Annotated in this window: 53 protein-coding genes, 1 tRNA gene and 1 pseudogene (2 of these 55 cut by a window edge); 22 read left to right on the top strand and 33 right to left on the bottom strand. The window is 58.9% G+C overall.

Features of this window, described 5'->3' with window-relative positions:
• The 5 genes from gcvP to AB7M22_RS19970 all read left to right on the top strand — a co-directional run.
• Positions 1–2843, top strand: the 3' portion of a protein-coding gene (gene gcvP, locus AB7M22_RS19950) for an aminomethyl-transferring glycine dehydrogenase (RefSeq protein WP_454187561.1). It extends 10 nt beyond the left edge of the window; 2843 of the gene's 2853 nt are visible here — the last part of the coding sequence; the start codon falls outside the window, past its left edge; it ends in the stop codon at positions 2841–2843.
• 203 nt (positions 2844–3046) lie between these two features.
• Positions 3047–4423, top strand: a complete 1377-nt coding sequence (locus AB7M22_RS19955; protein WP_454187562.1) for an L-serine ammonia-lyase — start codon at positions 3047–3049, stop codon at positions 4421–4423.
• A gap of 33 nt (positions 4424–4456) precedes the next feature.
• Positions 4457–5581 carry a glycine cleavage system aminomethyltransferase GcvT gene (gene gcvT / locus AB7M22_RS19960; RefSeq protein WP_454187563.1) on the top strand — a complete coding sequence of 375 codons (1125 nt, stop codon included), beginning with the start codon at positions 4457–4459 and terminating at the stop codon, positions 5579–5581.
• A 379-nt stretch (positions 5582–5960) separates the two neighbouring features.
• The gene (locus AB7M22_RS19965; RefSeq protein ID WP_003175786.1) at positions 5961–6173 is read left to right on the top strand and encodes a cold-shock protein; all 213 of its coding nucleotides are present in this window, start codon (positions 5961–5963) and stop codon (positions 6171–6173) included.
• 95 nt (positions 6174–6268) lie between these two features.
• Complete coding sequence (locus AB7M22_RS19970) at positions 6269–6757, top strand: RDD family protein (RefSeq protein ID WP_454187564.1); 489 nt, start codon at positions 6269–6271, stop codon at positions 6755–6757.
• Positions 6758–6892: 135 nt separating this feature from the next.
• Here the strand turns inward: AB7M22_RS19970 and nadA are convergent, their stop codons facing one another.
• From nadA to AB7M22_RS20060, 18 genes are all read right to left on the bottom strand, one after another.
• Positions 6893–7951: a quinolinate synthase NadA gene (gene nadA, locus AB7M22_RS19975; protein WP_454187565.1), complete on the bottom strand. Its 1059-nt coding sequence runs from the start codon at positions 7949–7951 to the stop codon at positions 6893–6895.
• 251 nt (positions 7952–8202) lie between these two features.
• Positions 8203–8278 (bottom strand) — tRNA-Lys (locus AB7M22_RS19980).
• A 63-nt stretch (positions 8279–8341) separates the two neighbouring features.
• Positions 8342–9034: a 7-cyano-7-deazaguanine synthase QueC gene (gene queC, locus AB7M22_RS19985; protein ID WP_007903317.1), complete on the bottom strand. Its 693-nt coding sequence runs from the start codon at positions 9032–9034 to the stop codon at positions 8342–8344.
• 1 nt (position 9035) lies between these two features.
• Complete coding sequence (gene queE / locus AB7M22_RS19990) at positions 9036–9683, bottom strand: 7-carboxy-7-deazaguanine synthase QueE (RefSeq protein ID WP_454187566.1); 648 nt, start codon at positions 9681–9683, stop codon at positions 9036–9038.
• A 166-nt stretch (positions 9684–9849) separates the two neighbouring features.
• Positions 9850–10695, bottom strand: a complete 846-nt coding sequence (gene ybgF / locus AB7M22_RS19995) for a tol-pal system protein YbgF (protein WP_454187567.1) — start codon at positions 10693–10695, stop codon at positions 9850–9852.
• Positions 10696–10701: 6 nt separating this feature from the next.
• Positions 10702–11199, bottom strand: a complete 498-nt coding sequence (gene pal / locus AB7M22_RS20000) for a peptidoglycan-associated lipoprotein Pal (protein WP_003178634.1) — start codon at positions 11197–11199, stop codon at positions 10702–10704.
• A 52-nt stretch (positions 11200–11251) separates the two neighbouring features.
• On the bottom strand, positions 11252–12553 hold the full coding sequence (gene tolB / locus AB7M22_RS20005; RefSeq protein WP_454187568.1) for a Tol-Pal system beta propeller repeat protein TolB: 1302 nt from the start codon (positions 12551–12553) through the stop codon (positions 11252–11254).
• Entirely contained in the window at positions 12550–13629 is a 1080-nt protein-coding gene (gene tolA, locus AB7M22_RS20010; protein WP_007897028.1) for a cell envelope integrity protein TolA, read from the bottom strand. Before tolA ends, tolB begins: the two co-directional genes overlap by 4 nt.
• Positions 13629–14081, bottom strand: a complete 453-nt coding sequence (gene tolR / locus AB7M22_RS20015) for a protein TolR (RefSeq protein WP_162130599.1) — start codon at positions 14079–14081, stop codon at positions 13629–13631. Before tolR ends, tolA begins: the two co-directional genes overlap by 1 nt.
• A 23-nt stretch (positions 14082–14104) precedes the next feature.
• Complete coding sequence (tolQ, locus tag AB7M22_RS20020; RefSeq protein WP_007897030.1) at positions 14105–14800, bottom strand: protein TolQ; 696 nt, start codon at positions 14798–14800, stop codon at positions 14105–14107.
• Positions 14790–15257: a tol-pal system-associated acyl-CoA thioesterase gene (gene ybgC, locus AB7M22_RS20025; protein WP_007933231.1), complete on the bottom strand. Its 468-nt coding sequence runs from the start codon at positions 15255–15257 to the stop codon at positions 14790–14792. The genes tolQ and ybgC overlap by 11 nt, the downstream gene beginning before the upstream one ends.
• Positions 15258–15384: 127 nt before the next feature.
• The gene (ruvB, locus tag AB7M22_RS20030) at positions 15385–16446 is read right to left on the bottom strand and encodes a Holliday junction branch migration DNA helicase RuvB (RefSeq protein ID WP_008006678.1); all 1062 of its coding nucleotides are present in this window, start codon (positions 16444–16446) and stop codon (positions 15385–15387) included.
• On the bottom strand, positions 16447–17064 hold the full coding sequence (gene ruvA, locus AB7M22_RS20035; RefSeq protein WP_454187569.1) for a Holliday junction branch migration protein RuvA: 618 nt from the start codon (positions 17062–17064) through the stop codon (positions 16447–16449).
• A 115-nt stretch (positions 17065–17179) separates the two neighbouring features.
• On the bottom strand, positions 17180–17704 hold the full coding sequence (gene ruvC, locus AB7M22_RS20040) for a crossover junction endodeoxyribonuclease RuvC (RefSeq protein WP_007897036.1): 525 nt from the start codon (positions 17702–17704) through the stop codon (positions 17180–17182).
• A 158-nt stretch (positions 17705–17862) separates the two neighbouring features.
• On the bottom strand, positions 17863–18609 hold the full coding sequence (locus AB7M22_RS20045) for a YebC/PmpR family DNA-binding transcriptional regulator (RefSeq protein ID WP_007897038.1): 747 nt from the start codon (positions 18607–18609) through the stop codon (positions 17863–17865).
• Positions 18610–18732: 123 nt separating this feature from the next.
• Positions 18733–20508 carry an aspartate--tRNA ligase gene (aspS, locus tag AB7M22_RS20050; protein ID WP_454187570.1) on the bottom strand — a complete coding sequence of 592 codons (1776 nt, stop codon included), beginning with the start codon at positions 20506–20508 and terminating at the stop codon, positions 18733–18735.
• Between the two features lie 122 nt (positions 20509–20630).
• Positions 20631–20852: an FmdB family zinc ribbon protein gene (locus AB7M22_RS20055; protein ID WP_010457489.1), complete on the bottom strand. Its 222-nt coding sequence runs from the start codon at positions 20850–20852 to the stop codon at positions 20631–20633.
• A 137-nt stretch (positions 20853–20989) separates the two neighbouring features.
• Positions 20990–21328 (bottom strand): ribbon-helix-helix domain-containing protein, encoded by a 339-nt coding sequence (locus AB7M22_RS20060; protein ID WP_454188840.1) that lies wholly within the window; start codon positions 21326–21328, stop codon positions 20990–20992.
• A 464-nt stretch (positions 21329–21792) separates the two neighbouring features.
• On the opposite strand from AB7M22_RS20060, the gene AB7M22_RS20065 reads away from it, so the two are divergent.
• Positions 21793–22395 (top strand): cold-shock protein, encoded by a 603-nt coding sequence (locus tag AB7M22_RS20065; RefSeq protein WP_008006667.1) that lies wholly within the window; start codon positions 21793–21795, stop codon positions 22393–22395.
• Between the two features lie 89 nt (positions 22396–22484).
• Here AB7M22_RS20065 and AB7M22_RS20070 read toward each other — a convergent pair whose 3' ends face one another.
• Entirely contained in the window at positions 22485–22691 is a 207-nt protein-coding gene (locus tag AB7M22_RS20070) for a SlyX family protein (protein ID WP_008006666.1), read from the bottom strand.
• A gap of 3 nt (positions 22692–22694) precedes the next feature.
• Positions 22695–23120 (bottom strand): HIT family protein, encoded by a 426-nt coding sequence (locus AB7M22_RS20075; protein WP_032830486.1) that lies wholly within the window; start codon positions 23118–23120, stop codon positions 22695–22697.
• An 897-nt stretch (positions 23121–24017) separates the two neighbouring features.
• Between AB7M22_RS20075 and AB7M22_RS20080 the strand changes: the two genes are divergently transcribed.
• Positions 24018–25370: an OprD family porin gene (locus AB7M22_RS20080; protein WP_454187571.1), complete on the top strand. Its 1353-nt coding sequence runs from the start codon at positions 24018–24020 to the stop codon at positions 25368–25370.
• Positions 25371–25514: 144 nt separating this feature from the next.
• On the opposite strand, the gene AB7M22_RS20085 is transcribed toward AB7M22_RS20080, so the two are convergent.
• Entirely contained in the window at positions 25515–26357 is an 843-nt protein-coding gene (locus AB7M22_RS20085; RefSeq protein WP_454187572.1) for a mechanosensitive ion channel family protein, read from the bottom strand.
• A gap of 135 nt (positions 26358–26492) precedes the next feature.
• Positions 26493–26978, bottom strand: coding sequence for a YajQ family cyclic di-GMP-binding protein (locus tag AB7M22_RS20090; protein WP_007906601.1), 486 nt, complete (start codon positions 26976–26978; stop codon positions 26493–26495).
• Positions 26979–27118: 140 nt separating this feature from the next.
• On the opposite strand from AB7M22_RS20090, the gene AB7M22_RS20095 reads away from it, so the two are divergent.
• The 3 genes from AB7M22_RS20095 to AB7M22_RS20105 are packed head-to-tail and all read left to right on the top strand — an operon-like array spanning position 27119 to position 30702.
• A complete protein-coding gene (locus AB7M22_RS20095) occupies positions 27119–28036 on the top strand; it encodes a putative 2-dehydropantoate 2-reductase (protein WP_454187573.1) in 918 nt (305 codons plus the stop codon).
• Positions 28037–28081: 45 nt separating this feature from the next.
• On the top strand, positions 28082–30118 hold the full coding sequence (locus tag AB7M22_RS20100) for a sensor histidine kinase (RefSeq protein WP_454187574.1): 2037 nt from the start codon (positions 28082–28084) through the stop codon (positions 30116–30118).
• A gap of 2 nt (positions 30119–30120) precedes the next feature.
• A complete protein-coding gene (locus AB7M22_RS20105) occupies positions 30121–30702 on the top strand; it encodes a cob(I)yrinic acid a,c-diamide adenosyltransferase (protein WP_007906604.1) in 582 nt (193 codons plus the stop codon).
• Positions 30703–30819: 117 nt separating this feature from the next.
• Here the strand turns inward: AB7M22_RS20105 and AB7M22_RS20110 are convergent, their stop codons facing one another.
• From AB7M22_RS20110 to secA, 4 genes are all read right to left on the bottom strand, one after another.
• Positions 30820–31764 (bottom strand): Nudix family hydrolase, encoded by a 945-nt coding sequence (locus tag AB7M22_RS20110; RefSeq protein WP_454187575.1) that lies wholly within the window; start codon positions 31762–31764, stop codon positions 30820–30822.
• Positions 31761–32393, bottom strand: a complete 633-nt coding sequence (locus tag AB7M22_RS20115; RefSeq protein ID WP_454187576.1) for a glutathione S-transferase family protein — start codon at positions 32391–32393, stop codon at positions 31761–31763. The genes AB7M22_RS20110 and AB7M22_RS20115 overlap by 4 nt, the downstream gene beginning before the upstream one ends.
• Positions 32394–32525: 132 nt before the next feature.
• Positions 32526–33743 carry a bifunctional glutamate N-acetyltransferase/amino-acid acetyltransferase ArgJ gene (gene argJ / locus AB7M22_RS20120; protein WP_008015216.1) on the bottom strand — a complete coding sequence of 406 codons (1218 nt, stop codon included), beginning with the start codon at positions 33741–33743 and terminating at the stop codon, positions 32526–32528.
• Between the two features lie 120 nt (positions 33744–33863).
• Complete coding sequence (gene secA / locus AB7M22_RS20125) at positions 33864–36599, bottom strand: preprotein translocase subunit SecA (protein ID WP_454187577.1); 2736 nt, start codon at positions 36597–36599, stop codon at positions 33864–33866.
• A 307-nt stretch (positions 36600–36906) separates the two neighbouring features.
• Here secA and AB7M22_RS20130 point away from each other — a divergent pair, with 307 nt between their 5' ends.
• Positions 36907–37362 carry a DUF721 domain-containing protein gene (locus AB7M22_RS20130; protein ID WP_007906612.1) on the top strand — a complete coding sequence of 152 codons (456 nt, stop codon included), beginning with the start codon at positions 36907–36909 and terminating at the stop codon, positions 37360–37362.
• 118 nt (positions 37363–37480) lie between these two features.
• Here AB7M22_RS20130 and AB7M22_RS20135 read toward each other — a convergent pair whose 3' ends face one another.
• Positions 37481–38968, bottom strand: a complete 1488-nt coding sequence (locus AB7M22_RS20135; RefSeq protein ID WP_032835491.1) for a helicase HerA-like domain-containing protein — start codon at positions 38966–38968, stop codon at positions 37481–37483.
• A 175-nt stretch (positions 38969–39143) separates the two neighbouring features.
• On the opposite strand from AB7M22_RS20135, the pseudogene AB7M22_RS20140 reads away from it, so the two are divergent.
• Positions 39144–40175, top strand: a pseudogene (locus AB7M22_RS20140) (HAMP domain-containing protein); the annotation flags it as partial.
• A 93-nt stretch (positions 40176–40268) separates the two neighbouring features.
• Positions 40269–41033 carry a methyl-accepting chemotaxis protein gene (locus AB7M22_RS20145; RefSeq protein WP_411736823.1) on the top strand — a complete coding sequence of 255 codons (765 nt, stop codon included), beginning with the start codon at positions 40269–40271 and terminating at the stop codon, positions 41031–41033.
• Between the two features lie 135 nt (positions 41034–41168).
• Here AB7M22_RS20145 and ccoM read toward each other — a convergent pair whose 3' ends face one another.
• From ccoM to AB7M22_RS20160, 3 genes are all read right to left on the bottom strand, one after another.
• Positions 41169–41285, bottom strand: coding sequence for a cytochrome c oxidase subunit CcoM (gene ccoM, locus AB7M22_RS20150; RefSeq protein WP_007906619.1), 117 nt, complete (start codon positions 41283–41285; stop codon positions 41169–41171).
• 144 nt (positions 41286–41429) lie between these two features.
• Entirely contained in the window at positions 41430–41591 is a 162-nt protein-coding gene (locus tag AB7M22_RS20155) for a hypothetical protein (RefSeq protein WP_007906621.1), read from the bottom strand.
• A 105-nt stretch (positions 41592–41696) separates the two neighbouring features.
• The gene (locus AB7M22_RS20160) at positions 41697–42038 is read right to left on the bottom strand and encodes an aspartate-semialdehyde dehydrogenase (protein ID WP_454187578.1); all 342 of its coding nucleotides are present in this window, start codon (positions 42036–42038) and stop codon (positions 41697–41699) included.
• A 230-nt stretch (positions 42039–42268) separates the two neighbouring features.
• On the opposite strand from AB7M22_RS20160, the gene rapA reads away from it, so the two are divergent.
• Positions 42269–45115 carry an RNA polymerase-associated protein RapA gene (gene rapA / locus AB7M22_RS20165; protein ID WP_008005864.1) on the top strand — a complete coding sequence of 949 codons (2847 nt, stop codon included), beginning with the start codon at positions 42269–42271 and terminating at the stop codon, positions 45113–45115.
• Positions 45116–45301: 186 nt separating this feature from the next.
• Here rapA and AB7M22_RS20170 read toward each other — a convergent pair whose 3' ends face one another.
• Positions 45302–46651 carry a spinster family MFS transporter gene (locus AB7M22_RS20170; protein ID WP_454187579.1) on the bottom strand — a complete coding sequence of 450 codons (1350 nt, stop codon included), beginning with the start codon at positions 46649–46651 and terminating at the stop codon, positions 45302–45304.
• 245 nt (positions 46652–46896) lie between these two features.
• Between AB7M22_RS20170 and AB7M22_RS20175 the strand changes: the two genes are divergently transcribed.
• Together AB7M22_RS20175 and AB7M22_RS20180 are read left to right on the top strand one after the other, a co-directional pair.
• Positions 46897–47262, top strand: coding sequence for a YkgJ family cysteine cluster protein (locus AB7M22_RS20175; RefSeq protein ID WP_454187580.1), 366 nt, complete (start codon positions 46897–46899; stop codon positions 47260–47262).
• Between the two features lie 143 nt (positions 47263–47405).
• Positions 47406–49688 (top strand): putative bifunctional diguanylate cyclase/phosphodiesterase, encoded by a 2283-nt coding sequence (locus AB7M22_RS20180; protein ID WP_454188841.1) that lies wholly within the window; start codon positions 47406–47408, stop codon positions 49686–49688.
• Here AB7M22_RS20180 and AB7M22_RS20185 read toward each other — a convergent pair.
• Positions 49579–50475 carry an NAD(P)-dependent oxidoreductase gene (locus AB7M22_RS20185; protein WP_454187581.1) on the bottom strand — a complete coding sequence of 299 codons (897 nt, stop codon included), beginning with the start codon at positions 50473–50475 and terminating at the stop codon, positions 49579–49581. The two genes, AB7M22_RS20180 and AB7M22_RS20185, sit on opposite strands and share 110 nt — an antisense overlap.
• A gap of 197 nt (positions 50476–50672) precedes the next feature.
• Here AB7M22_RS20185 and AB7M22_RS20190 point away from each other — a divergent pair, with 197 nt between their 5' ends.
• Positions 50673–52868, top strand: coding sequence for a hypothetical protein (locus AB7M22_RS20190; RefSeq protein ID WP_007906640.1), 2196 nt, complete (start codon positions 50673–50675; stop codon positions 52866–52868).
• Positions 52869–53167: 299 nt separating this feature from the next.
• On the opposite strand, the gene AB7M22_RS20195 is transcribed toward AB7M22_RS20190, so the two are convergent.
• Entirely contained in the window at positions 53168–53473 is a 306-nt protein-coding gene (locus tag AB7M22_RS20195) for a DUF2288 domain-containing protein (protein ID WP_007906642.1), read from the bottom strand.
• Between the two features lie 27 nt (positions 53474–53500).
• Here AB7M22_RS20195 and AB7M22_RS20200 point away from each other — a divergent pair, with 27 nt between their 5' ends.
• The 5 genes from AB7M22_RS20200 to livG form a co-directional block, all read left to right on the top strand.
• Positions 53501–53647 carry a hypothetical protein gene (locus AB7M22_RS20200; protein ID WP_157173008.1) on the top strand — a complete coding sequence of 49 codons (147 nt, stop codon included), beginning with the start codon at positions 53501–53503 and terminating at the stop codon, positions 53645–53647.
• 177 nt (positions 53648–53824) lie between these two features.
• Entirely contained in the window at positions 53825–54952 is a 1128-nt protein-coding gene (locus AB7M22_RS20205; protein ID WP_008005856.1) for a branched-chain amino acid ABC transporter substrate-binding protein, read from the top strand.
• A 233-nt stretch (positions 54953–55185) separates the two neighbouring features.
• Positions 55186–56109: a high-affinity branched-chain amino acid ABC transporter permease LivH gene (gene livH, locus AB7M22_RS20210; RefSeq protein WP_008005854.1), complete on the top strand. Its 924-nt coding sequence runs from the start codon at positions 55186–55188 to the stop codon at positions 56107–56109.
• The gene (locus AB7M22_RS20215; protein WP_454187582.1) at positions 56106–57362 is read left to right on the top strand and encodes a high-affinity branched-chain amino acid ABC transporter permease LivM; all 1257 of its coding nucleotides are present in this window, start codon (positions 56106–56108) and stop codon (positions 57360–57362) included. The genes livH and AB7M22_RS20215 overlap by 4 nt, the downstream gene beginning before the upstream one ends.
• Positions 57359–57671, top strand: partial view of a high-affinity branched-chain amino acid ABC transporter ATP-binding protein LivG gene (livG, locus tag AB7M22_RS20220; protein ID WP_008005847.1) — the 5' end (the start) only. It continues 455 nt past the right edge of the window; 313 of the gene's 768 nt are visible here — the first part of the coding sequence; its start codon is at positions 57359–57361; its stop codon lies off the right edge, out of view. The genes AB7M22_RS20215 and livG overlap by 4 nt, the downstream gene beginning before the upstream one ends.

Raw genomic sequence — 57671 nt, forward strand, 5'->3', positions numbered from 1 at the left:
TAAACCTCAGCACCGCCAACGAATTCATCGCGCGCCACATCGGCCCGCGTGCCGGCGATGAGCAAGCCATGCTCAACAGCCTCGGCTTTGACTCCCTGGAAGCCCTGAGCGCCAGCGTGATTCCCGATAGCATCAAAGGCACCAGCGTCCTCGGCCTGGAAGATGGCCTGAGTGAAGCGGATGCCCTGGCGCTGATCAAATCCATCGCCGGCAAAAACCAGCTGTTCAAGACCTACATCGGTCAGGGCTACTACGGCACTCACACGCCGTCGCCAATCCTGCGCAACCTGCTGGAAAACCCGGCCTGGTACACTGCCTACACCCCGTACCAGCCGGAAATTTCGCAGGGCCGTCTCGAAGCGCTGCTGAACTTCCAGACCCTGATCAGCGACCTCACCGGCCTGCCGATCGCCAACGCCTCGCTGCTCGACGAAGCCACCGCTGCTGCTGAAGCGATGACCTTCTGCAAACGCCTGAGCAAGAATAAAGGCAGCCATGCGTTCTTCGCCTCGGTTCATTGCCACCCGCAGACCCTCGACGTGCTGCGCACCCGTGCCGAGCCGTTGGGCATCGACGTGGTGGTCGGCGACGAGCGCGAACTGAGCGACGTCAGCGCGTTCTTCGGTGCTTTACTGCAATACCCGGCCAGCAACGGTGACGTGTTCGACTACCGCGAACTGACCGAGCGCTTCCACGCGGCTAATGCGCTGGTGGCAGTCGCCGCTGACCTGCTGGCCCTGACCGTACTGACTCCGCCGGGCGAATTTGGCGCCGACGTGGCCATCGGCAGCGCGCAACGCTTCGGCGTGCCGCTGGGCTTCGGTGGCCCGCACGCGGCCTACTTCTCCACCCGTGATGCGTTCAAGCGCGACATGCCGGGCCGTCTGGTCGGCGTTTCCGTGGACCGTTTCGGCAAGCCGGCCCTGCGCCTGGCCATGCAGACCCGCGAGCAACATATCCGCCGCGAGAAAGCCACCAGCAACATCTGCACCGCCCAAGTATTGCTGGCCAACATCGCCAGCATGTACGCCGTGTACCACGGCCCGAAAGGCCTGACGCAGATCGCCCAGCGCATTCATCACCTGACCGCGATCCTCGCCAAAGGCTTGAGCGCATTAGGCCTGACCGTCGAGCAAGCCAACTTCTTCGACACGCTGACAATTAAAACCGGCGTTAACACCGCCAAGCTGCACGACCAGGCGCGTGCTCAGCAGATCAACCTGCGCGTCGTCGATGCTGAACGTCTGGGCCTGTCGCTGGACGAAACCACGTCGCAAGCTGACGTTGAAACCCTGTGGAGCGTGCTGTCTGAAGGCAAGGCGCTGCCAGATTTCGCCGCCCTCGCTGCCTCGGTGGTCAGCACCCTCCCGGCCGCGCTGGTACGCCAGTCGCCGATCCTCAGCCACCCGGTGTTCAACCGTTATCACTCGGAAACCGAGCTGATGCGCTACCTGCGCAAGCTCGCCGACAAGGACCTGGCCCTGGATCGCACCATGATCCCGCTGGGTTCCTGCACCATGAAACTCAACGCCGCCAGCGAAATGATCCCGGTCACCTGGGCTGAATTCGGTGCCTTGCACCCGTTCGCCCCGGCCGAGCAAAGCGCCGGCTACCAGCAGTTGACCGATGAACTGGAAGCGATGCTCTGCGCCGCCACCGGTTACGACTCGATCTCCCTGCAACCGAACGCCGGTTCCCAGGGCGAATACGCTGGCCTGCTGGCGATTCGCGCCTACCACCAGAGCCGTGGCGAAGACCGTCGCGACATCTGCCTGATCCCCTCGTCTGCCCACGGCACCAACCCGGCCACCGCTAACATGGCCGGCATGCGCGTGGTCGTGACCGCCTGCGATGCCCGCGGCAACGTCGACATCGAAGACCTGCGCGCCAAGGCCATCGAGCACCGCGAACACCTCGCCGCGCTGATGATCACCTACCCATCGACCCATGGCGTGTTCGAAGAAGGTATCCGCGAAATCTGCGGCATCATTCACGACAACGGCGGCCAGGTGTACATCGACGGCGCCAACATGAACGCCATGGTCGGCCTCTGCGCACCGGGCAAGTTCGGCGGCGACGTGTCCCACCTGAACCTGCACAAAACCTTCTGCATCCCACACGGCGGTGGCGGCCCGGGCGTCGGCCCGATTGGCGTCAAGTCGCACCTGACGCCGTTCCTGCCGGGCCACGCGCAGATGGAACGCAAGGAAGGCGCGGTCTGCGCGGCACCGTTCGGCAGCGCGAGCATTCTGCCGATCACTTGGATGTACATTCGAATGATGGGTGGCGCGGGCCTCAAGCGTGCTTCGCAACTGGCGATCCTGAATGCCAACTACATTTCCCGTCGCCTCGAAGAGCATTACCCAGTGTTGTACACCGGCAGCAACGGTCTGGTGGCGCACGAATGCATCCTCGACCTGCGTCCGTTGAAAGACAGCAGCGGCATCAGCGTCGATGACGTTGCCAAGCGCCTGATCGACTTCGGCTTCCACGCCCCGACCATGTCATTCCCGGTGGCCGGTACGTTGATGATCGAACCGACCGAAAGCGAATCCAAGGAAGAACTGGACCGCTTCTGCGACGCCATGATCCGCATCCGCGAAGAAATCCGCGCGGTGGAAAACGGCACACTGGACAAGGACGACAACCCGCTGAAAAACGCACCGCACACCGCCGCTGAAATCGTCGGCGAGTGGACTCACCCATACAGCCGCGAGCAAGCGGTGTACCCGGTAGCGTCGCTGATCGAAGGCAAGTACTGGCCACCGGTCGGTCGCGTCGACAACGTCTTCGGCGATCGCAACCTGGTCTGCGCCTGCCCGTCGATCGAAAGCTACGCTTGATCTATGGAGGGGCGGGTTTACTCGCCCCCACATTCAAGAACACCACAAAACCCTGTGGGAGCTGGCTTGCCTGCGATAGCGGTGGATCAGTCAGCATCCCGCTTGCCTGACACACCGCTATCGCAGGCAAGCCAGCTCCCACAGGACCGAATCCAGCCAAAAGATTTTAGCCAATTCCTATAACAAGAAACCGGAGAACAACCATGTCGTTAAGCGTGTTCGACCTGTTCAAGATTGGCATCGGCCCCTCCAGCTCCCACACCGTCGGCCCGATGCGTGCTGCTGCGCGCTTCGCCGAAGGTCTGCGCCGTGAAGGGCTGTTGGCAGTAACCACCTGCGTCAAAATCGAGCTCTACGGCTCGCTCGGCGCCACCGGCAAAGGCCACGGCAGCGACAAGGCTGTGTTGCTGGGCCTGGAAGGCGAACACCCGGATACCGTAGACACCGAAACCGTCGCCACTCGCCTGCAAGAGATTCGCGGCAATGGTCGCTTGAACCTGCTCGGCGAACACAGCATTGCGTTCAACGAGAAAGAACACCTGGCGATGATCCGCAAACCGTTGGCCTATCACCCCAACGGCATGATCTTTCGCGCGTTCGATGCCGCTGGCCTGCAAATCCGCAGCCGCGAGTACTACTCGGTCGGTGGTGGCTTCGTGGTCGATGAGGACGCTGCCGGTGCCGACCGCATCGTCGAAGACGCCACGCCGCTGACCTTCCCGTTCAAAAGCGCCAAGGACCTGCTCGGTCATTGCAGCACCTACGGCTTGTCCATCAGCCAAGTGATGCTGACCAATGAAAGCGCCTGGCGTCCGGAAGCGGAAACCCGTGCCGGTTTGCTGAAAATCTGGCAAGTGATGCAAGACTGCGTCGCAGCCGGTTGTCGTAACGAAGGCATCCTGCCTGGTGGGCTGAAGGTCAAACGTCGGGCTGCGGCGCTGCATCGGCAACTGTGCAATAACCCGGAATCGTCGCTGCGCGATCCGCTGTCGGTGCTGGACTGGGTCAACCTCTACGCTTTGGCGGTCAATGAAGAAAACGCCAACGGCGGACGCGTGGTCACCGCGCCCACCAACGGCGCGGCCGGAATCATCCCGGCGGTGCTGCATTACTACATGCGCTTCATCCCCGGTGCCAACGAAGATGGCGTCGTGCGTTTCCTGCTGACGGCCGCCGCGATCGGCATTCTGTACAAGGAAAACGCCTCGATCTCCGGCGCCGAAGTCGGCTGTCAGGGCGAGGTCGGCGTCGCCTGTTCCATGGCGGCCGGCGCCTTGTGCGAAGTGCTGGGCGGCACGGTGCAGCAGGTGGAAAACGCCGCCGAAATCGGCATGGAACACAACCTCGGCCTGACCTGCGACCCGATTGGTGGGCTGGTGCAAGTACCTTGCATCGAGCGCAATGCCATGGGCTCGGTCAAGGCCATCAATGCGGTGCGCATGGCCCTGCGCGGCGACGGTCAGCACTTCGTCTCCCTCGACAAAGTCATCCGCACCATGCGCCAGACCGGCGCCGACATGAAAAGCAAATACAAGGAAACCGCCCGTGGCGGTTTGGCGGTCAACATTATCGAGTGCTGATGCACGCATCTGCACTATTTTCAGGAGCTGGATATGTCCACCGAACAACTGTTGAAAACCCCGTTGCACGCACTGCACTTCGAACTCGGCGCCCGCATGGTGCCGTTTGCCGGCTACGACATGCCGGTGCAATACCCGCTGGGCGTGATGAAAGAACACCAGCACACCCGTGATCAGGCCGGGTTGTTCGATGTTTCGCACATGGGCCAGATCCGCCTGACTGGCACCAACGCGGCCAAAGCCATGGAAACCCTGGTGCCGGTGGACATCATCGACCTGCCGGTGGGCATGCAGCGCTACGCGATGTTCACCAACGAGGCCGGCGGCATTCTCGACGACCTGATGGTCGCCAACCTCGGTAATGACGAACTGTTCCTGGTGGTCAACGCGGCTTGCAAGGATCAGGACCTGGCGCACCTGCGCAAGCACATCGGCGGCCAGTGCACCATCGAGCCGTTGTTCGAAGAACGCGCACTGCTGGCGTTGCAAGGTCCGGCCGCCGTCACCGTGCTCGCACGCCTGGCGCCTGAAGTTGCGAAGATGACCTTCATGCAGTTCGCCCGCGTGAAGCTGTTGGGCGTGGACTGCTTTGTCAGCCGTTCGGGCTACACCGGTGAAGACGGTTTCGAAATTTCCGTGCCGGCCGCCAATGCCGAAGCCCTGGCTCGCGCCCTGCTGGCCGAACCGGAAGTGGCGGCCATCGGCCTCGGCGCTCGCGACTCCCTGCGCCTGGAAGCCGGCCTGTGCCTCTACGGCCATGACATGAACACCGAAACCACCCCAATCGAAGCGAGCCTGCTGTGGGCCATCTCCAAGCCTCGTCGTGCCGATGGCGCGCGGGCGGGCGGCTTCCCCGGCGCTGAAACCGTGTTCGCGCAGCAGCAAGCCGGTGTCAGCCGCAAACGCGTTGGGCTGTTGCCGCAGGAACGTACGCCAGTGCGCGAAGGTGCAGAGATCGTCAACGACGCCGGTGAAATCATCGGCAGCGTGTGCAGCGGCGGTTTCGGTCCGACCCTTGGCGGTCCTTTGGCCATGGGTTACCTCGACAGCGCTTATATCGCTTTGGATACGCCAGTTTGGGCGATTGTTCGTGGGAAAAAGGTGCCTTTGCTTGTAAGCAAAATGCCATTTGTTCCACAACGCTACTATCGCGGTTGATTGACTGTTTCTATAAGTAACGCGACTGCGTTAACAGTGCACTAATCTGTAACGCAGCCGCCATAAAACAGTGCGTACGTTTCGTTTATGAACGTTACTTATAACGATCGAAAACATCTGAACGACGCTATCGAATAAGCCTGCGCTAGTGTCACCAACCCGAGGAAACACGGGCCTTCGCAGGGCTTGTTTTTTCTCCCGTAGTTGGCGTAGAGTTTGTTCACTGTGTTTGCATGGGTCGCTTGGAATCGTGACCTGGGCAGTAGCCTACAAGTTAGCTACATCCCGTTCGACGTCTTCTTACTCTCCTGCAACCAGCCCCAGTACTCTTTCATCAGAAGGAGGCTGTCATTCATTTTTGCGTCAAAGGAAATAAGAAATGTCCCAACGTCAGAGCGGTACCGTCAAGTGGTTTAACGACGAGAAAGGTTTTGGTTTTATCACTCCAGAAAGCGGTCCGGATCTGTTCGTACATTTCCGCGCTATTCAGGGCAACGGCTTCAAGAGCCTGAAAGAAGGCCAAAAAGTGACGTTCGTTGCTGTGCAAGGCCAAAAAGGCATGCAGGCTGACGAAGTACAAGCAGAAGCCTGATCTTCTGTAACGAAAAAGCCCCTGATGCTGACATCAGGGGCTTTTTTGTGCGCGTAAATCCGTAAAATGGCTTCTTTTTCCATTCAGAGGCTGCCATGTCGAAACACCTGCTCAACCCACAGGGCGACTTCCCCGCCGTCGGCCTGGGTCGTCGCCTGGCAGCGATGTTCTACGACTTCCTGTTATGCACCGCCCTGCTGATCGTCACCAGCGGCATTTACAAGATGATCCAGATGGCGATCATCGGCGAAGGCCAAATGCGCACCTTGACCGACGCCGGCGCGCTGGACGGTGATCCGCTGCTATCGACGGTTCTGCTGTTCGTGCTGTTCGGCTTCTTCGCCAAGTTCTGGATCTGGTCGGGGCAGACGCTGGGCATGCAGGTCTGGGGCATCCGCGTGCAAAACGCCGATGGCTCATCCATCAGCCTGTGGCAGGCGCTGCTGCGCTTTGTGGTATCGATCGCGTCCTGGCTATGCCTCGGGCTGGGGTTCTTCTGGTCGCTGTTCGACAAGCAGAAGCGCAGCTGGCATGACATCTACTCCAACACCCAGCTCGTGCGGATTCCAAAGAAGGCCAAGTAATTTGCGCAGAGCACAAATCATTGTGGGAGCGAGCCTGCTCGCGATAGAGGCGTATCAGTCAACATGGATGTGACTGACAGAACGCTATCGCGAGCAGGCTCGCTCCCACAGTTTTTGCATCTTGACTGACAGCTCTCAGGCGTTGCCGGCCAACTTCATCCGCGCCGCCTGCGTGAAATCAAGCATGCGCTTGAGCGGCCGAATCGCCTGCGGAATCAACGCCGGGTCGACGAAGATCTCGTTAGTCCCTTCCTTCAAGCTCTTCAGCATGCGCTCAAGGGTATTCATCGCCATCCACGGGCAATGCGCGCAACTGCGGCAGGCCGCGCCGTTACCGGCCGTTGGCGCCTCGATAAAGACCTTGTCCGGGCACAGCTGCTGCATCTTGTAGAAGATGCCGCGGTCGGTCGCGACGATCAGGGTCTTGTTCGGCAGACTTTGCGCCGCAGCGATCAACTGACTGGTGGAACCCACCGCGTCGGCCAACTCGATGACGGCGGTCGGCGACTCCGGGTGCACCAGAATGGCCGCATCCGGGTACAACGCTTTCATGTCTTCGAGCTGCTTGGCCTTGAACTCTTCATGGACGATGCAGGCACCGTCCCACAGCAGCATGTCGGCACCGGTCTTGCGCTGGATGTAAGTGCCCAGGTGCTTGTCCGGGGCCCAGATGATGGTTTCGCCGTTATCCATCAGGCTTTCGACGATTTCCAGCGCACAGCTGGAAGTCACCACCCAGTCTGCCCGGGCTTTGACCGCCGCCGAGGTGTTGGCATACACCACCACTGTACGCTCCGGGTGCTGATCGCAGAACGCCGAGAACTCGTCTACCGGGCAACCCAGGTCCAGCGAGCAGGTCGCTTCCAGGGTCGGCATCAGCACGCGCTTTTCAGGGTTGAGGATTTTCGCGGTTTCGCCCATGAACTTCACGCCGGCGACCACCACGGTCTTGGCCGAATGGGCATTGCCGAAGCGGGCCATCTCCAGAGAGTCGGAGACGCAGCCACCGGTTTCTTCGGCCAGGGCCTGAATGACCGGATCACAATAGAAGTGGGCAACCAGCACCGCGTCCTGAGCCTTGAGCTCGGCAGCGATGGCAGTACGGTAATAAGCCTCTTCCTCGGCTGTCAGCGGCTTGGGCTGCTTGGCGTCGAGGTGGGCTTGAACCAGAAGGCGTTCGGAAATCTGCGTCATGTTCGCAAGACCTGCAGGCGCTTTCGCGCGAAAGTCGAGTATACACCCGGCTCTGGACCCTTCAGGGTACCGCCGGGAGAGTGAGTATTCATCAGGCGTGGATAGCGTTGAAGCTGCGCAAGGCTACAGAATATCCCATGGATGCAAAAGATGATTCTGACCTGCGTCACCCGGACTGAGTCGACCTCAAATCGCGGGCAAAAAAAAACCCGGAAATCCTCACTTACGTGGGCCTTCCAGATTTTTTAAAATGGTGGGTCGTGTGGGATTCGAACCTACGACCAATTGGTTAAAAGCCAACTGCTCTACCAACTGAGCTAACGACCCGCTGTGTGGTGGCGCGTATAATACTGATTTTTAAGGACTATTCAACACCTAATTTGAAATAAATCAAAAATAAGGTGTTGGGTCAGTCACACCGGCCGCCGCGAAGCCTTCTGCACGCAGGCGGCAGCTGTCGCATTTACCGCAGGCACGGCCGTTATCGTCCGCTTGATAGCAGGAAACAGTCAGCCCGTAATCGACGCCAAGCTTCACCCCAGCCTGAACGATCTGCGCCTTGCTCAGGTTCTGCAGTGGCGCCTGGATACGGAAGCCCTGCCCTTCTACCCCGGCCTTGGTCGCCAGATTGGCCATGCGCTCGAAGGCTTCGATGAACTCGGGACGGCAATCCGGGTAACCGGAGTAATCCACCGCGTTGACACCGATAAAGATGTCACGCGCGCCAAGCACTTCAGCCCAACCCAGCGCCAGCGACAGGAACACCGTGTTGCGCGCCGGCACGTAAGTCACCGGAATACCTTCGCCCGCCTCTTCCGGCACGTCGATACTGGTGTCGGTCAATGCCGAACCGCCGATACCGTTCAGGTTCAGGCCGATCACCTTGTGCTCGACCACACCCAAGTCTTGGGCGACACGTGCGGCGGCGTGCAATTCGGCGTGAGACCGTTGACCGTAATCGAAGCTCATGGTGTAGCAGCTGTAGCCTTCAGCGCGGGCCATGGCCACGACTGTCGCAGAGTCGAGGCCGCCGGACAGCAGGATGACCGCACGTTTTTCTGCAGTGTTCGTTTGTTCAGTCATTTCAGCGCCCCGGCTCGTCATTCCAAAGATATTTATGCAGCTGCAATTGCAGACGCACAGGCAGATTGTCCGCCACCACCCAGTCCGCCAGATCACGCGCGTTCAGGTCATGGTGGCTCGGCGAGAACAGGACTTCGCCGGCACGCAGGTCAAGACCGTATTGAATCAGCTTGGACACGGCCCAGTCGTAGTCTTCCCGCGAGCAGATGACAAACTTCACCTGATCGTTAGACGTGAGCAGTTCGATGTTCTCATAGCGGTTGCGGTGCGCTTCCTTCGAACCCGGGGTTTTCAGGTCGACGACGCGACTGACCCGTGGATCGACGGCTGAAATATCCAGCGCGCCACTGGTTTCCAGCGACACTTCGTAGCCGGCGTCACACAACTGCTTGAGCAAGGGAATGGCATTCGGTTGCGCCAGGGGTTCGCCGCCCGTGACACAAACATAACGCGGGCGAAAACCGGCCACTTGCTCGAGGATGTCATCGAGCGTGCGAATGGTGCCGCCAGTGAACGCGTAGGCGCTGTCGCAGTATTGGCAACGCAATGGGCAACCGGTCAGGCGCACAAAAACAGTGGGCAGCCCGGCAGTCCGCGTTTCACCCTGCAACGAGTAGAAAACTTCGGTGATTCTCAATGTGTCTTGCATAGTCGCCACGGGCGTAACAGCTAAACAGGCTGTCCGCCTCCGTCAGGCACTTCAAGGAACCTCGCCAACGCGCAGATCCCAAAAAGCGTGTTTCATAAAAAGGGCATGAATTCTAACGAAAAAACCCGCGACAAGCGCGGGTTTCTTCTAAACGCGTCAAGCAAGCTTACATGCGCTGCAAATCGCGTTGAGCCAACTGAGCGGCGGAAGTGCCCGGATACTGGGACACAACCTGCTGCAGAATGCCTTTGACCCGGTCGGTATGACCAAGGCGGCGCTCTACATCAGCGAGCTTGTACAGCGAGTCAGGCACTTTGGGGTGCTTGGGGTACAGCTGCGAAACCTTGGCAAATGCCTGACCTGCACCTTGCAGATCGCCTTTGGCCAGGTTCACTTCACCCAACCAGTACTGGGCGTTGCCCGCGTATTGGCTGTTCGGGTATTTGCGCAGGAATGCGGCGAAAGCCTGGCTGGCCTTGTCGAAATCCTTGGCCTTGATCAGGTCGAAGGCTGCATCGTAATACAGTTTTTCCTTCGCCGGATCAGCCGGTTCGCTACCTGCGGCAGGCGTTTGTGTGGAAGTGGCAGCGGCTGCCGCTCCCGCGCCGGCTGCTGCACCGGGGGCATTCAAATTGCCACCGGTGGAAGAATTATCAGGAGTCGCGGCTGGTGCAACGCCGGTTCCTATGCGCCGATCAAGATCCTGATATCGCTCCAGGTTCTCTTGCTTCATGCGCGCTACATCATTTTGCAGAACTTCGATCACACCCTGTTGGCGTGAGATCTGCTCCTGCATCGATTGCAGTTGGTTGAACAGCTCGCCCTGTGCCGAGACAGGGGCCGAAACCCCTCCCCCGGCATAGGCGCCGTTCGTACCGTAACCCGCAGGCGGATAACTACTCCCGCTATTGTTATAGCCGGAGTTGTCCTCGACCACAGGAACCGCAGCCCACACCGCAAGCGGTGCGAGGCTGAGAGCCAAAACAGTTACAGCACGACGGCACGTTCGCATGACGAATTACTTACGCAGTTCGACGCGACGGTTTTGAGCCCAGGACTGCTCGTCGTTGCCGGTAGCAACTGGACGCTCTTCGCCGTAGGAAACCAGTTCCAGCTGAGCTGGGGAAACACCTTGCAGTACCAGGTAGCGCTGAACGGCTTTCGCACGACGCTCGCCCAGTGCCATGTTGTACTCACGAGTACCACGTTCGTCGGTGTTGCCTTCCAGAACAACGCGAGCGCCGTTTGCTTTCAGGTCTTTGGCGTGAACGTCCAGAGCGCGCATGGCTTCTGGCTTCAGGTCCGAGCTGTCGTATTCGAAGTAGAAGGTGGTGATTGCGCGCAGAGCAGCTTCTTCGCTCAGGGAACCATCAACGGCACCAGTGTTTGCGCCGTAACCAGCGTTTGGATCAACAGCGCCTTCACCGGCATTGTCGCCGCCTTTGGACGAGCAACCTACAGCTACAGCCATGGCCAGAGCCAGCGCAGCAAATTTACCAAACTTCAGCATTTCCATCGTGAAACTCCTAATGAACCCCAGTGTGTTAAGTACAACGTGTAGCGCCGCGTCAGTTCAGGTAAGGGGACCAGGACGGTTCTCTGACTTCGCCTTGTGCGGTAGGAAGCGGGAGCCTCACGCGTCCATTAATGGACACGAGCATCAAGACTCCCCGGCCCTGCTGGCGGGTGGCGTAGATTACCATGGTGCCGTTGGGCGCAACAGTAGGCGACTCGTCCAGAGTGCTATCAGTGAGGATCTTTACACTACCTCGCTGCAAATCCTGGGCCGCCACCTTGAAATTAGTGAAGCCTTCCTGGCGATGGATCATCACCAGGGTCTTTTCATCGGCCGACAGTTTAGGGTTGGCGTTGTAGTTACCGATGAAGGTCACACGCTCCGCACCACCACCGCTTGCACTGGTTTTGTAGATCTGTGGCTTGCCGCCACGGTCGGAGGTGAAGTAGATGGTCGAACCATCTTTACCCCAGAACGGTTCGGTGTTGATGCCTTGACCGTTGGTGACGCGACTGATCTGACGCGAACCCAGGTTCATCACATAAATGTCCGGGTTGCCGTCTTTCGACAGTACGAACGCCAGGCGCTGACCATCCGGCGACCATGCTGGCGCACCATTCAGGCCTTCGAAGTTGGTGATCTGCTCACGGCGACCGGTGTCGATGTTCTGCATGAAAATGCGCGGACGCTTCTGCTCGAACGACACGTAGGCAATGCGTTTGCCATCCGGTGCAAAACGCGGCGACAGGATCGGCTCGCGCGATTGCAGCAGGGTCACGGCACGGGCACCGTCATAGTCCGAACGTTGCAGTGTGTAGCGAGTGTTCTTCTCGGAGAACCGCTCGGCCGTCACGTACAGCAGACGAGTCGAGAACGCACCTTTGATACCGGTGAGTTTCTCGAACGACTGGTCGGAGATGTAGTGCGCCATGTCGCGCAGTTGATCGACGCCGCCCGACACGCTGCCGGTCAGCACTTGCTGCTCGGTGGCGACGTTGAACAGTGCGTATTGAACCTGCAGGCGACCGCCCGCTGGAACAATGCTGCCGACCATGACGTACTGGGCACCCAGCGCCTTGAAGTCACGGAAGATGATTTCGCTAGCCTGGCTTGGCTGACTGATCATGTTCTGTTTTGGAATCGGCGAGTAGTAACCCGAGTTGCGCAGGTCGTTACCGATGATTTCGGCCATGTCGTCCGGCAGCACGCTGCCGCCTTGGTTGCCGAACGGAACGACTGCAATCGGGGTGGCCCGATCACTGCCGCTGGTGACCAGAATGTTTTTTTCATCGGCCGCCGCTATCCCTGCCAGGCAGCAGATAACGACAAGCATTCCTCGAAGAAGGTTTCTCACAAGGCTAGATCCTCAGGTGTGAATGTCATCTTGAATGAACGATACGGAGCGAAATCGCTCGGCTTCATTCCTTGCATTTCTGTCAAACGTCCAATGTTCTTGACTGCTGCTACAGCGGAAGCGTCAAACGGACCATCGCCGCTGGACTTGGCCACGCCAACCGAAGTCACCGTACCGTCCGGCAACATGCCGATTTGCAACACGACCGTCATACCCTTGCGGGCCGAAGGCGGACGAGCCCAGCCTTCCGCTGCACGAGCACGAATCAGATCATCAAAACTGCCCGCGACTTCGTCACCCTGCTCATCGGCCAAGGCCTGCTGACGCTGCGGCGTGTCGGAAAGCAAATCTGCCAGGGCCTGAGCCTTTTTCTCTTCGGCGGATTTACGCGACGCTTCCTGCGATTTTTTCTTCGCGGCATCGGCAGCAGCTTTCTTCTTCGCGTCTTCGGCGACTTTTTTCTTCGCCTCTTCAGCTTCAGATTTCTTCTTGGCGTCTTCGGCGGCTTTCTTCTTCGCGTCCTCGACGATCTTTTTCTTCGCTTCTTCAGCGGCCGCTTTCTTGGCCTCTTCTTCAGCAGCTTTCTTGGCTTCTTCTTCAGATTTCTTCTTGGCTATATCAGCCAATTGTTTCTCTTCGGCCTTTTTGGCTTCGGCGGTCTTCTTGGCTTCATCGGCTTTCTTGGCTTCATCAGCCTTTTTTGCCTCTTCCGCTTTCTTCGTCTCGTCGGCCTTCTTGGATTCTTCGGCTTTTTGAGCCGCATCTTCCTTCTTTTGTTCCGCGGCCTTGATCGCTTCCTGTTCGATCTTTTTCTGTTCCATCTGTTCGACTTCGGTCTGACGCGCAGCAGATTTCTGCGCTTCACCCGCAATCTTCTGATTGGTCTGGGTGGTCGCCCGACTTTTCGATTTCAACTGGTACAGGGTCGCCTGGACGATCGGCTTGGCCGGCGGCAGCTCCGGTGTGAAGGCGAAACTGACGAACAGCATGCCGAACACCAGCACGTGCAAGACAATCGCCCAGACACTAGGCCAGAAGTAGCTTTCCGAGGCGGACGGCTCTCGCATTTGCTGCATCAGGGTGCCTCGGTAATCAAGCCAACATTACCGACCCCGGCTTTCTGCAACCCGCCCATCGCGCCCATGACGGAGCCGTAATCGACAGTCTTGTCGCCGCGAATGAATACCTGGGTACGCTTGCCGCCTTCAGTACCGGCGCGAATGATCTTGGTCACCGCGTCGGTCATTTGCGGCAAGGTCATGGCCTTGTCCTGCTGCTTATCGGTGTCGACTTCGCTGCCAAGGTTCCAGTAGTAGGTCTTGTCAGACTTGATCGAAATGGTCAGGACCTGAGTGTTGTTGTCCTGCGGCAAGGCTTCGCTGGAAACCTTGGGCAGATCAACTTTCACGCCCTGATTGAGCATCGGCGCGGTCACCATGAAGATGACCAGCAGTACCAGCATCACGTCGATGTAAGGCACCACGTTCATCTCGGCAACCGGCTTGCGCTTTTTGCGAGCTCGAGCGATTAAAGCCATTGGAAATTACCTGCTTATTCTTCGCTGGTGTGCACTTTGCGGTGCAGGATCGCCTGGAATTCGTCGGCGAAGGTGTAGTAACGGCCCAGCAGGGTTTCGCTGCGAGCAGCAAAACGGTTGTACGCGATAACGGCCGGGATGGCGGCGAACAGACCGATCGCGGTAGCAATCAGTGCTTCGGCAATACCAGGGGCCACAGTGGCCAGGGTCGCTTGCTGGGCAGTTGCCAGACCACGGAAGGAGTTCATGATGCCCCAGACCGTACCGAACAGACCGATGTACGGGCTGACGGAACCGACGGTGGCGAGGAACGGCAGGCTCTGCTCGAGTTTTTCTTCTTCGCGGGAGATGGCCACGCGCATGGCACGGGCCACGCCTTCCATGACCGCTTCCGGGTCAACGCCTGACTGCTGACGCAGACGGGAGAATTCCTTGAAGCCGGCACGGAAGATCTGCTCGACGCCCGAATCCGGGTCAGGGTTGCTGCCGGCCTGACGGTAGAGTTTGGACAGGTCGATACCGGACCAGAAGCGCTCTTCAAAGCTCTCCAGGGCACGTCGACCGGCGCGCAGCAAGTTGCTGCGCTGAAAGATCATGATCCATGAGGTCACCGATGCGGCTACCAGGATCAGCATTACCAGTTGCACCACGATACTGGCATTGCTGACCAGGCTCCACATGGAGGAATGGTCGACGACGTTAGCTTCCACGCTTTATCTCCTGCTTTGAGTGTGTACCCGCGCCGCTCACGTCGGCAAAGGCCGCACGTAGAGCTTCGGGAATGGCCCGGGGTTTCAAACTGTTAGTGCGCACACAGGCCACCAGAAACTGCCCTTCGCAGAGCAGCACATTATCCGTAGCCCGCCTGACCTGCTGTTTGAAGCGCAGGCTGACCCGGTTCAATTCAATTACTTCAGCGCTTACCAGCAGCTCGTCGTCCAGTCGCGCCGGCGCGTGGTAACGCGCTTCGCTGGAATGCACGACGAACAACAGGTCCTCCCCTGCCAGCGCCGACTGGGCAAAGCCCAGCTCCCGGAGCCGCTCGGTTCGAGCCCGTTCCATAAACTTGAGGTAATTGACGTAATACACGATGCCGCCCGCATCGGTGTCCTCGTAATAAACGCGACAACGATGTGCGAACGGCTCAAGCCCGTTTTGCGCGCGCATACTCTAGTGCTTACTCCTCAGGTTGCCAATCCGGCCAGGCAACTGTTTTTCATTGATTCGCGGCTTTCTGGCGAAAGTACGGTCCTGGGACAGCACAAATCCCGAATAAATCAGCGCGCAAAGGTTACTAATCGTCCACGGCATCGAGGAACTCGTCTACCACGGGCATCTCGCCTAATCGTGACGGGATGTTTAAACCGAAGTGCAGGTACGCATGTCGAGTGACCACCCGCCCCCGCGGAGTGCGCATGATATAGCCCTGCTGGATCAAATATGGCTCCAGCACGTCTTCAATAGTGTGACGTTCTTCGCTGATCGCCGCCGCCAGACTGTCCACCCCCACCGGCCCACCGTCGAACTTCTCGATCATGGTCAGCAGCAGGCGTCGGTCCTGATGGTCGAAACCACGCTCGTCGACATCCAGCAGGTTCAACGCCAGGTCGGCGATCGGCTTGGTGATGTGGCCCTTGGCGCGAACCTCGGCGAAATCCCGGACCCGACGCAGCAAGCGGTTGGCGATCCGCGGCGTGCCACGGGCACGGCGGGCGATTTCGAAGGCGCCTTCCGGGTCCAGCGGCAAACCGAGAATGTTCGCCGAGCGGCTGACAATCGTCGCCAGGTCAGCGGTGTTGTAGAACTCCAGACGCTGAACGATCCCGAAACGGTCGCGCAACGGGTTGGTCAGCATGCCGGCCCGGGTGGTTGCGCCGACCAGCGTGAACGGCGGCAGATCGAGTTTGATCGAGCGCGCGGCCGGCCCTTCGCCGATCATGATGTCGAGCTGGAAATCTTCCATGGCCGGGTACAGGACTTCTTCGACGATCGGCGACAACCGATGGATCTCGTCGATGAACAGCACGTCATGGGGCTCAAGGTTGGTCAGCAACGCCGCCAGATCACCCGGACGCTCGAGGACCGGCCCCGAGGTGCTTTTGATCGACACGCCCATTTCCTGGGCAATGATGTTGGCCAGGGTGGTTTTACCCAGGCCCGGAGGGCCGAAAATCAGGGTGTGATCCAGGGATTCATTGCGCCCGCGCGCGGCCTGGATAAACAACTCCATTTGTTCGCGAACGGTCGGCTGGCCAATGTATTCGGCCAGGCTGACGGGACGAATCGCCCGGTCCTGGACTTCCTCGCGGTCACGGGGACCACCCGTGGCGGCGATCAGACGATCAGCTTCAATCACTTAGATCATTCCCTTAAGGGCACGACGAATCATGTCTTCACTGCTCAAACCTTTCTCCTTGATCGCGGAAATCGCCTTGCTGGCCTCCTGCGGCTTGTAGCCCAGGGAAATCAGCGCGCTGACCGCGTCATTTTCGGCGGTGGCAACCGGAGCTGGCCCATCTGGCCCACCCGGCTGGTTTGGCACCAGCGCGAACATAGCCGGCACGGTTTCCCAGGCCTTGAAGCGATCCTTGAGCTCGACCAGCAAACGCTCGGCCGTTTTCTTGCCCACGCCCGGCACCTTGGTCAGCGCCGAGGTGTCCTGGGACTGCACGCAACGCACCAGTTCGTCGACCTCCAGGCTAGACATCAAGGCCAACGCCAGTTTCGGCCCCACACCATTGAGACGGATCAGCTCGCGAAAAAAGTCTCGCTCGCGCTTGCCAAAGAAGCCATAGAGTAACTGCGCGTCTTCGCGTACGACCAAATGGGTGTGCAAGGTCAGCGGTTCACCGACCGACGGCAAGCGATAAAGCGTGGTCATGGGGACTTCCAGCTCATACCCCAGACCGTTTACATCCAGAATCAGGTGCGGCGGCTGTTTCTCAGCCAAAGTGCCGCGCAAGCGTCCAATCACGTTTCAGATCCTTGAGCCTTGGCCAGATCAGTGCTGGCGACTGACAGAACAAGGGTTTTGCGCCGACGACACAGGCGCAAAACCCTCATTCCATAAAAAATGATTGCTGATGCTATCAGAGACGCAGGCGCCCGCCACGACTGCGTGCTGTGCCCAGACCATGAGGCAACAGGCTGGAACGGGTGTGAGCGTGGCAAATCGCGATGGCCAGGGCATCCGAAGCATCGATTTGCGGCTTGCTGGTCAATTTCAGCATATGCATGACCATCATTTGCACTTGTTCCTTGTTCGCCCCGCCAGTGCCGGTCACCGCTTGTTTGACCTGGGTCGCGGTGTATTCGGCGATTTCCAGGCTTTCCTCGGCACCGGCCACGATGGCTGCGCCGCGGGCCTGACCGAGTTTGAGGGCGGAGTCGGCATTGCGCGCCATGAAGACCTTTTCGATGCCCATGGTCACCGGGCCGTAGGTCTGGATCACTTCACGTACACCCCGATAGACGATCTGCAGGCGCTCGTGCAGCTCGCCGGAGCCCGTGCGAATGCAGCCCGACGCCACGTACACGCAGCCACGCCCGGTATCACGTACCACGCCATAACCGGTGATACGCGAACCGGGGTCGATTCCAAGAATTAAAGTCATAACGCCTGCGGGTTAGGTAAGAGCACGATATTCAATACAGCGAATAACAAATGTGGGAGCTGGCTTGCCTGCGATGGCGTAGGCACATCAAACAATGATGTAGCCTGACACGCCGCCATCGCAGGCAAGCCAGCTCCCACACTGAATCTTAGTCGCCCTTATCCGAGCTGTGCGGCCACCGACTCTGGAATGTCGGCGTTGGAATACACGTTCTGCACATCATCCAGGTCTTCAAGCATGTCGATCAGCTTGAGCACCTTCTCGGCGCCTTCCAGGTCCAGTTCGGCACTGGTGGTCGGCAGCATGACGATTTCCGCGTCATCGCCCTTGAAGCCTGCGGCCTCCAAGGCGTTGCGCACGGAATAGAAGCCGGCGAACGAGGTGAACACGTCGATCGAACCGTCTTCGTGGGTCACCACGTCATCGGCGTCGGCCTCCATGGCCGCTTCCATCAGCGCATCCTCATCCACGCCTGGCACGAAGGAAATCTGCCCCTTGCGCTCGAACAGGTAGGCCACCGAACCGTCCGTGCCGAGGTTGCCGCCGCACTTGCTGAACGCATGGCGAACAGCCGCTGCAGTGCGGTTGCGGTTGTCGGTCATGCATTCGACCATCACCGCCACACCGCCCGGGCCGTAACCTTCGTAGGTCAGCTCGACCATGTCGTCGGTATCGGCAGCACCGGCACCGCGAGCAACCGCGCGATCGATGATGTCGCGACTCATGTTCGCACCCAGCGCTTTATCCAGCGCCAGACGCAAACGCGGGTTGGAGCCCGGATCACCACCACCCTGACGAGCAGCAACCGTCAGCTCACGAATCCACTTGGTGAAAATCTTGCCCTTCTTGGCATCCTGACGTTCTTTGCGGTGCTTGATGTTCGCCCACTTGGAATGACCCGCCATAACTCGCTCCGAATTATCTTTGAAACATTGCCCGCCACGCCATGATGCGCCTGCCAGCAAATAAAAATCTCGACCATTGTATAAAGAAAGGGCGCATCCGAAGATGCGCCCTTCTGGCCAGCCTTACTCAGCTTTAGGCGTTTCGCGCAGACGAATGTGCAGTTCGCGCAATGCCTTGGCATCCACCAGACCCGGTGCCTGAGTCATGACGCAGGCAGCGCTCTGGGTTTTCGGGAAGGCGATCACTTCACGGATCGACTGGGCGCCGGTCATCAGCATCACCAGACGGTCCAGACCGAAGGCCAGACCACCGTGCGGCGGCGCGCCGTATTTCAGGGCGTCGAGCAGGAAGCCGAACTTCTCTTCCTGTTCCGCTTCGCTGATACCCAGCAGACGGAACACCGACTGTTGCATTTCCTTGCGGTGGATACGGATCGAACCGCCACCCAGTTCGGTGCCGTTCAGGACCATGTCGTAGGCACGGGACAGCGCGGTTGCCGGGTTGGCTTCCAGTTCTTGCGGCGTGCACTTCGGCGCGGTGAACGGGTGGTGCAACGCGGTGAAGCTGCCGTCGTCGTTCTCTTCGAACATCGGGAAGTCGACAACCCACATCGGTGCCCACTCGCAAGTCAGCAGGCTCAGGTCGTGACCAACCTTGATCCGCAGCGCGCCCAGGGCTTCGCTGACGATCTTGGCTTTATCGGCGCCGAAGAACACGATATCACCGTCAACCGCGCCAACGCGATCAAGGATCACGTTGAGGTTAGCCTCAGGAATGTTCTTGACGATTGGCGATTGCAGACCTTCGACGCCTTTGGCGCGCTCGTTGACCTTGATGTACGCCAGGCCCTTGGCACCGTAGATGCCAACGAACTTGGTGTAGTCGTCGATCTTGCTGCGCGGCATGCTTGCCGCGCCTGGAACGCGCAGAGCGGCAACGCGGCATTTCGGATCGTTGGCAGGGCCGCTGAACACCTTGAAGTCGACTTCTTTCAGTTGATCGGCAACGTCAACCAGTTCCAGCGGGTTACGCAGGTCCGGCTTGTCGGAACCGTAACGACGCATGGCCTCTTCAAAGGTCATGTGCGGGAAGTCGCCGAACTCCAGGTCCAGCACTTCCTTGAACAGGTTGCGGATCATTTGTTCGGTGATGCCCATGATCTCTTTTTCATCGAGGAAGCTGGTCTCGATGTCGATCTGGGTGAATTCCGGCTGACGGTCGGCGCGCAGATCTTCGTCGCGGAAGCACTTGGCGATCTGGTAGTAACGGTCGAAGCCGGCGACCATCAGCAGCTGCTTGAACAGCTGTGGCGATTGCGGCAAGGCGAAGAAGCTACCGGCGTGAGTACGGCTCGGCACCAGGTAGTCGCGAGCGCCTTCTGGCGTGGCGCGGGTCAGAATCGGCGTCTCGACATCGAGGAAGCCGTTCTCGTCCAGGAAGCGACGGATGCTGGTGGTCATGCGCGAACGCAGACGCAGCTTCTCGAGCATTTCCGGGCGACGCAGGTCGAGGAAGCGATAACGCAGGCGGGTTTCTTCGCCGACGTCGGAGAACTCGTTGAGCGGGAACGGCGGGGTTTCCGCTTCGTTCAATACTTCCAGCTCGTAGCCCAGCACTTCGATCATGCCCGACGCCATGTTGGCGTTGGTGGCACCGGCCGGACGCAGGCGAACCTTGCCGGTGATCTTGACCACGTATTCGCTGCGCACGCGATCGGCGGCGGCGAAGGATTCAGCGCGGTCCGGGTCGAACACCACCTGAGCCAGACCGTCACGATCACGGATATCGAGGAAAATCACCCCACCGTGGTCACGGCGACGGTGAACCCATCCGCAAAGGGTAATTTCCTGGCCTTCCAGGCTTTCGTTCAGTTGGCCGCAATAATGGCTGCGCATCATGGTCGTGGTTTCACTTCTCGTAATTCGAAATTCGGTTGGAGGTCTTGCCGCACCCCCACACCTAAACAAGGTGCCAGATGATGCAAGAGCTCGCGCGTGTCATTCAGCCCGGGCGCTAGACCCTAGTCAGCTTTGTCGCCACCGGCCAGATTTTTCTTGGAACCGGTCTTGAAGTCGGTTTCGTACCAACCGGTGCCGCTGAGGCGGAAGCCCGGCATGGACAGCATCTTTTTAAGCTCTGGCGCCTGGCAGGCAGGGCAGTCGACCAGCGGTGCTGCGCTGATCTTTTGAATGGCTTCCAACTGATGACCACAGGAAGCACATTGATAGTCGTACATCGGCATGGGGGTTGTCTCGGCGATCAGATTGCTACCGCGCATGCTGGGCTTTGCGGCAAAGGGCGGGATTATATCCATTAAATGCAGCCTGTGCAGCCGTAAGACTGCACAGACCGACACTCGACCCGATCAATCGCCAACTGCTAAGCCATGACGAGGCAACTTCCCTCCTTCAGGCTGTGCACGACGCAGACAACCCGCACCAGCCCGGTGAAGTTCTTCACTCCGCCATGACGCAAATGCACTTCGCGATCCACGTGGGACAACAGCGCACTGACCGAGCAGCAATTGACCTTGGCCATATCACCCAAAATATCCCAATAGACCTGCTCAAGCCGCAAACAGGTTGCAAAGCCATTCAAACGCACTGACCGGGATAATGGCTGGGCCAGGCCCATATCGAATTCGCTGACTAATGAATCAATCCTCACATCCTTGAGTGGACCGATCCTCCTCTCGCTTCGCCTGTCTTCATGAACCATACCGTTGACACTCCTTTGCCATCCTTGCTGCTTATAAGAGTCATATTCCGTTTCCTTATAAAAGCGCAGGCGCACAGGCATATCCAGATGACTTTATGACCATCAACGTAGGATAAGCCAACAACGGAGGGGAGATCATGGAGCACGTCCTAGGCCGGACGTTTTCCCACAAGTACTGACGCAACATCACTCAATGAAAAGGCAAAAGATCCGAGGAACACTGCGCGCGAACAACAATCAGCAAGCGTCACTCGCACACCGGCCAGTGGAAAGCACCGCTGGACCGCCTGATTTGAGTAGCCGCGGGCTTTGCTGTTAAATAGGCAGTGTGTCGCTACCGCCTATTTTCCGGGGGCTGCGCATAGGCTGATACCGGGTACGTGTCCAACGCCTCTTATTGTTCTGAAGCGAACCGTGCTCCATCAGCTCTTCCTTGTGATCCGTCTTAACGTGAGTTAATCAAAATGTTGAAAATCGTCCACCTGCTAATGGGCGCAGCAGCCCTGCTGCTGTCCTTCATCCCTAGCCTGCGATCCGAAGCGCTACCTTACCTGCAACAACCCGATGCGCTGTACCTGGCCTTTTTCGGCCTGCTCAACCTCACCCTTGCACCCGTTATCCCTTACTGGAACAAAGGCCCGCGCCATCAACTGCAAAACCTGGTCAGCGCCTTGCTGGTTCTGGCTGTCGTGCTGCAAACCCTGACGCTGATCGCCCCGATGCCTGTCATCGCCGGTCAACCTGCCGTTCTGTTCAGTCTGGTCGTTGCCCTGATCGCCATTCTTTTGCACCTGGCCGTCAGTTTCTACAAATCTTCACCGGCCGCCGCCTCGCCAAGCTATGACATGAGCAACCGCGATACTGGCACCGTTAAATGGTTCAACACCTCCAAAGGCTTCGGCTTTATTTCCCGTGATTCCGGTGATGATATTTTTGTGCACTTCCGGGCAATTCGCGGTGAAGGCCACCGTGTACTGGTCGAAGGCCAGCGCGTGGAGTTCTCTGTCATGAACCGTGACAAAGGCCTGCAAGCCGAGGATGTGATCGCCGCCCTGCCGCGTCGCTGACTCCAAGGCTAAAAAAAACCGCGAACAGCCCAAGCTGTTCGCGGTTTTTTTATGGCCTGCCCTTCACTAATGAGGCTCACTAATGTGGCTCAGTAATGCGGCGGTGGCGCCTCTTCTTCGAAGGACTCGAACTGACCGGCCATTTCCTCTTGCCGCTTGAGCAATGCGGCCATTTGCAGTTGCAGGCGCTCCACTGCGCGTTGCTGCGTCGCCAGCACATCACTCAATGCCTGGATGGTGTCATCCTGAAACGCCAACTGGCTTTCCAGATCGGTAACGCGTGCTTCCAGGCTCATGACTCAACCCTCCAGAAACGTGAAGTCATCGGTCAACACCAGACGCAGCCGTTCGCGAATCGTCGCGATCTGCTCTGGACTGTAGGGTTTGGCCGGCTGCTTGCCCCAGACCGGAGCTGGCCAGGCGGCGTCCTCACGCTTGCGCACAATCACATGCATGTGCAACTGACTGACAACATTACCCAGGGCCGCGACGTTCAACTTGTCCGCATCGAACGAGTCCTTGAGCATTTCCGCCAGCGCGGTCGTTTCCTGCCACAGCTGCTGTTGATCTGCGACATCTAACTGAAATATCTCACTGATATCCTCGCGGCGTGGCACGAGGATGAACCACGGGTAGTTCGAATCATTGGACAACAGCAACCGACAGAGCGGGAAATCGCCGATCGGCAACGTGTCTTGTTGAAGTCGTGGATCTAAAGCGAACACAGCGCGCACTCCCCTCTGGTCATCTTTTTTCAGCTTAGCGCCCATACCAAAAGACGGCGGCACCAAACGACAGGACGGCAGCATACCTGCGAATGCCACGCGCTTCACGACGAACTGCCGCCTGCAGGTCCTCCGGGCGCCCCGGCATGAGCCATTTTGATCCGGCATGCACCATGACAGAACCAGTCGCCGCACAAAAAATGCCGAAATGACCAATAAACAACGGGCTGCTCGCTTCGAACACAAAGCGACACTGTGTGAATTCGGTACAGCAATTGAAATTTTTTGCACCAAAACCGCACAACGCGTCTACGCTCAGTGCGTCAGCATCCGCTAACTACTCACTGGCGGGGTGAACCGGTAACGTTTTTGGTTGTCGCCCCCATCAGTTGGATGTGGCAAACACGATGCGAAGCATGGCGTCAAGCCCAAGTAAAACGAGCTTGACCCCCCGGTTTTATGGGGTTTTTACAGCAGCAGGCAGGCCTTTGGAAAAAAACAGCAACAGAATTCCGATTTGTGCACGCTTGTTGCATTCACACCTATATCGTCTATAAGGCGTCCGCTGGAAGTGGAAGCCTTAAGGCCAATAAAAACAGTGGCAGGATTGCCCGATGGAGATTCAAGTGCAGGACCAGGGACTCTTTTTTACCGATGCTCAAGTCATGGAAAACAACGCTGAAGTTGTCAGTCCGATTGCATCGGGATTGTGAATTTGCGACATCTACCCAGCCATTTGCGACAGGGTCGTAAAGAAGCTGAAAGGTTAGATGCGCAAGTATCGCCAACATGGTCGGCGTGATATAAGTTTGCGCCGACACAAAAAGAAAGAGCCGCCCGGATAATAAAACAGGCGGGACGGCAGTACTCTTCTAAAAACCAAAGGAGCAAATCACGATGCGCGTGATGAAGTGGAGCATGATCGCACTGGCAGTTGCTGCAGCAGCCAGTACTCAATTGGCTACGGCCGCACCTTTCGTAAGTGACCAGGCTGAAGCCAAAGGTTTTGTTGAAGACGCCAAGTTCGACTTGCTGCTTCGCAACTATTACTTCAACCGTGACAAGAAAGACGGCGCAGTCGACGACAAAGACTGGACCCAGGGTTTCCACGGTGTATTCAGCTCTGGTTACACCCAAGGTACTGTCGGCGTAGGTGTTGACGCGTTCGGTTACCTGGGCATCAAACTGGACGGCGAAGACAAGTACTCCGGTTCGGGCAACCTGAGCCGCGATTCCCAAGGCCGTAACCACGACGACTTCGGTAAAGCCGGTGGAGCCGTCAAACTTCGTGTCTCCAAGACTGAACTGAAGTTCGGTGAGATGCAGCCAAGCACCTCTCCAGTGTTCGCCGTCGGCGGCTCCCGCCTGCTGCCTCAAACCGCTACCGGTTTCCAACTGCAGAGCAGCGAAATCGCCAACTTGGACCTGGAAGCCGGTCACTTCTACTCGGCCTCCAGCCAGGACGAGATGAACAGCGACGGTGAGTTGCACTCCCAGTACGCGAGCTTTCCTGATGACGGTCAACCTGTAACCGGCAGGACCATGGACTATGCCGGTGGCAAATACGGCATCAACGACAACCTGAGCGTTTCGCTCTACGGTTCCAAGTTCAAAGACATCTGGAACCAGTACTACGCCAACGTGAACTATACCATTCCAATGGGTGGCACTCAGTCGGTCAACCTGGACGGTAACATCTACCGCACCACCGATTCCGGTAGCGCTAAAGCGGGCGACATCAGCAACACCACGTACTCGCTGGCAGCCGCTTATTCGTTCCTGAAGGCTCACACCGTTACTCTCGCCTTCCAGAAAGTTAACGGCGACACCCCGTTTGACTACGTCGGTGTGGGCGATAACAACCGTGGCGGCGACTCGATCTTCCTCGCCAACTCCATCCAGTACTCTGACTTCAACGCTCCAAACGAAAAATCTGTACAAGTTCGTTATGACCTGAAAATGGCTGAGTACGGCATACCTGGTTTGAGCTTCATGACCCGTTACGCTAAAGGTTGGGATATCGACGGCACCAAAATGGATGCCGATAGCCCATACCGCCTGTACGGCTACGGCGAAGATGGCAAGCACCACGAAACCAACCTCGAAGCTAAGTACGTAGTTCAGACAGGCCCTGCGAAAGATCTGTCCTTCCGCATTCGTCAGGCATGGCATCGCGCCAATACCGACCAGGCTGAAGGCGATATCAACGAGTTCCGCCTGATCGTCGACTACCCGATTTCGGTTCTGTAATTGCCGAAAGCCTGTTCGCGGTAATCAAAAAAAGGCCCATCTTCGGATGGGCCTTTTTTATTGGTTACAGCATTGTGTTTAATGGAGCGGGCTCTTGCAGAACAAGTCTGACCGAAAGGTCAAACATGCATCGAAGACCAATCATTACACCGTAGCCGATTCCTGCATCACTCGAATAACCCGCTGCGGAAATGGAATATCAATACCGGCAGTCTTCAACCGATCGCGCGATTGTTCGTTAAACATGAACATCACATTCCAGTAGTCAGCGGTCTTCACCCACACCCGCAGGGAAACAGTGATCGAACTGTCACCCAGCATGGAAATCACGGCTTCCGGTGCCGGATCAGCCAATACTCGCGGATCCTTGGCCAGCTCCAGTAACACTTCACGGGCCTTTTGCAAGTCCGCCTCGTAAGCCACACCCACATCAAACACCACTTTGCGGGTCGGTTGACGGTTGGTGTTGGTGATGATGCCGTTCGACAGATTGCCGTTAGGCACGATGATGGTTTTGTTATCGCCGGTGCGCAGTACGGTGTGGAAGATCTGGATGCTGTCGACAGTACCGGCAACACCTTGAGCTTCGATCCAGTCACCGATGCGGAACGGGCGGAACAACAGAATCAGCACGCCGCCGGCGAAGTTCGCCAGGCTGCCCTGCAAGGCCAGACCGATCGCCAGGCCAGCAGCACCGATCGCTGCGACGAAGGATGTGGTTTCTACACCGATCATCGACGCCACGCTAACGATCAGCAGAATCTTGAGGATGATATTCGCCAGGCTGCTGATGAAGCCTTGCAGCGCGAGGTCGGCGTTACGCAGCGCGATCAGGCCGCCGAGTTTTTGCGTCACCTTGTTGATCAGCCACCAGCCGACGGCCAGGGTAATCACCGCCAACAGCACACGGCTGCCGTATTCCATGATCATCGGAATCCAGGCTTGGGATGCCTTGACCAGATTGTCCACTTCAGCATTCAAATCCATCTACATTCTCCCGGGTTAAGCACAATCAGGGTGGGAGCGAGCCTGCTCGCGAAGGGCGCATATCAGTCGAAATCACTATTGAATGACACACCGCTTTCGCGAGCAGGCTCGCTCCCACAAGGTTCCGCTTGAAAGTCAGTCGCGGAAGTTGTTGAACTGCAGCGGCATGTCGAACGTCTTGGCGCGCAGGGCTGCAATCGCTTCCTGCAAATCGTCACGCTTCTTGCCGGTGATGCGCACTTGCTCGCCCTGAATGGCGGCCTGGACCTTGAGCTTGGCGTCTTTGACGTGAGCGACGATTTTCTTCGCCAGCTCTTTGTCGATGCCTTCCTTGAGGACCGCTTCCTGCTTCATCAACTTGCCCGACGCATAGGCATCCTTGACTTCAAGGCACTGCACGTCGATCTTGCGCTTGACCAGGGCCAGCTTGAGGATCTCGATCATCGCTTCGAGCTGGAAATCGGCTTCCGCGGTCAGGTTGACGGTCAGGTCCTTTTCCTTGAACTCGAAGGTGCCTTTGCCTTTCAGGTCATAACGACGATCGAGTTCCTTGACGGCGTTCTCGACCGCGTTGGTGACTTCGTGTTTGTCCAGTTCGGATACCACGTCGAACGACGGCATGTAATCTCTCCAATAAAAAGGCACGCTCGATAACGATGGAGCGCGCTTGGCTTGCGGTTAAAATCGGGCTCATTATAACGGGTCTTTTCCAACCGATACTGTGAGCCTCACATGCCAGCGCCAAACCGAGCAAAAAGTTGATGTCTACGCCTTGGCATATTCTCGGCGCCGGCAGCCTCGGCACCCTTTGGGCCACGCGTCTGGCGCGGGCTGACGTGCCGGTCAGGCTGATCGTGCGGGACGCGACACGCTTACAGGCCTATCAGACGGCGGGAGGTTTGACGCTGGTCGAACACGGCGAAGCGCAGCTGTATCCAGTGCCCGGCGAGACACCCGACAGCGACGGGCCCATCAGCCGTCTGCTGGTGGCCTGCAAAGCCTACGACGCCGAGAAAGCCGTGGCCCGGCTTGCCCATCGCCTGACTTCCGACGCCGAACTGATCCTGTTGCAGAACGGCCTTGGCAGTCAGGACGCGGTTGCCGCGCAGGTGCCTCAGGCGCGCTGTATCTTCGCCTCCAGCACCGAAGGCGCATTTCGCGATGGCGACTGGCGTGTGGTATTCGCCGGTCATGGCTACACCTGGCTGGGGGATGCCGGCCACCCGGTGGCGCCGATCTGGCTGGAGGACTTGAGCACCGCCGGTATTCCCCATGAGTGGAGCACGGACATCCTCACAAGGCTGTGGCGAAAACTGGCGCTCAATTGTGCGATCAACCCGCTGACTGTGCTGCACGAATGCCGTAACGGCGGTTTGCAGCAACATCATTGCGAAGTCGCCACCCTGTGCGCCGAGCTCACCGAGCTGCTTGAACGCTGCGGCCAGCCGGCAGCGGCGGAAAATCTCCGGGAGGAAGTCGAACGGGTGATCCAGGCCACCGCGGCCAATTTCTCCTCGATGTACCAGGACGTCGCGAATCAGCGCCGCACCGAAATCAGCTACCTGTTGGGCCATGCCTGCAAAGTCGCCTCCCGGCACCAGATGAACCTGCCCCACCTCAATCAATTGCAGCAGCGCCTGATCGCCCATCTGCGCAGCCTTGGATTGCCCAGCGACTGAGCAGCGGCTACGCTGGCCACTTGTTCCTTTTCAGCGATGAACCTGATGCCATTGCGCCAGCGCCTTGAAAACCTTCCAGTCGGGCAGAAACTGCTGGCCGCTCTGCTGGTGCTATTGACCACGGTTTTGCTGGTCGCCAACCTGACCTTTATCAGCGCCGCTTATTACATTTCACAGGAAAGCATGGCCCCCCAAGCCTTGCAGACCATCGGCCGGCTGGTGTCCAACCCGAGCCTGATCTCCGAAGCCCTTAAGTCGCCGCAAACCGCCGAGCGCCTGCTCAACGAACTCAACAGCTATACACCGTTGCGTGCGGCCGCGCTCTATGACGGCAAAGGTGTGCTTTTGGCGCAGCTGCAGCAGGGCGACAAGCTGAGCCTGCCGGAGCATTTCCGGCACCTCGACGCCTGGCAAGCCACAGAGTTTCGCAGCAACCAAGTGATCACCCTGCCCCGCCCCGGCACCGAGCCCGGCCATTTGTTGTTGGTGGCCAGCAGCGAACTGCCGATGGCGTTCTACACCGGGACCCTGACCGCCAGTTTGGGGATTCTGATCTTCAGCGTGCTGTTGTGGCTGGTGATTGCCCGGCAGATCAAACGCCTGATTACCCGCCCGATTCATCAGCTAGAAGAGTTGTCCCGGCAAGTCACCCGGGAAGAGAACTACGCCCTGCGCGCCTCTCGCGGCAACCACGACGAAATCGGCAGCCTTGCCGAAGCGTTCAACACCATGCTCTCGCGCATCGAGGCCCGGGAGCAGCAGCTCAAGCGCGCCCGCGACGATTCCCAAGCCGCTTACGACCAGGCTCAGGGGCTGGCCGAAGAAACCCGTCACACCAACCGCAAGCTTGAGCTGGAAGTTCAGGTGCGCAGCAAGATCGAAAAGAAACTCACCGGTTTCCAGAACTACCTCAACAGCATCATCGACTCCATGCCGTCGGCACTGATCGCCCTCGACGAGCAGCTCTACGTGACCCAGTGGAATCAGGAAGCCAGCGCCCTGTCCGGTACGCGTCTCGATGAAGCCTTGAACCAGCCGATCTTCCTCGCCTTCGAACCGCTCAAACCGTTCCTGCCGCAGCTCAGGCAAACCGTCGAGCAGCACACCGTGGCGAAAATCGAACGCGTTACCTGGCTCAAGGACGATGAACCCAAGCATTACGCCCTGACGTTCTACCCATTGATGGGCGGTGCCGGGCGCGGCGTGGTGATCCGGATCGACGACATCACCCAGCGTCTGTCCCTGGAAGAAATGATGGTGCAGTCGGAAAAAATGCTCTCGGTCGGCGGCCTCGCCGCCGGCATGGCTCACGAGATTAATAATCCGCTGGGCGCGATCCTGCACAACGTGCAGAACATTCGTCGGCGCCTGTCACCCGATCTGCCGAAGAACCTCGAACAGGCCGAGCAACTGGGCATCGAGCTGGAAACGGTCAACCAGTACTTGAAGGCTCGCGAAGTGCCGCAGTTACTCGATGGCATTCAACAGGCTGGCGCCCGGGCGGCAAAAATCGTGACGCATATGCTCAGCTTCAGCCGCCGCAGTACCCGGCAAATGGCTCCCTGCGATTTGCCGGCGTTGATCGATCAAGCGGTGGAAATCGCCGGCAATGACTTCGACTTGGCCATCGGCTTCGACTTCAAGGGGCAGGCGATCATTCGGCAGTTCGATCCGGCACTGGGCCCGGTGCCCGGCACTGCCAACGAACTGGAACAGGTACTGCTCAACTTGCTGAAAAACGCCGCGCAAGCCATTCACCAGCGCGCGGACGACCGCGAACCGGGGCGGATCATTCTGCGCACAAAACTGAATCCGCCATGGGCGGAAATTCAGGTCGAAGACAACGGCATCGGCATGAGCGAGAGCGTGCGCAAACGCACGTTCGAGCCGTTCTTCACCACCAAGGAAATCGGCCAGGGCACCGGTCTTGGGCTCTCGGTCTCGTATTTCATCATCACCAACAATCACAAGGGCCAGATGGAAGTGCAATCGACGCCGGGCCAAGGCACCTGTTTCACCTTGCGCCTGCCGTTGTCGGGCACTCCGGTGGTTTCTCAAGAACTCAATCAGCTGTCGAGGTAACCATGGGCTTTCGCTTGTCGAAGATTTACACCCGCACTGGCGACAAAGGCGAAACCGGGCTCGGCGATGGCCGCCGGGTGCCCAAGGACCATCCGCGCATCGAAGCCATTGGCGAAGTCGATACGCTGAACAGCCAGGTGGGTGTGCTGTTGGCCGGGTTGGCGGCGCAAAGTGATACGTATCCGGGGTTGAACGAAGTGATCGAGGTGTTGGCGCCCTGCCAGCATCGGTTGTTCGACTTGGGTGGCGAACTGGCGATGCCGGTGTATCAGGCACTGAACACGGCAGAAATCGAGCGCCTGGAAGCGGCGATCGATGTATGGAATGAAGAGTTGGGGCCGCTGGAGAATTTCATTCTGCCCGGTGGTTCGGCGCTGATCGCCCAGGCTCACGTATGCCGCTGCCTGGCCCGCAGCGCCGAGCGGCGCTGTCAGCAGTTGAATGCGATCGAGCCGTTGGCCGGGGTTGGCCTGGCGTATATCAATCGGTTATCGGATTTGTTGTTTGTGGCGGCGAGGTTGATTGCCAAGCGTCAGGGGATTGCCGAGATTTTGTGGCAAGCGGCTGCGAAACCCCAAGTTTAGTCGGCGTCTTCAAGGACGCCTTCGCGGGCAAGCCTCGCTCCTACAAGGACGGCGTTGTTGCCAAATCCTGTAGGAGCGAGGCTTGCCCGCGAAGAAGCCGGTAGCCTCAATGCAGAATCAGGCTTCAGGCCAAAACGCCCGAATCCCCGCCACACCCTGCGCCCCTGCTTCCCAAGCCTTCTGCCGCTCTGCCGGGCCAACACCACCGAGCAAGAAAACCGGTTTGCTGAAGCCCTCGATCAGGGTCGACGCCTGCTCCCAACCCAATGGCAGCGCATCCGGGTGAGTCTGCGTCGGCTGCACCGGCGACAGGGTCACGAAGTCCACGCCCATCTGCTCGGCCAGTGCCAGCTCCTCAGCATTGTGGCAAGACGCTGCCAACCAGCGCGACGCCGGTAGCGGACGCCCGGCCGCCGCGTACTTGCGCAACTGCTGCGATGTGATGTGCCAACCGGCGGACGGGAAGTCCCCCAGCCATTCAAACGGCCCCTTGATCATCAGTTGCGCCTTGCCCGCACACAGCCCCGCCGCGTCCACCGCCAGATCGCGGTATTGCGGGTCGTAGCCGTTAGGCGCGCGCAACTGAATCAGCTTGATGCCGCCAGCGATGGCTTTCTGGATACCGCGCAGCAAGGCCGGAGTTTCCAGGCCCTCCGGGGTGATCAGGTAGTCGCCGGGCAAGCGTGCAGCCGCGACGATCGGTTGGTTGGCGGCCGGAAATTCATAGTCCAGTAGTTCCCGCGCGGTCACCCAGGCCAAAGGCTGACCTTCGGCGCCATGGGGTTCGCCGGTAAACGCCGAGACTTCCCAGACATCCAGCAACACCTGCTTGTCCGGATAATCGTGGCGAACCTTGATCATCGGTCGCGCAGTATTGACCACAATGCCCAACTCTTCGTGAAGCTCGCGAGCCAGGGCCGTTTCGACGGATTCGTTATCCTCGACCTTGCCACCGGGGAACTCCCACAAACCGCCCTGATGCTGGGTGTCGGCACGGCGGGCAATGAGGATTTTGCCGTTGCTATCGCGGATAACCGCGGCTGCTACATGGACTCGTTTCACCGCTCTATTTCCTCCAGACCCGCCTTCTGCCAGGCCTTGAAGGCTGGCCATTGGTAGATGGTTTCGACATAGGCCGCGTCGGCCTCGGGCAGTTTCACCTGATAGGTGCGCAGGCGTACGGCGATCGGTGCAAAAAACGCATCGGCCAGGGTCGCGCCGCCAAACAGGAACGGGCCGGTTTCAGTCGCGGCGGCGCGACATTCAGCCCACAACGCCAACATGCGCTCGATTTCAGCCTGAACCTCAGGCGGGGTCGGCGACAGTGGCGCATCGTGGCTCAAATCGAACGGCATATTGCCGCGCATGGCGAAAAAACCGCTGTGCATCTGCGCGCACGCCGAACGCGCCTGGGCACGGGCGGCAGTGTCTTGGGGCCAGAGGCCGGCATCGGGAAATTGTTCGGCCAGGTATTCGGCAATCGCCAGGGAATCGGCGATGGTGCCGTACTCGGTTTTCAGCAGCGGGACTTTCCCGGTCGGCGAATGCTTGAGCACGCGCGCGCGAGTGTCCGGCTGGTTCAGCTTGATCAGTTCTTCGGTGTAGGACGCGCCGGTCAGGTCGAGGGCCAGTGCGGCGCGCAGGGACCAGGAGGAATGCAGTTTGTCGCCGATGATCAGGTGGAGGCTCATGTTCGGGCGCCTTTTGGTAAGTGGAACAGGCCAGAATTTCTAGTGTCTGGCCGTCCGTCATCGCGGGCAAGCCTCGCTCCTACAGATCACACCACCTGTAGGAGCGAGGCTTGCCCGCGAAAGCGATATTTCTTACGTACGGTACTCGGCGTTGATCTTCACGTATTCGTGGGACAGGTCAGTCGTCCAGATGGTTTCGCTGCAATCGCCGCGACCCAGCTCGATGCGGATGGTGATTTCTTCCTGCTGCATCACTGCCGCGCCCTGGGCTTCGGTGTAGGTGGCGGAGCGAGCGCCGCGGCTGGCGATGCACACGTCACCGAGGAATACGTCGATTTTGCTCACGTCCAGGTTCGGTACGCCGGCACGGCCCACGGCGGCCAGAATGCGGCCCCAGTTCGGGTCGGAGGCGAACAGCGCGGTCTTGATCAGCGGCGAATGGGCCACGGTGTAACCGACGTCCAGGCACTCCTGGTGATTGCCGCCGCCGTTGACTTCCACGGTGACGAACTTGGTCGCGCCTTCGCCGTCGCGCACGATGGCCTGGGCCACGTCCATGCAGACTTCGAACACCGCTTGTTTCAGCAAAGCGAACAGCGGACCGCTGGCTTCGGTGATTTCCGGCAGTGCTGCCTGACCGGTGGCGATCAGCATGCAGCAGTCGTTGGTCGAAGTATCGCCGTCGATGGTGATGCGGTTGAACGACTTGTTGGCGCCGTCCAGCAGCAGGTTTTGCAGCACGTCACGCGAGACTTTGGCGTCGGTGGCGATGTAGCCGAGCATGGTCGCCATGTTCGGGCGGATCATGCCCGCGCCTTTGCTGATGCCGGTGACGGTGATGGTCACGCCATCATGCTGGAACTGACGGCTGGCGCCCTTGGGCAGGGTGTCGGTGGTCATGATGCCGGTGGCGGCGGCTTCCCAGTTATTGACCGACAGATCATCGAGGGCGGCTTGCAGCGCGCCTTCGATTTTTTCGACCGGCAGCGGCTCGCCGATCACACCGGTGGAGTACGGCAGCACCAGGCTTGCATCGACGCCAGTCAGCTCAGCCAGTTTGGCGCAAGTGCGCTCGGCCGCTGCCAGGCCTGGTTCGCCGGTGCCGGCGTTGGCATTGCCGGTGTTGGTCAGCAGGTAACGTACCGGGCCTTGCACGCGTTGTTTGGCGAGGATCACGGGAGCGGCGCAAAAGGCGTTCAGGGTGAACACGCCCGCCACTGTGGAACCTTCGGCACAGCGCATGACCACGACATCCTTGCGCCCCGGGCGCTTGATGCCGGCCGAGGCGATACCGAGTTCAAAACCGGCAACCGGGTGCAACGTTGGCAAAGGACCAAGACCAACAGCCATGAATGCGCTCCTTAATAAATGATGTCTGCACCGCCGTCGGGGCGTCGGTGGTTTAAATGGCAAAACGCCGCGACGGCATAAGCCGGTCGCGGCGCGGGTATTTCAGCGTATGAAACGGGTTTACTGGATCTGCCCGTGGCAATGCTTGTACTTCTTGCCCGAACCGCAGTAGCACAGCTCGTTACGGCCCAGCTTCTGCTCGTTGCGTACCGGTGCGGTGGCGAGGGCTACATCGACCTCTTCACCCAACACTTGCGGTTGCTCCAGGCCAGGTGCTTCGTCGTGCTGGAACTGCATGCGCGCAGCCAGTGCCTCGGCTTCCTGACGCAGGCGAGCTTCTTCTTCGATCGGATCTTCGCGGCGAACCTGAACGTGCGACAGCACACGGATCGAGTCGCGCTTGATCGAATCCAGCAACTCGGAGAACAAGGTGAAGGACTCGCGCTTGTATTCCTGCTTCGGGTTCTTCTGTGCATAACCACGCAAGTGGATGCCGTGACGCAGGTGATCCATGGTCGACAGGTGGTCTTTCCACAGGTCGTCCAGTACACGCAGAACGATTTGCTTCTCGAAGGAGCGCAGTGCTTCGGCACCGGCCTGGTCTTCTTTCTCGTTGTACGCGGCGATCAGCTCGTTCATCAGCTTCTCGCGCAGGGTTTCTTCATACAGGTGATCGTCTTCGTCCAGCCACTGCTGGATTGGCAACGCCACACCAAAGTCGCTCTGCAACGCGGCTTCCAGACCGGCCACGTCCCACTGCTCTGGCAGCGATTGCGGTGGAATGTGCGCGCTGACGGTGGCGTTGAGCACGTCCTGACGGAAATCGGCGATGGTTTCGCCAATGTTGTCGGCGGCCAACAAACTGTTACGCATGTGATAGATCACTTTACGTTGTTCGTTGTTGACGTCGTCGAACTCGAGCAGTTGTTTACGGATGTCGAAGTTACGGCCTTCTACCTTGCGCTGAGCTTTCTCGATGGCGTTGGTCACCATGCGGTGCTCGATCGCCTCGCCGGACTGCATGCCCAGCGCCTTCATGAAGTTCTTCACCCGGTCAGAGGCGAAGATGCGCATCAGGCTGTCTTCCAGCGACAGGTAGAAACGGCTGGAACCGGCGTCGCCCTGACGACCGGCACGACCGCGCAACTGGTTGTCGATACGGCGCGATTCGTGACGCTCGGAAGCGATCACCTGCAAGCCGCCCGACTCCAGCACTTGCTGGTGACGTTTCTGCCAGTCGGCCTTGATCTGGGCAATCTGCTCCGGAGTTGGATCTTCCAGGGACGCCACTTCAACTTCCCAGTTACCGCCCAACAGAATGTCGGTACCACGACCGGCCATGTTGGTGGCGATGGTCAGTGCGCCCGGACGACCGGCCTGAGCAATGATTTCGGCTTCTTTTTCGTGGAACTTGGCGTTCAGAACCTTGTGTTCGATGCCTTCCTTCACGAGCAGGCTGGACATGTGCTCGGACGTTTCGATGGTGGCGGTACCCACCAGCACCGGACGGCCCTGAGTCATGCATTCCTTGATGTCGTTGATGATCGCCGCGTATTTCTCTTCGGCGGTCAGGAACACCAGGTCGTTGTAGTCTTTACGCGCCAACGGTTTGTTCGGCGGGATGACCATGACCTGCAGGCCGTAGATCTGGTGGAATTCGAACGCTTCGGTGTCTGCGGTACCGGTCATGCCGGACAGTTTGTTGTACAGACGGAAGTAGTTCTGGAACGTAGTCGACGCCAGGGTCTGGCTCTCGGCCTGGATGTTCAGGTGTTCCTTGGCTTCGATGGCCTGGTGCAGGCCTTCGGACAAACGACGACCCGGCATGGTACGGCCGGTGTGTTCGTCGACCAGCACGACCTGACCGTCCTGCACGATGTATTCGACGTTGCGATTGAACAGTTTATGCGCACGCAGGCCGGCATAAACGTGGGTCAGCAAGCCCAGGTTGTGCGCCGAATACAGGCTCTCGCCTTCAGCCAGCAGGCCGACGCGGGTGAGCATGTCTTCGATGAACTGGTGACCGGCTTCGTTGAGTTCGACCTGACGGGTCTTCTCATCGACGGTGTAGTGGCCAGCCTTGGTGACTTCGCCTTCGACTTCTTCGACGTGCAATTCCAGCTGCGGGATCAGGTTGTTGATCTCGATGTACAGCTTGGAGCTGTCCTCGGCCTGACCGGAGATGATCAGCGGGGTACGGGCTTCGTCGATGAGGATGGAGTCGACTTCGTCGATCACGGCAAAATTGAGTTCGCGCTGGAATTTTTCTTCCATGCTGAACGCCATGTTGTCGCGCAGGTAGTCGAAACCGAATTCGTTGTTGGTGCCGTAGGTGATGTCGGCGGCGTAAGCGGCACGTTTCTCTTCCGGCGGCTGGAATGGGGTGACCACACCGACCGTCATGCCGAGGAATTCGTAGAGCGGACGCATCCAGTTGGCGTCACGGCGGGCCAGGTAGTCGTTCACCGTCACAACGTGCACGCCCTTGCCGGACAGCGCGTTGAGGTAAACGCCCAGTGTTGCCACCAGGGTCTTGCCTTCACCGGTACGCATTTCCGCGATCATGCCTTCGTGCAAGGTCATGCCGCCGATCAGCTGGACATCGAAGTGGCGCATACCCATGACGCGCTTACCGGCTTCGCGGGCGACCGCAAAGGCTTCTGGCAGCAGTTTGTCGAGGGTTTCCCCTTTGGCGAGGCGGGCCTTGAACTCGTCGGTCTTGGCACGCAATTGATCGTCCGAAAGGGCTACCATTTGCTCTTCGAAGGCATTGACGAGCTGCACCGTCTTGAGCATGCGTTTGACTTCACGCTCGTTCTTGCTTCCAAAAAGTTTCTTTAACAAAGGCGCAAACATATCGGCAGGATCTTCCACACTAAAGGGATGGAGGGCGGCCCCGTGAGTCGCCCGTGCAGCCCTCATGGCCGCATGCGAACGAGCATTCTACCCGGAAACGATGGTGAGGAAAGTGGCGTTATTCCACGATGCATGCACTGCGCTGTGACGGGGCTCACTTAAAATAAGGGCTTTTTGCTGAACTTCAACCCATTGAGGGCACAAGTTACTCGTTGATTTAATGGGTAAAGCGCTCGCAAAGCAATGGGTCGGGGGCAACGGGTGCTTTCTGTTACCATGGCTGCTCTGTTACTTCAGGTGTTCGATCATGGCATTTCGCCCTCTCACGGCCAGAGCACCCGCCGTTCTGCTTCGCGAAGCCAAACCGCTGAAAGCCATCTTTGGCCACGCTCAACGCCTGGGTCATTTACAACGTCTGGTGGAAAGCCAGTTGCAGCCGGCTGCCCGCGAGCATTGCCATGTGGCATCGTGGCGTGAAGGCAGTTTATTGCTGATTGTCACCGACGGTCACTGGGCCACCCGCCTGCGTTATCAGCAAAAGCGTCTGCAACGGCAGTTACAGCTGTTCGACGAGTTCGCCAGCCTGACGCGGATTCTGTTCAAGGTTCAGCCGCCTACCGTTCAGCAAGGGGCTGCGGGACATACGATAAATTTGTCGACCGATGCGGCGGCCACCATTCAGGCGACGGCCGATGGAATTACCGACCCGAACCTGCGGGCGGCCCTCGAACGCCTGGCGGCGCACGCCAAACCCAAAACCTGAAATTGACACATCCCCCTGTAGGAGCGAGGCTTGCCCGCGAAGCTTTTGGCGGCCTCAAGGGCCTCTTCGCGGGCAAGCCTCGCTCCTACAATGAATGATTGTGCTCATCCAAAGATTTTCAGCGGCGTTTGCTGCCACCGAGCAATGAGCCCATCAACCCGCGTACCAACTGTCGGCCCAATTGATTCGCCGCCTGTCGCATCGCTGATTTCAACGCCTGGCCTGCCGCCGTACCGAGGAATTCCCCGGCCTTGTCGGTAAAGCTCGGTTCTTCAGGTGCAGGTTTGCCCGGCGCGGCTTCGGGATCCGGCGCCAGCCCTTTACGCCCCATCAGCACTTCATAAGCCGATTCGCGATCGACCGGTTTGTCGTAACGCCCCTTGAACGGCGAACCGGCGATCAGCACGGTGCGTTCGGTCTCGGTCAACGGCCCGATCCGCGATTGCGGCGGTGCAACCAATACACGCTGGACCATTCCCGGCGTGCCCTTGTCTTGCAAGGTACCGACCAGCGCCTCGCCGATCCCCAACTCGGTCAACACCGACAAGGCGTCAAAGGCCGGGTTCGGCCGGAAACCGTCGGCCACCGCACGCAGGGATTTCTGCTCTTTGGCGGTAAACGCGCGCAAACCGTGCTGAATGCGCAGGCCCAGTTGAGCCAGCACATCATCCGGCAAGTCACCCGGCGATTGGGTGACGAAATACACGCCCACGCCTTTCGAGCGAATTAGTCGCACCACTTGTTCCAGACGTTCCTGCAATGCCTTGGGCGTACCGGCGAACAACAAGTGCGCTTCGTCGAAAAACAGCGCCAGCAGCGGTTTCTCGGCGTCGCCGCGTTCCGGCAGTTGCTCGAACAGTTCGGCCAACAACCACAGCAGGAACGTCGCATAGACCTTCGGTGCTTCATGCACCAGACGACTGGCATCGAGCAAGTGAATGCGCCCGCGACCATCCACGGCCGGTTGCAACATGTCTTCCAGTTGCAGCGCCGGTTCGCCGAACAACGCTTCGGCGCCCTGCTGTTCCAGCGTCGCCAGACGGCGCAACAGCGCCTGGCTGGAGCCGGTGGTCATCAACGCCGCGTCATCTCCCAGCAGTTCGGGGTTGTCGCGCAGGTGATTGAGCAGCGCCTTCAAATCCTTGAGATCCAGCAGCAACAGCCCTTCGCGGTCGGCCACCTTGAACGCGGCATAGAGTGCCGACTGCTGACTGTCGGTCAGTTCCAGCAGGCTGCCGAGCAGCAACGGGCCCATTTCGCTCAAGGTCGTGCGCAGTGGATGACCGGACTGACCGTTAATGTCCCACAGGGTCACCGGATACGCCTGAGGCTTATGGTTCAGCCAGGGCATCCCGGCGATCCGCTCCGCGACCTTGCCTTGAGGGTTGCCGGCGGCGCCCAGGCCACACAGATCACCTTTGATGTCTGCCGCGAACACCGCCACGCCGGCATCGCTGAAGGCTTCGGCCAGGCGCTGCAAGGTGACGGTTTTGCCAGTCCCGGTAGCGCCCGCTATCAGGCCGTGACGGTTGGCCAGGCGCATGGCCTGGGCGATGGACTGGCCCGCGAGATCGGCGCCGATAACGAGTTGCAATGAGTCAGGCATTTTGTCACCCATGGTTAATCTTTGATCCTTCATGGCCGATACAACAAACGAGAGACCAGACTGAAAATAGCGTAGGTAATTCCCTAAGGAGAGGACGGAAATATCAGCTTAATTTCAACACTACCCATTTTGCGCGTCTTTATAAAAACAATAAGACCTTAGCGGACCCCAGGCCATGAACAAAAATCTGCGCTTCAGCCATAAAATACTGCTTGCCGCCGCCCTCATCGTTATTGCTGCCTTCGCCTCGTTCACACTGTACAACGACTATTTGCAGCGTAATGCGATACGCAACGATCTGGACAACTATCTGCAAGAAATGGGCAGCGTAACGGCCAACAATATCCAGACCTGGCTGGCCGGACGCAGCCTGTTGATCGAAAACCTGTCACAAAACGTCGCACTGAACGCCGACACCGACAACGTCTCCAAGCTACTCGAGCAGAAGGCGGTAACCTCGACTTTCATGGGCGCCTATCTGGGCAACAAGGATGGCACCTTCATCATCCGCCCTGACAGCAAGATGCCCGACGGCTATGACCCTCGCGTCCGGCCTTGGTACAAGAGCGCCCAAAGCACCGGCGGCTCGGCACTGACCGAACCGTATATCGATCTCGCGTCCGGCCAACTGGTCATTTCCATCGTCAACAGTGTGCTCAAGGACGGTCAAAGCATCGGTGTGGTCGGTGGCGACCTGAGCTTGCAGGTGATCGCCGACAGCCTCAACGCGCTGGACTTCGACGGCATGGGTTATGCCTTTCTGATCAGCGCCGATGGCAAGATCCTGGTTCACCCGGACAAATCCCTGGCGATGAAGTCCCTGAGCGAGGCGTACCCAAAAAACACCCCGCGCATCAGCAGCGACTTCAGTGAAATCGACGTCGACGGCAAGACCCGCATCGTCACATTCACCCCAATCAAAGGCTTGTCCTCGGTCAATTGGTACATCGGCCTGTCGGTGGATAAAGACAAAGCCTTCTCGATGCTCAGCGAGTTCCGCGCCTCGGCGGTCATCGCGACCGTGATTGCCGTGGCCATCATCATCGCCCTGCTGGGCATGCTGATCCGCATCTTGATCCAGCCGCTGCACGTCATGACCCGCGCCATGGAAGACATCGCCGACGGTGAAGGCGACCTGACCAAACGCCTGACCATCCAGAATCAGGACGAATTCGGCATCCTCGGCACGGCGTTCAACCGTTTCGTGGAACGGGTTCATACATCAATCCGCGAAGTGTCCTCGGCCACCGGGCAAGTCAATGAAGTGGCCCTGCGTGTAGTGGCCGCCTCGAATTCGTCGATGTTCAATTCCGACCAGCAAGCCTCGCGCACCAGCAGCGTTGCTGCGGCAATCAACCAGCTCGGTGCCGCGGCCCAGGAAATCGCCCGTAACGCCGCGCAAGCGTCAAGTCAGGCCAGCGACGCGCGCAGCCTGGCCGAGGACGGCCAGCAAGTGGTGGATCGCAGCATTGCCGCGATGAATCAACTGTCGAGCATGCTTAGCGCTTCGAGTACCAACATCGAATCGCTGAACAGCAAAACCGTGAACATCGGGCAGATTCTCGAAGTGATCACCAGCATCTCCCAGCAAACCAACCTGCTGGCGCTCAACGCTGCCATTGAAGCGGCGCGTGCCGGTGAAGCCGGGCGTGGTTTTGCCGTGGTGGCCGACGAGGTGCGCAACCTGGCACACCGCACGCAAGAGTCGGCGCAACAGGTGCAAACCATGATCGAGGAACTGCAAGTGGGCGCCCGCGAATCCGTCAGCACCATGAGCGACAGCCAGCGCCACAGCCAGGACAGCGTGGAAATCGCCAACCTGGCCGGTGAACGCCTGAACAGCGTGACGTTGCGCATCGGCGAAATCGACGGCATGAACCAGTCCGTGGCCACCGCGACCGAGGAACAGACGGCGGTGGTTGAATCGATCAACGTAGACATCACCGAGATCAACACGCTGAACCAGGAAGGCGTGGAAAACCTGCAATCGACGTTGCGAGCGTGCTCGGACCTTGAACAGCAGGCTTCGCGATTGAAGCAATTGGTGGGTAGTTTCCGGATTTAGTGCCTGAACTGGCCCCTTCGCGAGCAAGCCCGCTCCCACAATAGCTCTATGTACATCCGACAGATTTTCGCAGGCAAAAAAAAGGGCGACCGAAGTCGCCCAAAATGCCTTGCGTGCTCATTGCTCCAGAAAGACCTACGGTTTTTTCCGCTTGTGCGAATCCTTCCAGATAAAAAATCCAAACCCTGCAAAAAACAGAACCATGAGGCCGACTGTCAGCACTCCGGCGATCACCACGTTGTCGAAAAACATGACTGGCCTCCTGCACTTGCCCTGTTGCGATGGGGCTAAGTTAACCAATTGGGCAGGAGAGAAAATTGACCGGGATCAATGCCGCCCTAGACGGGCGTAAAAGGAAGGGAAATAACTGACCTGCATCAATCGATGCAGGGTGTTTCAACGCTTTTTCGGTTTGTTCTTCGGCTTTTTCTTCGCCTTGCCCAACGGCATCGCCTGTTCGAAGGCCTGGCGCACTTCGTTCAGGCGCTTTTCATTAAGGTCATGAACCCGCTTGGCGCGTTCGGTGTTGAGATCGATCAGCTTGTCATCTTGGCTCATGGCGTTCAGTGCATCGCTTGGAAATGAATTCAACTGCCGGTTAAAGGCGACAGGATTACGCCAATAATGCGGTCTGGCGCGGGCGCTGACCAGTAATCCGACACTTCAGATCTCGATATCGACCCACAACCCCTGACGTGGCTGATCCTCCATCAACGGCACCACCGGTACGGTGTTGTCGGCATTGAGCTCATTACCGGGAATCGCCAGGTGCTCTTCGGGATCTTCATCGGCCTCACGACGACGGCGTTCGCGCTCCTGTTGCCGACGCTGTTCCTCGCGCAGCTGCAGGCGCGCCTCTTCAGGGTCGCGGTTTTGCAGGTCGATGGTGCTTTCGTTGGCGCTTTCCTGCACCGGCACCACAGGCGGAATATCCGGGCGCTGGCGAATCGGATCCTGCTGTGAAGTGATTGGTACGGCGCTCAAGGGGAGCATCGGTGGCAACATATTAATTAGTCTCCTGTCAGCAGGCTGTCGGCTGCGGGGATGGCGACTTGAGCCATCGGTCGCAAACTTGTGATCCGCCTGGCACCGCAGGAGCTGGCGCAGCCTGCGATCTTTTGATCTTCATCTCCCGAAAAGTTCGCATCCTCCATCAGCGCACGCATGTAATCCTTTGGTCCTGAAGGCTCATTCCGTTAAGATAGCCCGCTTTTTCAAGGTGGGAGTCAGGCAGCATGGCGCAGCAGTATCAACCGGGGCAACGCTGGATCAGTGACAGCGAAGCCGAGCTGGGTTTGGGCACCGTTCTGGCACAGGACGGCCGCTTGTTGACCGTGCTCTACCCGGCCACTGGCGAGACTCGCCAGTACGCGCTACGGAATGCGCCCCTCACCCGCGTGCGGTTTTCGCCGGGTGACAGCATCACTCACTTCGAAGGATGGAAGCTGACCGTCCAGGAAGTCGACGACGTCGATGGCCTGCTGGTCTACCACGGCCTCAACGCGCAGAACGAAGTGGTCACGCTGCCGGAAACCCAGCTATCGAACTTCATTCAGTTCCGCCTGGCCAGCGACCGTTTGTTCGCCGGACAGATCGACCCGCTGGCCTGGTTCTCCCTGCGATACAACACCCTGGAACACACTAGCCGCCAATTGCAATCCTCGCTCTGGGGCCTGGGCGGCGTGCGTGCGCAACCGATCGCGCACCAGTTGCACATCGCCCGTGAAGTCGCCGACCGCATCGCGCCGCGGGTTCTGCTGGCAGACGAAGTGGGTTTGGGCAAAACCATCGAAGCCGGCCTGGTGATCCATCGCCAACTGCTCTCGGGCCGCGCCAACCGCGTGTTGATCCTGGTGCCGGAAAACCTCCAGCACCAATGGCTGGTAGAGATGCGCCGCCGCTTCAACCTGCAGGTCGCGCTGTTCGACGAAGAACGCTTCATCGAAAGCGATGCCGCCAACCCGTTCGAAGACACTCAGCTTGCATTGGTTGCCCTCGAATGGCTGGTGGACGACGAGAAGGCCCAGGACGCGTTGTTCGCTGCCGGCTGGGATTTGCTGGTGGTCGACGAAGCACACCACTTGGTGTGGCACGAAGACCAGGTCAGCCCTCAGTACTCACTGGTGGAGCAACTGGCCGAAGTCATTCCCGGCGTCTTGCTGCTGACCGCGACCCCTGAACAACTGGGTCAGGACAGTCACTTCGCGCGTTTGCGCCTGCTCGACCCGAACCGTTTCCATGACCTGCACGCCTTCCGCGCCGAGAGCGAAAACTATCGCCCGGTGGCCGAAGCCGTTCAGGAGCTGCTGGACAAAGGGCGCCTGTCGCCTGAAGCGCACAAGACCATTCACGGTTTCCTCGGCAACGAAGGCGAAGCCCTGCTGACCGCCGTCAATGATGGCGATACCGAAGCCAGCGCCCGTCTGGTCCGCGAATTACTGGACCGCCATGGCACCGGCCGCGTGCTGTTCCGTAATACCCGCGCCGCCGTGCAAGGTTTCCCGGAACGCAAACTGCACCCGTACCCGCTGCCATGCCCGGCCGAATACCTCGAACTGCCGCTGGGCGATCACGCCGAGCTGTACCCGGAAGTCAGCTTCCAGGCCCAGCCGGACGCCAACGAAGAAGAACGCTGGTGGAAATTCGACCCGCGTGTCGAGTGGCTGATCGACACCCTGAAGATGCTCAAGCGCACCAAAGTGTTGGTGATCTGCGCCCACGCCGAAACCGCCATGGACCTGGAAGACGCCCTGCGCGTGCGTTCCGGTATTCCGGCCACGGTTTTCCACGAAGGCATGAACATCCTCGAGCGTGACCGCGCCGCCGCCTACTTCGCCGATGAAGAATTCGGCGCTCAGGTACTGATTTGCTCGGAAATCGGCAGTGAAGGTCGCAACTTCCAATTCTCGCACCATCTGGTGCTGTTCGACCTGCCATCGCATCCGGACCTGCTGGAGCAGCGTATCGGTCGTCTCGACCGGATCGGCCAGAAGCACATCATCGAACTGCACGTGCCGTACCTGGAAACCAGCCCGCAAGAACGGCTGTTCCAGTGGTACCACGAAGCGCTGAACGCATTCCTCAATACCTGCCCGACCGGCAACGCCTTGCAGCATCAGTTCGGCCCACGGCTGCTGCCGCTGCTGGAAACCGCCGATGACGGCGAGTGGCAAGCGCTGATCGACGAAGCCCGCGCCGAACGTGAGCGTCTGGAAGCCGAACTGCACACCGGTCGCGACCGTTTGCTGGAGCTCAATTCCGGCGGCGCTGGCGAAGGTGATGCACTGGTCGAGGACATTCTCGAACAAGACGATCAGTTCGCCCTGCCGATCTACATGGAAACCCTGTTCGACGCCTTCGGCATCGACAGCGAAGACCATTCGGAAAACGCGCTGATCCTCAAGCCAAGCGAAAAAATGCTCGACGCCAGCTTCCCGCTGGGCGACGACGAAGGCGTGACCATCACTTACGACCGCAACCAGGCGCTGTCTCGCGAAGACATGCAGTTCATTACCTGGGAACACCCGATGGTTCAAGGCGGCATGGACCTGGTCTTGTCCGGTTCCATGGGCAACACCGCCGTGGCGCTGATCAAGAACAAGGCGCTGAAACCGGGCACCGTGTTGCTGGAACTGCTCTACGTCAGCGAAGTGGTTGCTCCGCGCTCGCTGCAACTGGGCCGTTACCTGCCGCCGGCCGCCCTGCGCTGCCTGCTCGATGCCAATGGCAACGACCTCTCGACCCGGGTGTCGTTCGAAACCCTGAACGATCAACTGGAAAGCGTGCCCCGCGCCAGCGCCAACAAGTTCATCCAGGCCCAGCGCGACCAGCTGACACCACGGATCAACGCCGGCGAAGAGAAAATCACCCCGCGTCACGCCGAGCGCGTGGCCGAGGCGCAACGTCGCCTGGCGGCGGATACCGAAGAAGAACTGGCGCGCCTGACCGCCTTGCAAGCGGTCAACCCGACCGTGCGCGACAGCGAACTGGTTGCCCTGCGCAAGCAACGTGAGCAAGGCCTGGCCATGCTCGACAAGGCGGCGCTGCGACTGGAAGCGATTCGGGTGTTGGTGGCGGGTTAATCCCCTGCCCCACCACTGAAACAAGAAGGCCCGCAGCGATGCGGGCCTTTTTTTTCTGCTTGATTGTTGTGGAGTTGCTGATGGCCTCATCGCGAGCAGGCTCGCTCCCACAGGGGATCTGATGTGACCACACTATTTATGAACACCATTAATCACCTGTGGGAGCGAGCCTGCTCGCGATGGCGATTAAGCAGTCACCGCAGAACCCGCAGGCTCAACCACCGCCACCAACCCCTCTTTCATGCGCTTGGCATCCCTGACAAAACACCGCGAGGCCAAAAACAGAAATACCATGGTAAAGAACAGCGCCACCGGAATCAGGTACATCGCATCATGCAAACCGACAGCCTTGAACGCTTCAGTCATCTGTTCGGCACCGGCCGACAGCATGGCCGAGTGCGCAAAGTGATCCGACAATCCGCCGACCACCACCGGCCCCAATCCCCCACCCAGCAAATACAGGCCGGCAAAGAACAGCGCCATCGCCGTGGCCCGCAAACGCGGTTCGACCACGTCCTGGATCGCCGTGTACACGCAGGTATAGAAGTTGTAGGCGAATAACCACCCCAGGCTGAACACCGCGACAAATACCCCGATCTCGATCCGTCCAGCGTGCAGCGCCCAAACCGTGCACAAAGTCGAAATGATCAGGCTGAATGCCGCGAACAGCAGCCGCCCATTGGCCACGCGCTGGTGAATCTTGTCGGCGATCCAGCCGCCGAGCGTCAGGCCGAACAACCCGGTCACCCCGACGATCACACCGGTAGCCACTGCCGCGTCCTGCAACGGCATCAGGAAATAACGCTGCAGCATCGGCACCAGAAACGAGTTGCAGGCATAGGTGGCGAAGTTGAAGCACAGCCCCGCCATCACCAGCCACAGGAAAGTCGGCACCGCCAGCACACGACGGATCGGCCGGTCCACGCGCGCCTGAGACACTTGCACGCTTTCCGCCGCGCCGCGTTTCGGCTCTTTAATGAAGAACATGAAGACCGCCAGGATCAGCCCCGGCACTGCCGCGATAAAGAACGGCGCGCGCCAGCTGTCGAACGCCTTGACCATCCAGCCAATGGTGAAAAACGCCAGCAGTAACCCCAGCGGCAGGCCAAGCATGAAAATGCCCATCGCCCGAGCTCGACGATGGGCCGGGAACAAATCGCCGATCAGCGAGTTGGCGGCCGGCGCGTAACTCGCTTCACCGATGCCGATGCCCATGCGCACGATCAGGAAACTCCAGAAACTGCCCACCAGCCCGTTGACCGCAGTCAGCCCGCTCCATGCTGCCAGGCCCCAGCCCATCAACTTGCTGCGCGAACCGGTATCGGCCAATCGCCCCAGGGGCAGGCCGGCAATCGCGTAAACGATGGTGAATGCAGTCCCGATGATCCCCAGCTGAAAGTCACTGAGGTGCCATTCCATGCGGATCGGCTCGATGATGATCGCCGGGATGGTGCGGTCGAAGAAGTTGAACAGGTTGGCCAGGAACAGCAGGAACAGAATGCGCCAGGCATTCGCCGCTTGGGTCGAGTTCTGCATGGGGTCCGTCTCTTTTATTGTTATGAAGGCGTCGCTGCCCCCGGAAACTGCAATCTAGTCAGGCGCGCGCGGCATGTCTGTCATCATTCGCCAGCCTGATATCAGCCCATGGCAACCGAACCCTTCCACAGCCCGACCGACCGTTGAAAAATACCTCTGTGCCCCCCTTCCCAAGCCCAAGGCAAAGCCTAGAATAGCGGCCTTGTCTGCCCACCGTGTCCCCCATCCCTCTTTGACTATCGCCCATGTCCGAAGCCAGTCCGTGTCTGAATTGCGGTGCCTGCTGTTCTCATTTTCGCGTGTCTTTTTTCTGGGGTGAATGCACCTCGGCAGGGGGGACGGTGCCCGATGAACTGGTCGCGCCCATCAGTCCCAGCCGGGTGGCCATGCTCGGCACAGACTGCAAACCAACCCGCTGCGTCGGGCTGGTGGGTGAGGTCGGCAGCACCGTGCAATGCTCGATTTACGATCAGCGCTCCAGCACCTGCCGGGAGTTCGACGCCTCGTGGGCCAATGGTGAGGCGAACGTGGATTGCGACGCGGCCCGGGCCGCGTTCGGCTTGCCAGCCCTGCAACCGGAGTTCGAAATGGCTTATGAACGGAGCGCTTGAGACTTAGCGCCAATCGCTATCACGCTAATACCAAAATTATTGGCGTCACCGTGCCATCACCGCTTGCGCTCCGTGCAAGGCCTCTATACTGCAAGCATTCGCCAGCGTACATGGCGCAGGATGATTCAGAGATGGGGCATGCTATGGAGTGGCTTGGTTTGCATTTCATGACCGGGCTACCGGAGAGCGGGCAGGTCATACTCGATTGCACCCATAACCCTTTTCTGGTGTTGCTGGCCTATCTGGTGGCCTGTGCGGCCGGCTTCGCCACGCTGGACATGACCGAGCGGGTCGGCCATGTGGAAAAATCCGCCTCCCAACGACTCTGGCGCTGGGTCGGTGCCGGGTGCCTGGCGGGCGGTATCTGGGCCATGCACTTCATCAGCATGCTGGCGTTCCAGGCGCCGATCGAAATCCATTACCACCTGCCCACTACCCTGCTCTCGCTGTTGTTCGCCCTGACCGCCTCGTGGCTGGCCATGCACACCCTCAGCCATCCTCAGCTGAATTTCTGGCAATACCTGCGGGCCGCGGTGTGGATCGGCCTGGGCATCGCCACCATGCATTACGTGGGCATGGCCGCCCTGCGATCGAATGCGATGGCCTACTACCAACCCGTCCTGTTCGGGCTTTCCATTGTGATTGCCATCAGTGCCAGCCTGGCCGCCCTGTTGATTTCCAGTCACCTGCGCGATGGCACCGGCGTGTTTCATCAGTTGCTCAAATACACCGCCAGCCTGGTGCTCGGGGCCGGCATCGTCAGCATGCATTTCACCGGCATGGCGGCGTTCAACCTGGTGCTGCCCCTCGGCAGTCTCCAGCCGTTGCCCGACAACAACAATCACCTGCAACTGGGGCTGACGGTGGCGGTTATTACGTTGTTGATCATCGGCAGCAGCATCAGTGCCGCACTGGCGGACAAGAAGCTGCAACACAAGGAACATGACCTGCAGCGGGTCAACGCCCTGCTCAGTCAACTGGATCAGGCGCGCATGTCGCTGCAACAGGTGGCGCACTACGACCCCTTGACCAATCTGATCAACCGCCGGGGCTTCAACCAGATCTTCGCCGAGAAACTCATCGAGAAAACCAACGAAGGCGGCATGCTGGCGGTGATGTTCCTGGACATCGACCACTTCAAGCGGATCAATGACAGCCTCGGCCATGACGCCGGCGACGAATTGCTCAAAGTCCTGGCCAGCCACATCAAGGCCTCGGTGCGCAGTCATGAAGACGTGGTGGCGCGCTTCGGAGGCGACGAATTCTGCATCCTCATCACCCTGTACGACCGTGAAGAAGCGCGGCAAATGGCCCAGCGCATCATGCTGAAAATGAAGGAGCCCATCGAGCTGTCCGGACGGCGCATGGTCATGACCACCAGCATCGGCATCAGCCTGTTTCCGGAAGACGGCAAGACCTGTGAAGAACTGCTGAAAAACGCTGACCTGGCGCTGTACCAGTCCAAGGATTGCGGTCGTAACGCCCTGCATTTTTTCAGTGCAAACCTGAAAACCCGCGCCACCCTGGAGTTGCAACTCGAAGAGGAACTGCGTCACGCCCTGCGCGAAAACACCGGGTTGATGCTGTATTACCAACCGATCTATAACCTGAGAACCGGCCTGGTCACCAAACTTGAAGCGCTGATTCGCTGGCAACATCCTGTTCACGGCTTGCTCACGCCGGATCGGTTCATCGCCATTGCCGAAGCCAACGGCCTGATCGCCGAGCTGGACAACTGGGTGCTGCGCAAGGCCTGCGAGGACTTGGGCGAGCTGTCCCGGCACGACTGCGAAGACCTCAAAATCGCGGTGAATTGCTCGCCCCTGAACCTGGCGCGAGAAGAACTGGCCAATGAAATCGAACACGCCCTGCACGCCTTCGGGGTGGCACCACACCGGCTGGAACTGGAAGTGACCGAGAATGCGCTGATGGGCAATATCACCAACACCTTGGTGTTGCTGCGGCAGATTCGTGCCCTCGGGGTCTCGTTGTCGATCGATGACTTCGGCACCGGCTATTCATCCCTGGCCTACCTCAGGCGCCTGCCATTAAACACGCTGAAGATCGACCGCTCGTTCATTCAAGACATCCCCAAGGCCACCCAGGACATGGAAATCGTCCAGGCCATTATCGTCATGGCCCACACCCTGCATTTGCAGGTCGTCACCGAAGGCGTCGAAACCTTCGAGCAATACGACTTTCTCGAACGCCACGGCTGCGATTTCGTTCAGGGCTACCTGCTCAGCCGTCCGGTGCCGCTGGCCGAGTTGCGTCCGGTGCTGGCCGAAATCAATCAGCGCAAGCACGTGCACACCTTCAATCCTTTGAGTCTGGCTCGCGGTACAACTGCACTAACGTCGACGGATCCTTTTCCAGGAACCCCTGCCCCCCATGGAGGCGCATCAGTTGTGCGGCCAATCCGCTGATCGGCGTGGCCGAACCCTGCTCGCGGGAAAATTTCACGGCGCTGTCGAGGTCCTTGAGCAGCGTGCGCACGTGCCATTTCACCGGTTCGAAACGGCTTTCGGCCATTTGCGGCGCGAGAATCTGCAGCGGTTTTGAATCGGCGAAACCACCGGCCAGCGCCTCGGCGATCAGGTGGGCGTCGACCCCGGAACGCTCGGCCAGGGCCACCACTTCGGCGATGACCAGGGCATTGCAGGCGACGATCATCTGATTGCAGGCCTTGGTCACCTGCCCCGCACCGACGGCGCCCATGTGGGTCACACGCTGGCCAAGGGTCAACAACACCGGCCGCACGCGTGCAAGGTCTGCCGCTTCACCCCCAACCATGATCGCCAGACTGCCGGCCTCGGCGCCGACCACCCCGCCGGAGACCGGCGCATCGAGCCAACTCATACCGGTTTTACTGGCCAATGAGCTCGCCATTTCCCGTGTCGCGGTGGGTTCCAGGCTTGAAAAATCCACCAGCAACTGTCCACTTTTCGCCCCCTCGGCAACGCCCGCCGGGCCGAACACCACCTCACGTACAACAGCAGTGTCGGCCAGACACAGCATCACCAGGTCCGCGTGCTGACAAAGTTCGGCCGGTGTTGCCACTTGCCGTGCGCCGGCCTCGACCAGCGCTGCGCACTTGGCCGGGTTGCGGTTCCACACCGTCAGCGAATAACCCGCCGCCAACAGGCGTCGGCACATCGGCAAGCCCATCAGGCCGATTCCGGCAAACCCCAGCGCAGGTAACGTTGCCATCATTTAGCCCCCTTTTGATTAAAGATCAGCGAATATTGGCCGATTCATCATGATTAAGGAAAGGATTCCCCCGAGCGATGCTCAGGCCAAGGCTCTGACGCTTGGGTCATATTCGCGCTGCAAAAAGACGCGAGATCTCATTCCGTGATGACTCGATGACACTTGTCGCCGAGCCAACCAGTCCAGGTATATGGCGCACAATGACTTCTAAAAATAACCCGGCCACCGCGGTATCCGACCTGACCCTGAGCCCCGCGGCGAACAGCCCCTCATCGTCGAAGCCATTGACCCCATCGCGCCCGCTGGCGACTCAGCAATACCTGTACTTCACCGAAACCAATACCGACCGCATCCTCGACAACCTCGATGGCCTGCGCGACCTGGTGTTCCCGCGCCCACCGCACCTGGAAGGCGACAACGAACAGCACAGCGATCAGGAATTCCCGTCGGTGTGCCTGATCGGCCTGGGCCGCTGCGGTTCGAACATCGCGCTGGACGTGGCGGAGCTGGTGTACAACGCCCGCAAGTTCTACCTCAACGAATTCAACAACGAAGACCGTCTGTCGCCGGATAAACGCTACGCCGAAAAAGGCTACAGCCCGGCGCAGTGGATTCGCAACAACCTGCGCCTGGGGCCGAACAAGGCCAGCAAACCGGTGTTTCTGGTCGAGCCGCTGGTGATGCTCGGCGATTTGGACAAGGACATCGCCGGTCGCATCCGCTTCTCGCGCAAGGGCGAAAAAAGCGGCTTTTTGCGCGACTACAGCAAAATGAAAATCATGGACTTGTCGGAAGTCCACGCCGGTGGCGCCGGTAACGCGCCAATCCTCGGCCAGTACTTGGCCAAGATCATCCTGAACAAGGACACCCAGCGCTTCTCCAGCCCTGACTGGAAGATGATTCACTCGTACCTGATCGACAGCTGCGGGATCAAGGCCAACCAGTCGCGCCTGTATTTCTCGATCTTCAGTGCCGGCGGCGGTACCGGTTCGGGCATGGCCTCGGAGTTCGGCCTGGCCCAGCAACACTCGTACATGAACAAGACGTTCGACACCAAGCCGATGGACGAGCACGACAGCAAGAGCGGTCATTCCTTCGTCTTCGAGCCGATCTTCACCAGCGGTATTTGCGTACTGCCGAACATTTCCGATCACCGCAGCGAAATGTCCGAGGCGCTGCACATCAACGCCGGTCGCCTGCTGTGCAAATACCTGTCGGAAGAGTGGGACTTCTCCTACAACTTCGCCAACGAAGACAGCAGCGAAGCCAGCGTCATGGGCCGTATCCGCCCATGGAACGCGATGATGCTGATCTCCAACGACATCATGCGTTACGCCGAAGAAAGCGATGACGGCAACATCCAGAACATTGATGTCAATGCCATGGAAAAGCACGCCAACCAATACATCTCACAGCAGATCTTCAACATTCTGACAGCGCAGGCGGTGACCACCGACTACGACCAGAACTATTTCCGTCGCGCCGGCATCGACATTGGCGAAACCATTCGCCTGGACGCCAACGACCTGTTCATGAGCCTGGCCGGCCCGGTGGCGATTGCCTACGCCGAGTCCGTGGTGCCGGAAACTCCGCCGCCGAGCAGCGACAAGTTCAAGGTGTTCGAGAAAGAGCCGCAGCGCCTGAACATCGACGACCTGTTCTTCCGCTCGATCGACTTGCCGCACTTCAACAAAGTGACCCAGGCGATCGAAGGCATCAGCTTGTTGCCGATCGAATCCAAGCGCTATCGCGCCTCGCTTGAGCAGTACAAGAATTCGGGGTACGACGCGGCCGCGTTGCACGACCTGCACTTCTTCAAGAATTGCTCGTCGGTGGTATCGATTGTTTCGCTACCCAAAGACTACAAGCTGTCCTACATGGACCTGAACCGGTTGAAGACCCACCTCAACAGCCTGTTCCCCAACACCACGCTCAAGCGTTATGCACTGGTGATCGGCGCCTCGGCCAACCTGTCGCTGACCACCCTGATCGCCAAGAGCCCGTGCCTGTCGGACGACTTCCTGACCCTGATCGTGGCGTTCATCAAGCGCTGCTTTGCGAAAAACCCGTACCGCTTCGACGAGACGCTGGACAACTCGATCCTGGACTTCATCATCAATGAAGACTTCGACGAAGACCGGATCGACGAACTGCTCAACGAATTTGAAAACCCGGCGAAAATCCTCGATACCAACTGGTACGCGATCAAACCGATGTACGAGAAGAAGTACCGTGAACTGATCAACGACAAGGACAAGTTTGTCTCGATCAATGACATCCGTTTGTCCCGGGATTGCGTGAAGAAGGCGATCAAGTATCTGCGCGAGATTTATCGTCACCGGATTGGCAAGACCAAGGTTATTTCGCTGAATAACCATACGGGCAAGACCGCTTAATCAGCGGCGCGCCCAATCGCGAGCAGGCTCGCTCCCACAGGGGACCGCATTCTTTCAGGAGGAATGCGATCACATTGTGGGAGCGAGCCTGCTCGCGAAGGCGGCATCAGCTTCACCCCAAACCCCAACATCCAGAAACAATTAAGCAGCCAATCGGCTGCTCAATAAACTGTTCCCGTTACGTTTACGTCACCCTCGCCAAGACCCTTCTGTGGCCTTTCTCTACGGCAACATGCCATCACGCTACTCGGCTACACACTTTTGACCGGCAAAGCTGCGCACCAATTAAGTGCGCACACTCAGCTCGTCGCCCTTTCCTGGATCAGGATCCACGGCGAAACCACCACGGCCCACAGCTCGGGATCGCGCTCGAAAAGATCCAGCGCCCGCGTTTCAGACAGCTTGGCGACCTTGTCAGCGGCCAGCCAGGCAGCGACTTTCTCGCCTTCATCGGTTGCCACCGCTTCTGCCGCAGCGATCAAATCCAGGCCTGGATCGACCCACAATAGGGCACCCCTGGCAAAGAACGGCTCCAACTCTTTCCAGGTAATAGATGCGGTCTCACCAAGCAGCTTGGCATAGAGGGTGCTAGGTTCTTGAGTCATGGGTTTCTGTCCGCAATGAAAATCGACGTGAATGATAACGTCGGTATTGCGCCAGAAAAACCCGGATGCAATTGCGTTACCGATCGAGAAATGCAGGAAAGCCAGGGAATGCTGCTGAATCCAAGTATTAGCCAGCTAACATCCCGCCGCGATTCTGTCTTTTTCTTTCAATAAAGCGACACCCTCAGGTTTTGCCCCCTGGCGCCAGCTTCCCAGGCTAACAATCGGCGCTCTACACTGTACCGGTACAGTTGCCGGGGGCATTTTCCGGAGGATATCAACGATATCTGACCCGGTTCTGCTGCTACGGCGCCAGGACTATAAAAACTACAACAGTAAGAGTGGAGCACTATGACTAAGGCTACTAAGCAGATTTCAAAACTGTTTGCCGCTATGGTTCTGGCCGGGGTTGCCAGCCATTCGTTCGCCGCTGACACCATCAAGATCGGCATCGCCGGCCCTAAAACCGGCCCTGTAGCCCAATACGGCGACATGCAGTTCAGTGGCTCCAAAATGGCCATCGAACAAATCAACGCCAAGGGCGGCGTCGACGGCAAGAAGCTCGTCGCTGTTGAATACGACGATGCCTGCGATCCAAAACAAGCGGTTGCTGTTGCGAACAAAGTCGTCAACGACGGCGTCAAGTTCGTGGTGGGTCACCTGTGCTCCAGCTCCACTCAACCGGCGTCCGACATCTACGAAGACGAAGGCGTGATCATGATCACCCCGGCTGCCACCAGCCCGGACATCACCACTCGCGGCTACAAGATGATCTTCCGCACCATCGGTCTGGACAGCGCCCAGGGCCCTGCCGCCGGTAACTACATTGCCGATCACGTCAAACCGAAAATCGTTGCTGTTCTGCACGACAAACAGCAATACGGTGAAGGCATCGCCAGCGCCGTGAAGAAGACGCTGGAAGGCAAAGGCGTCAAGGTTGCCGTTTTCGAAGGCATCAACGCCGGCGACAAAGACTTCTCTTCGATGGTCTCCAAGCTCAAGCAAGCCAACGTCGACTTCGTCTACTACGGCGGCTACCACCCGGAGCTGGGTCTGCTCCTGCGTCAATCCCAGGAAAAAGGCCTGAAAGCCAAGTTCATGGGTCCGGAAGGCGTGGGTAACGACTCCATTTCGCAGATCGCCAAGGAAGCTTCCGAAGGCCTGCTGGTGACCCTGCCGAAATCCTTCGACCAGGATCCGGCCAACATCGCCCTGGCTGACGCGTTCAAAGCCAAGAAAGAAGACCCGAGCGGTCCGTTCGTGTTCCCGGCCTACTCGGCTGTGCAAGTCATCGCCGAAGGCATCAAGGCCGCGAAGAGCGAAGACACCGCAAAAGTGGCTGAAGCTATCCACAAGGGCACGTTCAAAACCCCGACCGGCGACCTGTCTTTCGACGAAAAGGGCGACCTGAAGGACTTCAAATTCGTGGTTTACGAGTGGCATTTCGGCAAGCCTAAAACTGAAGTTTCGCCTCAGTAAGGCCTTGGTCTGACTGACTGCCAATAAAGCCCACGGCGTGCCGTGGGCTTTGTTTTACGAACGTATTGGGCCGCGCTGGCGTGATCCGCCAGTCTCCCCACCTGAAAATCTCAAAACCGTCATCAGCGGTTCGCTGGCAAACCTCGAATTCGAAGTGGATGCAGATCCACGGGGCTCGAGCGGGAAAATGACTCCACCAGTGAAATGCGTATCAGGTTTTTAGGAGCGCTGTAATGCCTGACATCTATCACTTCTTCCAACAGCTGGTTAATGGTCTGACCATTGGCAGCACGTATGCCCTGATCGCCATCGGCTATACGATGGTTTACGGCATCATTGGAATGATCAACTTCGCCCACGGCGAGGTGTACATGATCGGCTCTTACGTGGCGTTCATCGCCATCGCCGGGCTGGCCATGCTGGGACTCGAGAGTGTCCCGCTATTGATGACCGCCGCTTTCATCGCGACCATCGTCGTTACCAGTGCCTACGGTTACAGCATCGAACGGATCGCCTACCGCCCCCTGCGCGGCAGCAACCGTCTGATCCCGCTGATCTCTGCCATCGGCATGTCGATCTTCCTGCAGAACACGGTTCTGCTGGCGCAAGACTCCAAGGACAAATCCATCTCCAACCTGATCCCTGGCAACTTCGCCATCGGGCCGGGTGGCGCACATGAAGTGCTGATTTCCTACATGCAAATCGTGGTGTTCGTGGTGACCCTCGTCGCCATGCTCGGCCTGACGCTGTTCATCTCCCGCTCTCGCCTGGGTCGCGCCTGCCGCGCCTGTGCCGAAGACATCAAGATGGCCAACCTCTTGGGTATCAACACCAACAACATCATCGCCCTGACCTTCGTCATCGGTGCGGCACTGGCGGCCATCGCGGCCGTGCTGCTGAGCATGCAATACGGCGTGATCAACCCGAACGCCGGTTTCCTGGTCGGCCTCAAGGCCTTCACCGCAGCAGTATTGGGCGGTATCGGCAGCATCCCCGGCGCGATGCTCGGCGGGCTGGTGCTTGGGGTGGCGGAAGCCTTTGGTGCCGATATTTTCGGCGACCAGTACAAGGACGTCGTGGCGTTCGGTCTATTGGTCCTGGTGTTGTTGTTCCGGCCAACCGGCCTGTTGGGCCGTCCGGAGGTTGAGAAAGTATGACTAGGAATCTTAAACAGGCGTTGTTCAGCGCCTTGCTGGTGTGGGCTGTTGCCTACCCGGTACTCGGTCTGAAACTGACCATTGTCGGCATCAACCTCGAAGTCCATGGCACCAGCACTGCAACGCTGATCACCATCGCCGTGTGCTCGGTGCTGATGTTCCTGCGGGTGCTGTTCGACCAGCAGATCAGCTCGGCCTGGAAAGCCTCGCCCAACCTGCCGGTGATGCCGGCCAAGGCCACTAACTTCCTGACCCTGCCGACGACTCAACGCTGGATTATCATCGCGTTGATCATCGGCGCGCTGGTCTGGCCGTTCTTCGGCTCCCGCGGGGCGGTGGACATCGCCACCCTGGTGCTGATCTACGTGATGCTCGGCCTGGGCCTGAACATCGTGGTTGGCCTGGCTGGCCTGCTCGATCTCGGTTATGTCGGCTTCTACGCCGTGGGCGCCTACAGCTACGCGCTGCTGTCGCACTACTATGGCCTGAGCTTCTGGATCTGCCTGCCGATCGCCGGGATGATGGCGGCCACGTTTGGCTTCCTGCTCGGTTTCCCGGTACTGCGTTTGCGCGGTGACTACCTGGCAATCGTGACCCTGGGCTTCGGTGAAATCATCCGTCTGTTCCTGCGTAACCTGACCGACCTCACGGGTGGTCCGAACGGCATCAGCAACATTCCCAAGCCCACGCTTTTCGGGCTGAGCTTTGATAAAACTGCCGCAGAAGGTCTGCAGACCTTCCACGAGTTCTTCGGCCTGGAATACAACTCGATCAACAAGGTGATCTTCCTTTACCTGATCGCGGTGTTGTTGTCGTTGTTCGCGCTGTTCGTCATCAACCGCTTGCTGCGCATGCCTCTGGGCCGTGCCTGGGAAGCGCTGCGTGAAGACGAAATTGCCTGCCGTGCACTGGGTCTCAATCCTACGGTCATCAAGCTGTCGGCCTTCACCCTCGGTGCCTGCTTCGCCGGTTTCGCCGGTAGCTTCTTCGCCGCGCGCCAAGGCCTGGTGACACCGGAGTCCTTCACCTTCATCGAATCGGCGACCATCCTCGCCATCGTGGTGCTGGGCGGCATGGGCTCGCAACTGGGCGTCGTACTCGCCGCCACGGTGATGATCCTGTTGCCGGAAATGATGCGTGAGTTCAGTGAATACCGCATGTTGATGTTCGGCGCCTTGATGGTGCTGATGATGATCTGGCGTCCACAAGGTCTGCTGCCGATGCAACGCCCCCACATGGAGCTGCGCAAATGAGCCGTGAGATCCTGAAAGTCACTGACCTGAGCATGCGCTTCGGCGGCCTGCTGGCGGTCAACAGCGTGGCCTTGACCGTCAAAGAGAAACAAGTGGTATCGATGATCGGCCCCAACGGCGCCGGCAAGACTACCGTGTTCAACTGCCTGACCGGTTTCTACCAGCCAACCGCTGGCAGCATCGTGCTGGACGGCGAGCAGATCCAAGGGTTGCCGGGCCACAAGATTGCCCTCAAAGGCGTGGTGCGCACCTTCCAGAACGTGCGGCTGTTCAAGGAAATGACAGCGGTCGAGAACCTCTTGATCGCGC

The organism is Pseudomonas sp. ADAK2 TE3594, from assembly GCF_053628675.1.

What these genes read in the sequence shown, in the direction of transcription:
- AB7M22_RS20175 (WP_454187580.1), top strand. Translation starts at nt 46,897, where the DNA reads ATGTCCGAAGCCAGTCCGTGTCTGAATTGCGGTGCCTGCTGTTCTCAT.
- AB7M22_RS20055 (WP_010457489.1), bottom strand. Translation starts at nt 20,852, where the DNA reads ATGCCGATGTACGACTATCAATGTGCTTCCTGTGGTCATCAGTTGGAA.
- gcvT (WP_454187563.1), top strand. Translation starts at nt 4,457, where the DNA reads ATGTCCACCGAACAACTGTTGAAAACCCCGTTGCACGCACTGCACTTC.
- AB7M22_RS20160 (WP_454187578.1), bottom strand. Translation starts at nt 42,038, where the DNA reads ATGTTGCCACCGATGCTCCCCTTGAGCGCCGTACCAATCACTTCACAG.
- AB7M22_RS20085 (WP_454187572.1), bottom strand. Translation starts at nt 26,357, where the DNA reads ATGGATTTGAATGCTGAAGTGGACAATCTGGTCAAGGCATCCCAAGCC.
- tolA (WP_007897028.1), bottom strand. Translation starts at nt 13,629, where the DNA reads ATGCAGCAAATGCGAGAGCCGTCCGCCTCGGAAAGCTACTTCTGGCCT.
- queE (WP_454187566.1), bottom strand. Translation starts at nt 9,683, where the DNA reads ATGCAAGACACATTGAGAATCACCGAAGTTTTCTACTCGTTGCAGGGT.
- secA (WP_454187577.1), bottom strand. Translation starts at nt 36,599, where the DNA reads ATGTTTGCGCCTTTGTTAAAGAAACTTTTTGGAAGCAAGAACGAGCGT.
- AB7M22_RS20090 (WP_007906601.1), bottom strand. Translation starts at nt 26,978, where the DNA reads ATGCCGTCGTTCGACGTGGTATCCGAACTGGACAAACACGAAGTCACC.
- livH (WP_008005854.1), top strand. Translation starts at nt 55,186, where the DNA reads ATGCCTGACATCTATCACTTCTTCCAACAGCTGGTTAATGGTCTGACC.
- AB7M22_RS20180 (WP_454188841.1), top strand. Translation starts at nt 47,406, where the DNA reads ATGGAGTGGCTTGGTTTGCATTTCATGACCGGGCTACCGGAGAGCGGG.
- AB7M22_RS19955 (WP_454187562.1), top strand. Translation starts at nt 3,047, where the DNA reads ATGTCGTTAAGCGTGTTCGACCTGTTCAAGATTGGCATCGGCCCCTCC.
- AB7M22_RS20065 (WP_008006667.1), top strand. Translation starts at nt 21,793, where the DNA reads ATGTTGAAAATCGTCCACCTGCTAATGGGCGCAGCAGCCCTGCTGCTG.
- queC (WP_007903317.1), bottom strand. Translation starts at nt 9,034, where the DNA reads ATGACTGAACAAACGAACACTGCAGAAAAACGTGCGGTCATCCTGCTG.
- AB7M22_RS20080 (WP_454187571.1), top strand. Translation starts at nt 24,018, where the DNA reads ATGCGCGTGATGAAGTGGAGCATGATCGCACTGGCAGTTGCTGCAGCA.
- AB7M22_RS19965 (WP_003175786.1), top strand. Translation starts at nt 5,961, where the DNA reads ATGTCCCAACGTCAGAGCGGTACCGTCAAGTGGTTTAACGACGAGAAA.
- nadA (WP_454187565.1), bottom strand. Translation starts at nt 7,951, where the DNA reads ATGACGCAGATTTCCGAACGCCTTCTGGTTCAAGCCCACCTCGACGCC.
- AB7M22_RS20135 (WP_032835491.1), bottom strand. Translation starts at nt 38,968, where the DNA reads ATGCCTGACTCATTGCAACTCGTTATCGGCGCCGATCTCGCGGGCCAG.
- AB7M22_RS20190 (WP_007906640.1), top strand. Translation starts at nt 50,673, where the DNA reads ATGACTTCTAAAAATAACCCGGCCACCGCGGTATCCGACCTGACCCTG.
- ruvC (WP_007897036.1), bottom strand. Translation starts at nt 17,704, where the DNA reads ATGACTTTAATTCTTGGAATCGACCCCGGTTCGCGTATCACCGGTTAT.
- AB7M22_RS20070 (WP_008006666.1), bottom strand. Translation starts at nt 22,691, where the DNA reads ATGAGCCTGGAAGCACGCGTTACCGATCTGGAAAGCCAGTTGGCGTTT.
- AB7M22_RS20145 (WP_411736823.1), top strand. Translation starts at nt 40,269, where the DNA reads ATGTTCAATTCCGACCAGCAAGCCTCGCGCACCAGCAGCGTTGCTGCG.
- AB7M22_RS20215 (WP_454187582.1), top strand. Translation starts at nt 56,106, where the DNA reads ATGACTAGGAATCTTAAACAGGCGTTGTTCAGCGCCTTGCTGGTGTGG.
- AB7M22_RS20195 (WP_007906642.1), bottom strand. Translation starts at nt 53,473, where the DNA reads ATGACTCAAGAACCTAGCACCCTCTATGCCAAGCTGCTTGGTGAGACC.
- AB7M22_RS20115 (WP_454187576.1), bottom strand. Translation starts at nt 32,393, where the DNA reads ATGAGCCTCCACCTGATCATCGGCGACAAACTGCATTCCTCCTGGTCC.
- aspS (WP_454187570.1), bottom strand. Translation starts at nt 20,508, where the DNA reads ATGATGCGCAGCCATTATTGCGGCCAACTGAACGAAAGCCTGGAAGGC.
- AB7M22_RS19970 (WP_454187564.1), top strand. Translation starts at nt 6,269, where the DNA reads ATGTCGAAACACCTGCTCAACCCACAGGGCGACTTCCCCGCCGTCGGC.
- rapA (WP_008005864.1), top strand. Translation starts at nt 42,269, where the DNA reads ATGGCGCAGCAGTATCAACCGGGGCAACGCTGGATCAGTGACAGCGAA.
- argJ (WP_008015216.1), bottom strand. Translation starts at nt 33,743, where the DNA reads ATGGCTGTTGGTCTTGGTCCTTTGCCAACGTTGCACCCGGTTGCCGGT.
- ybgF (WP_454187567.1), bottom strand. Translation starts at nt 10,695, where the DNA reads ATGCGAACGTGCCGTCGTGCTGTAACTGTTTTGGCTCTCAGCCTCGCA.
- AB7M22_RS20045 (WP_007897038.1), bottom strand. Translation starts at nt 18,609, where the DNA reads ATGGCGGGTCATTCCAAGTGGGCGAACATCAAGCACCGCAAAGAACGT.
- AB7M22_RS20205 (WP_008005856.1), top strand. Translation starts at nt 53,825, where the DNA reads ATGACTAAGGCTACTAAGCAGATTTCAAAACTGTTTGCCGCTATGGTT.
- AB7M22_RS20060 (WP_454188840.1), bottom strand. Translation starts at nt 21,328, where the DNA reads ATGGTTCATGAAGACAGGCGAAGCGAGAGGAGGATCGGTCCACTCAAG.
- pal (WP_003178634.1), bottom strand. Translation starts at nt 11,199, where the DNA reads ATGGAAATGCTGAAGTTTGGTAAATTTGCTGCGCTGGCTCTGGCCATG.
- AB7M22_RS20155 (WP_007906621.1), bottom strand. Translation starts at nt 41,591, where the DNA reads ATGAGCCAAGATGACAAGCTGATCGATCTCAACACCGAACGCGCCAAG.
- AB7M22_RS20130 (WP_007906612.1), top strand. Translation starts at nt 36,907, where the DNA reads ATGGCATTTCGCCCTCTCACGGCCAGAGCACCCGCCGTTCTGCTTCGC.
- AB7M22_RS20185 (WP_454187581.1), bottom strand. Translation starts at nt 50,475, where the DNA reads ATGATGGCAACGTTACCTGCGCTGGGGTTTGCCGGAATCGGCCTGATG.
- AB7M22_RS20170 (WP_454187579.1), bottom strand. Translation starts at nt 46,651, where the DNA reads ATGCAGAACTCGACCCAAGCGGCGAATGCCTGGCGCATTCTGTTCCTG.
- AB7M22_RS20105 (WP_007906604.1), top strand. Translation starts at nt 30,121, where the DNA reads ATGGGCTTTCGCTTGTCGAAGATTTACACCCGCACTGGCGACAAAGGC.
- AB7M22_RS20095 (WP_454187573.1), top strand. Translation starts at nt 27,119, where the DNA reads ATGTCTACGCCTTGGCATATTCTCGGCGCCGGCAGCCTCGGCACCCTT.
- AB7M22_RS20100 (WP_454187574.1), top strand. Translation starts at nt 28,082, where the DNA reads ATGCCATTGCGCCAGCGCCTTGAAAACCTTCCAGTCGGGCAGAAACTG.
- ybgC (WP_007933231.1), bottom strand. Translation starts at nt 15,257, where the DNA reads ATGCGCGCGCAAAACGGGCTTGAGCCGTTCGCACATCGTTGTCGCGTT.
- ccoM (WP_007906619.1), bottom strand. Translation starts at nt 41,285, where the DNA reads ATGTTTTTCGACAACGTGGTGATCGCCGGAGTGCTGACAGTCGGCCTC.